The sequence below is a fragment of the Microbacterium sp. GW821-FHT01D02 genome (assembly GCF_059422585.1).
The window spans coordinates 456,022-510,357 of the sequence record NZ_JBWKXB010000002.1 but is presented as its reverse complement, the minus strand read 5'-3'; the positions used below and the strand labels follow the sequence as shown (position 1 = coordinate 510,357).

The window sequence follows — 54,336 nt, the reverse complement described above, 5'->3', positions numbered from 1 at the left end:
GACTGCACGGGTCGCGCCGTGCCGGGACTCGACCAGATGTCGCTCTTCGTCGACAGCGTCCCCGGGCTGGTGTTCGCCTGTGACACGGGTGCCGACGGCGTCGCCCTCGTCGAGGCGCATCGGGCGATCGACGCCGAGCGGGTCGTGCGCTCGGCGATCATCCAGGCCGGCGGTGTCGGCTGCGCGGTGCTCGGTGGCTTCACGGTCGGCGACCTGAGGGAACATGCGATCGGCGGCCACCTCGCACATGCGCTCGACCTCGGCCGGGCGTACGTCTCTTCATCCGCTGCTCCGCTGCCCCTTCTCGCGGACGCGCTGGGAGCGGAGCTGCTCGCCGAGGGGCGGATCATCTCGATCGCTCCGTCCGCGGACGATCCGCACGTCAACGCGGTGGAGATCAGCGGGCTCGCCGGGGCCGTGCACCGGGTGGTCACCCGGTCCGAGACCCTCGCCGTGCTCACCGACGGACGGCTCGTGGCGTCGGCTCCGACCGTCATCGTGATCATCGACGCGATCTCCCGAGAGATCCTCGAGGTCACCGAGCTCCGCCTGGCACGGAACGTCGCGGTGCTCGCCGTACCCGCCCCCGAGTGGTGGAACGCCCGCCCCGACCGTCGCGCGAAGGTGCTGCCCTCCGCCTACGGTCTCGACGATCTGGATGCGGCATGAACGAGGGCCTGCCGCTGAGCGCGCTGCTCGCCCACGCGGAGAACGGAGGTCTGCGACGGGTCGCCGGCCCCGCGGACATCGCCTGGGAGGCCGTCGCCGTCGGCGCGGGAGAAGTCGAACTCACCGAGAGCGGCGCCGGACGGCTCGCGATCATCACGGCCGCACCACCGACCTCGACCTGGCAGCAGGACGCTCTGCTGCGCCGGCTGCGCGACCGCGGCTACACGGGCCTCGCGCTCTCCGGCGCCGCGGCGTTCGACGCGGGGGCCTTCCGGCTCGCAGACCGGATCGGCCTGTGCCTGCTCGACGTCGAGCGCCCCATCCAGCTCGCGAAAGCCTGCTGGATGCTGATCGAGGCGCGCGATGCTCTGACGCTCAGTCAGGTGCGCAAGGTCGCCCAGTCCTTCGAGTACGCGGCCGATGATCTCGCCGACCTGCTCGGGCACATCGCGGCGAACCTGGGTGTCGGTGTCGCGTTGATCGACTCGTCCGGAGTGCTCCAGGAAGCGGGAGCGCACCTCGACGAGCGCCTGCACGCGGCGATCGGCTTCGAGTCGTGGATCGATCGAGCGAGTGCGGGCGAGGAGTTCGCGGCCTCGGTCCGCGTGGACAGCCCCGGTCGCAGCGGTCTGCGTCTGGTGCTCTTCGGTCGGGGGCTGGGCGAGGCGCAGCTGCAGTCGCTCTCGGTCGCCGCCGAGGTGGCGATGCCCGCCGTCGCGGCGCGGATCCTGATCGACGAGGTGGCGGCGGTGAACGACGTGGCGGTGTCCTCCGGTCTGCTGCGCGACTTCGTCGACCTGCACGGCGCCGCCGATGCCGACGTCGAGCGCCGGATGATCGAGCGCGGCTGGCGCACGGGCGGGCATCACCTCGGGTTCCGGATGGTGGCGCGGGGACGGCTCGACTCCTTCTCCCTGCTGCGGTCGGTCAGCGCGGGGCTGAGCACGATCGACGGTGAGGCTCATGCGACGACGGCCGGTCGAGGACTGAGCGGATGGCTGACCTTCCCGGAGGCCCCGGACCCCGACCGCGTGGAGCGGGCCGTCGCGTCGCTGCGGGAGCTCCACCTCGGCGTGCTGCGCGACTTCGCCGTCGCGACCGGCGTCGGCTCCCTGCAGGGTGGGCCGGAGGGCCTCGCCACGACGCTGGATGAGGCGGGAGACGCGGCGCGCATCGCGGCGTCGCGCTCGGCGACGGGATGGTTCGTCCGGGTCGACAGCCTCGGGCTGGAGCAGCTGCTGCTCGCCTGGACCGGCAACGACACGTTCGTACCGGCGGCCGAGTCCCTTCTCGCTCCGTTGCGGGAGGGCGGGGGCGAGCTGCTCACCACGCTCTCGGCGTATCTCGACCACGAGTCGGGCATCGCCGCGACGGCGACGGCCCTCGGGCTGCACCGCAACACCGTGACCCTGCGGGTCCGCCGGGTGCAGGAGCTTCTCGGGATCGACATGACCGACCCCGAGGCGCGCCTTGCGCTGCACCTCGCGTGTCGTGCCGTGCAGCCGCGCTGAGCCCGAGTCGGACCCCGCTCACTCCTCCGGGTCGCCGTGCAGCATCCACGGGATGCCGAACCGGTCGATGAGCATGCCGAAGAGCCCGCCCCACGGCGGCACGTCGAGCGGCATCGTGATCGTCGCGCCGTCGGACAGCCTGTCCCACACGGCACGGGTGGTGTCCTGCGTGTTGCCGCTCAGCGACACCGAGAAACCCTGCGGCTTCTCATACGGCATCCCGTCGGGGGAGTCGGACCCCATCAGCACCAGCCCGTCCGGGGTGTTGAGCTGGGCATGCATGACGAGGTCCTTCTGGCTGGGATCCTGCACCATGTCGGGGAAGTCCCCGAAGACGCTGATGTCGAGGTCGCCGCCGAGGACGCTCTGATAGAACTCCATCGCCTGGCGGGCTTCGGTGCGGAACGAGAGGTATGGATTGAGAGCAGGCATGAGGACTCCAGGGGTGTGTGAAAGGTGTCACGACCGGCACCGCTGACGCTCAGTCTGCGCCGGGTGCGGAGCCCCCGCAAGAGGGTGGGGCAGGAGTGGCCGGGCTCAGGCCGGCAATGCCTTGACGGCGGCCGTGAGGACCTGCGGAACGGTGGGGACGCCCGTCGCGCGGAAGACCTCGGAGCCGGCGGAGTCGCGGATGATCACGGTCGGCGTGAATCCGATGTCGAGCTTCTCGGCGGCATCCGGGTCCTGTGCGACGTCGATCTCGGTGATCGTGGCATCCGGGAGGAACCGAGCGGCGTCGGCGAGCACCGCCCGCGTCCGTGCGCACGCCCCGCAGAACGAGGAAGAGACCAGTGTCAGCTCCACGCCCACCTCCTCGGAATCGTCTCGCGTTCCCGAGGTGCAACCGCGGAGCGTGCCGGGCTGTTCCCGCCGTGCTAACCGCGGTCCAGTCCGAAGGTGTGCTTCACGAGAGCCTGCACGTCACGGTCGAGGCCGTCGATGCGGGAGTTCATCGCGCTCATCTCGGCACGCAATCCGCCGATCTCGGCGCGGACTCCGTCGAACTGGGCGCTGATTCCGTCGAACTGAGCGCCGATTCCGTCGAACTGGGCGCTGATTCCGTCGAACCCGGCGCGGACTCCGTCGAACTGGGCGCGGACTCCGCCGATCTCCGCGCGGATCACACGAACGAAGAGGGTCGACACGAGGGTGATCACGCCGAGCATCATGACCACGGAGGAGACGATCAGAGTCCAAGTCTGCGGCTCGGTCACGGTGATCACGCTCTCATTCTCGTCGGAGGATTCCATCCTGCCAAGGCCGACATCAGCCATGCGGGGCCTGGGGACAACACTGTTCGGGCAGGCCCTGTGGAGGAGAGCTGACCCGTCAGTGCCGGCCCGACGCGAGCCAGTCGGCGAACGTCTGCCGCCCGAGCTCCGCATCCGGACCCGGGAGCGCGTGTCCGGCTCTCATCCCCGCCATCTGCGGACCGGGCACGTTCAGCGCCGGGACCCACCCGCGGTAGCCGGCCCGTCGGGCGAACGCACGGATCATCTCCGAGAGCTGCTCCTCGCGCGGTCCGGCGAGGTCGCGGACCCGGCCCTGCGGCTCGGCGACCGCGAGCGCGGCCAGTCGTGCCCCGACCTCCGCGGCCGCGACGGGCTGCGTCCGGGCGTTCGGAGCGAGATGCAGCGGCCCCACCTTCGCGCGCTCGAACATCTGGCCCGCGAACTCGTGGAACTGCGTCGCCCGGAGGATCGTCCAGGGCATCCGCGACGCCTCGACGACCTTCTCCTGCGCGACCTTGCCCGCGTAGTAGTCATAGGGGATGCGATCGATGCCGACGATCGACAGCAGCACGACGTGTCGCACGCCCGCATCCGAGGCCGCCGAGACGAGGTTCCCGGTCGCGGCGGTGAAGAACTCGATCGCGGTGCTCGCCTTGAGTGTCTGGATGCTCGCGACGTCGATGACGGAGTCCGCTCCGGTCAGGGCGGCCTCCAGACCGCGGCCGGTCACCAGGTCGACGCCCTGCGAGCGACTGAGCACGACCGCCTCATGGCCCGCGGCCTCGACAGCCTCGACGGTGTGCCGGCCGACGACGCCGGTGCCTCCTGCCACAGCGATTCTCATGTGCGCTCCCTCGGGGTCTCGGTCCATCCTCTCGCGCGCGGGTGCGATCCCGTTACGATTCCGGAGAAGCGGATCGACCGCTTGACCTTGTCCCGAGGGCAGAGAGCATCGTGAACGCGTGAGCCACTCCACCGACCTCCTCAGCATCGGTCCGTTCTCCGAAGCCGCGCTGCTCTCGCCGAAGGCCCTGCGCCTCTATGAGAAGCGCGGGCTTCTGGTGCCGGAAGCGGTCGACCCGCACAACGGGTACCGCTTCTATCGGGTCGAGCAGGCGAGCAGGGGACGGCTCATCTCCCTGCTGCGGACGGCGGGCATGAGCCTCGACGCGATCCAGGAGGTGCTCGCGATGCCCGACGGCTCCGCGCTCGCCGCCCTCGACGCGTTCCAGGATCAGGTCCGGACGGCCGCGGCGTCGACCGCCACGCTCCTCGACCAGGCGCGCGGCCATTTCGAAGGATCACCGATGAACACGAAGTCCCTCACCTCCACCGTCCGACCGGAGCAGCCCGTGCTGAGCATGCTCGTGACCACCTTCGTGGACGAGCTCGACCGGCGGCTGCGAGCGGCGTACGAGGAGCTGAGTGCGCTCGCCGTCGCGCGCGGCCTCGCCGTCTCCGCCGACCCGTTCGGCATCTTCCACGCCCCGATCACGCCCGAGAGCGACGGTCCGATCGAGGTGTGCCTCCCCGTCGACCGCATCATCGCGGAGACCCCCGCCGGCATCCGCAGCCAGCGGCTGAGCGGCGGAGCCATGGTCGAGGTCACCGTGGAGGGCGAGGACACCGCGTTCCCCGCGATCCTCGCCGCCTACGATCGCGGCTGCGAGTGGATCGACGAACAGGGAGCGACGCGGGTGGGCCCGCCGCGCGAGGTCTGGAACGTGCTCCCGTGGGACGAGACGCGTCCGGCGCGGATGACCGTGGCCTGGCCGTACGCCTGAGCGGGGCACGGGGTGCTCGGTACGATGGCGACTGTGACCACATCGACCGTGCGCCCCGGCATCGCCGAGCGGCTTTCGCAGATGATCCGCATCCCGACGGTCTCGGCCGAGCTCGACGAACGCGGCTCGGGTCCGTTCGAGGAGTTCGTGGCGCTGATCGCCGAGCTCTACCCGCTGGTGCACGAGAGACTGCGACTCGAACGGCACACCGACTTCGGACTCCTGTTCCACTGGGCGGGGAGCGGTGCCGCCGCGGGGGGACCCGTCGTCCTGATGGCGCACTACGACGTCGTCCCGGTCGACGAGAGCGACGCCTGGACGCATCCGCCGTTCGCGGGCGTGATCGCCGACGGCTCGGTCTACGGCCGTGGCGCACTGGACGACAAAGGCCCGCTGATCGTGGTCCTCGAAGCGGTCGAGAACCTGCTCGCCGACGGGTTCGTCCCGCCCCGCGATGTCTACCTCTCCTTCGGCGGGAACGAGGAGACGTACGGTCGCGCGGCGGAGGAGATCGCGCGAGTCCTGCGCGAACGCGGCATCGTGCCGTGGCTGGTGGTCGACGAGGGCGGTGCCGTGGTCGACGCGCCCTTGCCCTTCGTCCCGGGCCGTGCCGCGATGATCGGCGTCGGCGAGAAGGGCGTGATGACGCTCAGGCTGTCGACGCGAGGCGACGGCGGTCACGCCTCCGCACCGCCCTCGCTCACGGCGGTCCGGCGCATCGCCAGGGCCGTCGATCGTCTGGGCCCCACCACGTTCCGTCCCCACGCCTCGAAGGCGATCCTCCGGATGCTGTCGGAGCTGGCCGCGCAGACGCCGGGACCGGCGCGCCACCTGCTGCGGCTGCTCGGCTCCGCGCCCCTGCTGACCGCGCAGGTCTTCGCCGCGCTCGGCGGTGAGCCGGCCGCTCTCGTGCGCACGACCGTCGCCCCGACCATGCAGTCCGGCGGCACGGCGGCGAACGTGCTGCCGTCGCAGGCATCCGCCACGGTCAACCTGCGCATCGCACTGGGGGAGACGACGCAGCAGACCGTGTTCCGCGTGCGTCGGCGCATCCGCGATCCGCTCGTGACGGTCGAGGTCGTCGAGGCCAGCGAGCCGTCGCCGGAGTCGCCCACCGACAACGCCCCGTTCGCCCTGCTGGCCCAGGCGCTCGAGGTCTCGCATCCCGGCGTCCCCGCCGTGCCGTACGTGATGATGGCGGCCACCGATTCGCGGCACTTCCACCGCTTCTCGCCCGCCGTGTACCGCTTCGCGCCGCTGGACATGTCGAACGCCCAGCGCGCGTCGATCCACGGCGTCGACGAGAGCGTGGAGATCGCCGCCCTGGAGCGCGGGGAGCGATTCCATCGGGCGCTGCTCGAACGGCTAGGGTGATCTCACCCTCCCCTCGGAATGTGCCGGGGGACCCGAAGCAGAAGCAGGAGACGCGATGACGCGCACCCGCACCCTGGGCGCCCTCGGCGTCGTCGTCGGCTTCCTCGCCTTCGTGGAGTTCACCAGCGGTGTGCTGCAGGGCTACTACACGCCGATGCTCACCAACATCGCCCGCAACCTCGGGATCCACGACGCCGACGTCAACTGGCTCGAAGGCGCGCAGCTGATGCTGTCGGCGCTGGTCGTCCCGGCCTTCGCGAAGCTCGGCGACATGGTCGGCCACAAGCGGATGCTGCTGATCTCGACCGCCGTCACGGCCGCGGCCGCGCTGGTCCTGCCGTTCACCGACTCCTTCGCGGTGTTCCTCGCCGCCTGGGCGCTGATGGGCTTCTACGTCGTCTGGCTTCCGCTCGAGATCGCCCTGATCTGGTCGCGCTCGCGGCGCATGGAGGGTCGCTCGTCGATCACGGCCAAGGCAGCAGGGCTCCTCGTCGCGGCGCTGGAGGGCGGCGCGATCATCGGCGCCCTGGCCGGCGGCGCCCTCATCGACGTCCTCCCGCTCACGGTCGTGCTCCTCGTGCCCGCCGTGCTCATCGTGGTGTGCTTCTTCGTGATCCTGTTCGGGGTGAAGGAGTCGCCGGAGCCCACGGGCGGCCTGTTCGACACGGTCGGCCTGGTGCTGATCTCCCTCGCGCTGATCTGCTTCACGGGTGGCCTCAGCCTGCTCCGCCTCGAGGGCGGACTGACCAACCCCTGGTCCTGGGCGGTCGTCGTCTTCGGGGTGCTGCTCGTGATCCCGTTCGTGCTGTGGGAGCTCCGGTCCGAGGACCCGCTGATCGACGTGCGGATGTTCCGCTCGCCCGCACTCGGCCCGGTGTTCCTCACCGCGGGACTCTTCGGCGTGAGCGTGCTCGGCGCACAGGCGCCGCTGTCGACGTTCGCCCGCACCGACCCCTCGGTCTACGGCTACGGGCTGGGCACGACCGGCTTCCAGACCTCGCTGATCATCGGCGTCTACCTGATCGCCATGATCGTGGGAGCACTCCTGTTCCCGACGGTCGCGCGTCGGGTCACCCCTCGCGTCACGCTGATGGGCGCCTCGGTGCTGGTCGGCATCGGGTTCCTGCTCTTCCTCCCGTTCCACGACGCGTACGCGCAGGTCATCACGAACATGGTCGTGGTGGGGCTCGGCTCCGGAGCGCTGGTCGCGGCGCTCCCCGCTGCGGCCGCCTCCGCGGCTCCGGCGACGCAGACCGGCGTCGCGACGGGCCTCACCAACTCGGTGAAGACCGTCGGCGGTGCGATCGCCTCGTGCGTGTTCGGCATCGCGCTGCTGCACGGCGTCGCGAGCACGGCGGGGGCCACCGAGGGCACGGCCGGGTCGCTCGCCGGCTACTTCACGGTGTGGATCGTCTGCGGTGTGACCGCGCTCGTCGCCGCGGCGATCCTCGTGTTCGTCCCGAAGACCGCGTTCACCGACCGCTCCGTCGAGACCGAGGCAGCGCCGGCGGTCTGACCCTCGGTCGCACCGGTCTCAGTCGCGGTCGAGGCCGAACGTGCGCTTCACGATCGCCTGCACGTCGCGGTCGAGTCCGTCGATGCGCGTGTTCACGGCATCGAACCGGGCGTTCATCTCGTTGCGGAGTCCGCTGAGCTGGCCGTTCATCTCGTTGCGGAGCCCGCCGATCTGGCCGTTCATCTCGTTTCGGAGGCCGCCGAGCTGACCGTTCATCTCACTGCGCAGGCCGCCGATCTCGCTGCGGAGGATCCGGATGAACAGCGTGGTGACGACGGTGAGCATGCCGAACATCAGCGCGGTGAACGACCCGATCATGGTCCAGATCTGCGCGTCGTTCATGAATCCCACATCCTCATCGTCGCATCGTTCCGGCCAGCTTGCCAGGGCGCGCGAGGCGAGGATATCGGTCACTCAGGAGATGGGGAGAAGGTGTTCTCCCGCCCGTTGGTGGAGGAACTGTCAGTCCCCTCCCTGCGGGTTGCGCAGGAGACGGCGGACATCGGCACCGCGCACCGGGCGGAGGGGAGTCCCCCGACCGGTCCGCTCTCAGTCCCCCTTCACGTTGACGAGCTGCCGCAGCGTGTGCCGGATGGAGACCAGGCTCGCGGCATCCGCCATCACCCGGTCGATCGGCTTGTACGCCTGCGGGATCTCGTCGATGAACGCATCCGTGTCACGGAACTCGATCCCCTCCATCGCCTCCCGCAGCTGATCGTGCGTGAACGTCTTCCGGGCCGCCGACCGCGAGTACTCGCGTCCGGCACCGTGCGGGGAGGAGTTCAGCGACTGCCGGTCGCCGAGTCCCTCCACCACGTACGACGCGGTGCCCATCGAGCCGGGGATGAGTCCGGGCCGACCGGCGTCGGCCTGGATGGCGCCCTTCCGCGACACCCACACCTGCTTGCCGTAGTGCTTCTCCGACTCGGTGAAGTTGTGGTGGCAGTTGATGCGCTCCTGCTCATCGACCGGGCGGTCGAGGAACTCGGACACCTGCCGGATGACGCGGTCCATCATCTCCTCCCGGTTCAGCAGGGCGAAGTGCTGTGCCCAGCGGAGCTCCCGGATGTACCGGGTGAACTCCGGGGTCCCCTCGACCAGGTACGCCAGGTCGGGGTCGGGGAGCTCGATCCACCACTGCTTCGCCAGCCTGTGGGCGACGGAGATGTGGTGTCCGGCGATCCGGTTGCCGACACCCCGGGAACCCGAGTGCAGGAACAGCCACACCCGGTCGAGCTCGTCGACCGACACCTCGATGAAGTGGTTGCCCGAGCCGAGCGTGCCCAGCTGCAGGCGCCAGTTCCCCGCATACTTCTCGGGATCGAACTCGGCCTTCTCAGCGAGCGCCTCGAGCTCGGCGATGCGCGGCTCGGCGGTCGCCACGATCTTGCGGTTGTAGCGTCCGGCCGAGAGCGGGATCGCACGCTCGATCTGCTCGCGCAGCTCGGCGAGGTCGCGCCCGTCCAGGTCGCCCCTCGTGAACTGCGTGCGGACGGCGATCATGCCGCAGCCGATGTCGACGCCGACGGCCGCGGGGATGATCGCGCCGAGCGTCGGGATGACCGAGCCGACCGTCGCCCCCTTGCCGAGGTGCGCATCCGGCATCAGCGCCAGGTGCGGGTGGATAAACGGCATGCGAGCCGTGGTGTGCGCCTGATCGAGCGTCTTCTCGTCGATCAGGGACGCCCACGACAGCAGCCGTGCGGAGAGCCTCTCCATGATTCCTTTCCTTGTGGTGATGTGCAGCCACAGGTCAGGGGTCCTCTCCAACGGAAAACGCCCCGGACCTGTCGGTACGGGGCGTTGCGAGAGCGGGTGCTGTCACACGGCGCGTGCCGGAGGGTACGACTCGTAGCGGTCATTGCGCTTCGGCTGAAGCTGCAACACCGCTGCGATGGGAAGATTCCGCTGGGCGGTCATCCGTCGACTCCTCGGCTGGCGTGCTGCGCCGGTCGGCACAGCTTTGCCACACTAGGGCCCGACACGCCCGGGCGTCAAGCCGTGTCCCGCGGCGGGTTGTACATGAACTCCACGCGGATGCCGTCTGCGTCTTCGACAAACGAGGCGTAATAGCGCTCCGAATAGCGCGGGTACTCCTTGGGTTCGCGGACGGGGGTCCAGCCGGCGTCGACGGCGACCGCGTGGAGGTGCTCGACCTGCTCACGCGTCGGCACGGCAAAGGCGATGTGCTGCCAGCCGATGCGGCCATGACGATGCGGAGTCGAGTCTTCATCCCACGTGTAGAGGATGATCTCCGTCTCCTCGCCGTTGTGCCACGAGATCGAATGGTCGTTCGCGCCTCCGCTCTGGTATCCGAGAGCGGTGAGGACCGGGTGGAACTGCGCCCGGCCGCGTTCGAGGTCGTCGACGGTGATGCCCAGATGATCCAGAAGAGCCATGCGGCCCAGTCTTCCAGAAAGGGTCGACGACGTCAGGGCGCGATCCGCCCGAATGTGGCGGGGTCGACGGGCCGTTGCCGCCGGGGGAGGTTCTCCACGACGAGGAGGTACGACTCCGTCACCAGCTCGCGGACGAGATCGTGCGGCAGCTTCCCGCCCGGCCGGAGCGTGATCCAGTGCTTCTTGTTCATGTGATAGCCCGGGATGATGTCATCGAACTGCCGGCGAAGCGCGTCGCCGTCCTCGGGCGCCGCCTTGAGGGTCACGATCTCCGCGCCGGTGGTCGACGTGAGCAGCATGAAAACCTTGTCGCGCACCTTGAAGACGTCCCATTCGGGGCCGAAGGGATGCTCGAGCCGAGACCCGGGCAGTTCCTCGGCGCGGTCGCGCGCGCACTGCTGCAGACGGTCGCCTTTCATGGGCACTCCAACCTCGAGACAGCGAGAACCGTGATGCGACCACGGTACCCACGCCCACGGTACCCACGCCCACGGTACCCACCCCCACGGACAGAGCCGCTAGTGCGGTGCGTGGTACTCGGCTTCGCCGCGCTTCCAGTAGCCCTTCACCACGGCGTTCGCGGTGTCGACGCCCCAACGGTCGAGCAGTGCCCGGCCGGGCTTGACGATCGACTGCTCGGCCGCGATGAAGACGAACGGATCGGACCCGACCGCGTCGTCGGCGGTCAGCGCCTCGAGGAAGGCGATGAGGGCGGACCCGGAGGGTGCTTCGCCGCGGTGCAGCCACTCGATGTCGACCGGAGCCTCGATGTCGATCTCGCGGCCCTCGTTGACCGTCTCGATCACGATGCGCGCGGGGGTGCCCTCGGGAATCAGCGCGGCGAAGCGGCGGATCGCGGGGATCGCGGTCTCGTCGCCGACCAGCAGCCAGGAGTCGGGCTCGCCGGTCAGCACCGCCGACCCGCGAGGGCCGCCGACGCCGATCGTGGAGCCGAGTGGCGCGGTCGCGGCCCAGGGGGCGGCGACGCCCTGATCGCCGTGCACCGCGAATTCGACGTCGAGCCAGTCCTCGCCCCACGCGAGCGGCGTGTACTCGCGGCTCGGCGAGGCGCGAAGCTCGTCGACGGAGTCGGTGGGGCCGGCGGGGAAGAACAGGCGCATGTGGTCGTCGGAGCCGAGGGAGTCGAAGCCTGCGAGGTCGGAGCCGGTCAGGCGCACGCGCACGAAGTCCGGTGCCAGCCATTCACGGGCGCTCAGGGTCACGTTGCGGAAGCGCAGCTCGAGGCCGCGACGCTCGATCGAGAAGCCGGATTTCGTATCGCTCATGAAGTAAGGCTAACCTAAATATAACGAGGGAAGGTGACCCTAACCTCGTCCTTCCGGCGCCCATGTGTGCGCACCGATCCCGCAGAACAGGAGTCTCTCCATGTCCGTGCCCAGGACCCTCACCGCCACGAGCGCCGCGCTCGTCGGCCTCCTCGCCCTCGCCGGCTGCGCCTCCGGCGGCACCGCCGAACCCGAGAAGACCGAATCCTCCGCGGCATCCGTCACGATCGAGGACAACACCGGCACGCACGAGGTCGCGACCCCTCCGAAGTCCGTCGTCGCCCTCGACAACCGCACGTTCCAGACGCTCTCCGACTGGGGCGTCGAGCTCTCCGCCGGCGCCGTCGCGCTGATGCCGGAGACCGTGTCGTATGTGAAGGACGACGGCATCGTCGACATCGGGCTGCACAGCGAGCCCAACCTCGAAGCGGTCGTCGCGGTCGAGCCCGACCTGATCATCAGCGGTCAGCGCTTCACGCAGCACAACGCGGCCATCGCCGACCTCGTGCCCAATGCCACGATCATCGACCTCGAGCCGCGCGAGGGCGAGCCCTTCGATGAGGAGCTCAAGCGCCAGGTCACCGTCCTCGGCGAGATCTTCGGCAAGCAGGACGAGGCCGAGAAGCTCGTGAGCGACTTCGACGCCGCGGTCGAGCGCGCCAAGGCCGCGTACGACGACGCCGACACCGTCATGGCCGTGAACACGTCCGGCGGAGAGATCGGCTACCTCGCCCCGACCGTCGGTCGCTCGCTCGGACCGATCTACGACATCCTCGGCCTCACCCCCGCGCTCGAGGTGGAGGACGCGAGCGATGACCACCAGGGTGATGAGATCTCCGTCGAGGCGATCGCCGCGTCGAACCCCGACTGGATCCTCGTGCTCGACCGCGACGCCGTGTTCGCCGCGGACACCCCCGACTACGTGCAGGCGGCCGAGATCCTCGAGAGCTCCGAGGCCCTGACCGGCGTCACCGCGGTCAAGGAGAAGCAGATCGTCTACATGCCCACCGACACCTACCTGAACGAGGGCATCCAGACGTACACGACGTTCCTGAACGACCTCGCGGACGCTCTCGAGAAGTGACCCGCGCTCGGTCGTCGAGGGAGCGGAGCAGGACGAGCCGTCCGTTCGCCCGCTCGACGGCCGGGCCGTCATCATGATCTCCACCGACATCATCCGGCCGCCCCGCTCCGCCGGGCGGCTCTTCGACGTGAAGCTGCTCATCGGCGTGCTCGTCGTCGCCGCGCTCCTGGTCCTCTCCCTCTTCACCGGTGTGTACGACGTCACGGGCGCGGAAGACGGCGCCCAGATGTTCCAGATCACACGCGTCCCCCGCACGATCGCGCTCGTGCTCGCCGGTGCCTCGATGGCGATGGCGGGTCTCGTGATGCAGCTGCTCACTCAGAACCGCTTCGTCGAGCCGACCACCACCGGGACGACCGAGTGGGCGGGGCTCGGGCTCCTGATGGTGATGATCCTCGTGCCGCAGCCGTCGCTGCCGCTGCGCATGGCCGGCGCGGTGCTCGCGGCGTTCGTCGGCACGATGGTGTTCTTCGCGTTCCTCCGTCGCGTCGCCCTCAAGTCCTCCCTCATCGTCCCGATCGTCGGCATCATGCTCGGCGCCGTGGTCGGCGCCCTGTCGACGTACCTCGCGCTGGCCACCAACTCGCTGCAGATCATCGGCGTCTGGTTCGCCGGCAGCTTCACCTCGGTGATGCGCGGTCAGTACGAGATGCTCTGGATCGTCGCGATCATCGGAGTGATCATCTTCATCGTCGCCGACCGCCTGACCATCGCCGGTCTCGGCGAGGAGATCGCGACGAACGTCGGCGTGAACTACAACCGGATCATCCTGCTGGGCACCGTGCTGATCGCGGTCACCACCGGTGTCGTCACGGTGGTCGTCGGCAACCTGCCCTTCCTGGGGCTGATCGTGCCGAACATCGTCTCGATGGTGCGCGGCGACGATCTGCGCAGCAACCTCCCGTGGGTGTGCCTGCTCGGCATCGCGATCGTCACGGTGTGCGACATCATCGGACGCACGATCATCATGCCGTTCGAGGTGCCGGTGTCGCTGATCCTCGGCGTCGTCGGTGCCGTCGTGTTCGTGCTCCTCCTGCTCAGGCAGCGTCGCCGTGGGTAGCGGCGCGATGAGTCGGATGGCGACGGCTGGCCCGGCGCGGTCGGCGGGCGCATTCACGACCCCGCGCGCGCGACGGCGCTATCTGATCGTCCTCGGCGTCCTCCTCGTCCTCGCCGCGGGTTCCGGCTTCGGGCTGCTCGCCTGGGGCAACCCGATGCCGCCGGGATCCACCGGGTTCTGGCGCATCGCTCAGCACCGCGCGACCGACGTCACCGTGATGGCGCTCGTCGCCGTCGCCCAGGCCGTCGCCACGGTGAGCTTCCAGACCGTCACCAACAACCGCATCATCACGCCGTCGATCATGGGCTTCGAATCGTTGTACCGCGTCGTGCAGACCTCGACCGTGTATCTGTTCGGGGTGGCCGGCATCGTGGCCATCCAGGGCATCGGCCAGTTCGCGATCCAGGTGGCGATCATGGTCGGCCTCGCCGTGGCCCTGTACGGATGGCTGCTGTCGGGACGCTACGGCAACCTGCAGATCATGCTCCTGGTGGGCATCGTGATCGGGGGAGGCCTCGGGGCGATCTCCACGTTCATGCAGCGTCTGCTCACCCCCAGCGAGTTCGACGTGCTCGCCGCCCGGCTGTTCGGCAACGTGTCGAACGCCGACGCCTCGTACCTGCCGCTGGCGATCCCGCTGGTGGTCGCGGCGTCCGCGCTGCTGTGGCTCCGATCGCGCCGGCTCAACCTCACGGCCCTGGGCCCGGATGCCGCGCGCTCGCTCGGCGTCGACCATCGGCGCGAGCTGTTCATCGTGCTGTTCCTCGTCGCGGTGCTGATGGCGACGTCGACGGCGCTGGTCGGACCGATGACGTTCCTCGGCTTCCTGGTCGCGACGCTCGCGTATCAGTTCGCCGACACGCACGACCATCGGCTGATCTTCCCCGTCGCGGTGCTCACGGCCTTCACGATCCTGGCCGGGGCGTACTTCGTGATGAAGAACATCTTCTACGCGCAGGGCATGGTGTCGATCCTGATCGAGCTGGTCGGCGGCACGGTGTTCCTCATCGTCATACTCAGAAAGGGCAGGCTGTGATCGCACTCGACGGCGTCCGCCGGGACTACAGCAGCGAGGTCGCGATCGGCCCCGTCGATCTCGAGATCCCCACGGGCGGCATCACCGCCCTCATCGGCCCGAACGGCGCGGGCAAGTCGACGCTGCTCACCATGATCGGACGCCTGAGCGGCATGGATGCCGGCGCGATCGAGATCGCCGGACTCGACGTGGCCTCGACCAAGTCGAAGGACCTGGCGAAGGTCGTGTCGATCCTGCGCCAGGAGAACCATTTCGTCACGCGGCTGACCGTGCGTCAGCTCGTCGGCTTCGGGCGCTTCCCGCACTCGAAGGGCAGGCTGAACCGCGGCGACGAGGAGATCATCAGCCAGGCGATCGACTTCCTCGACCTCGGCGCGCTGGAGGGCCGCTACCTGGATGAGCTCTCCGGCGGGCAGCGTCAGCGGGCGTACGTCGCGATGGTCCTCGCGCAGGACACCGAGTTCGTGCTGCTCGATGAGCCCCTGAACAACCTCGACATGCGGCACGCCGTGCAGATGATGAAGCACCTGCGGCGTGCGGCCGAGGAGCTCGGGCGCACGATCGTCATCGTGCTGCACGACATCAACTTCGCCGGGCATTACGCCGACCACATCTGCGCCATGAAGGACGGCGCGGTCGTGGAGTTCGGCCCGCCCGCCGAGATCATGACCGACGAGGTGCTCACGCGCGTCTTCGACACCCCGGTACGCGTGGTCGACGGCCCGTCGGGACCCCTCGCCGTGTACTACTGAGCGTTCCGCGTGGGCCGGTCAGAGTTCGATGCCGTGGTCCTCGTCGTTGACGCCGGCGTTGTTGCCGCGGCGCGACTCGTAGCCGAGGAACCAGCCCAGCCACACGATCGCGGCGAGCAGCACGCCGAGCCAGACGTTCTGGAAGATCAGCCCGAGCACGACGCCGACGATCAGCAGGCCGACGGTGATGGAGATGCGCAGCGCGGTACGGGACATGGCCTCAGCTTAGAGGGACCGCTCAGCGGTCGCGATGGTCTTCCGGCGCGAGGCGAGGGCCGCGGCGCGGCTCCTGGATGCCGGTGGCGAAGATGAGGCGGATCACCCGCTGACGCTGACCCGCCCACGGCGCGAGGAGCTCGAGCATGCCGTCGTCGTCCGTGCGCTTCCCGGTCAGGGCATGACCCACCTCGTGCGCGAGGTGGTAGTCGCCGACGCTCACCGCATCCGGATCGCCGAGCGCGCGGATGCGGGTCTCGGCCGAGGTCCAGATCCCCACGCCGGGAAGGCTCGTGAGGATGCGGTCGCGGTCGGCACCGGTCGCAGCGGCGCGGACGGCCCGGGCGATGCGATCGCCGCGTTCGGCGGCGCGGACCAGGGTGCGCGATTGCGGCGGCTCGACGCCGGCGCGGTGCCACGCCCAGGACGGGATGCGGTGCCACTGCGCGGCGGAGGGCGCGGCGAACATCGGTCGTGGCGTCGGGCCGGGCGCGCGTTCGCCGAACCGGGAGACGAGCCAGCGCCACGCGCCGAAGGCCTGCATGCCGGTGACCTTCTGCTCGATGATCGCGCACGCGAGCGCGTCGAACACCTCGTCGGTGCGGGTGAGGCGAAGGCCGGGATGGCGGCGGGCGGACTCGGCGATGAGCGGATGCTGCGACGCGTCGAAGTCCGCGGCGTCGTCGTGGGCGCCGCAGAGTGCGGGCACGAGGTCGAGGGCGTGGCCGGCTCCGGGGCCCCAGGCGCTGGCTCTGACCTCATCGCCCGCGGCGCGCAGCGCGAGGGTGGAGGGGCCGGCGGGCGTGCGCACGGCGCGCCAGATCGCGGGTCCGTCGATCACGGTCGTCGGATCGGTGCCTCCGCGTCGGAGCATGCCGACGGTCCGGCGGAGATCGAGGTCGTGCGGAGGGCGGTAGACCGTGTCCCGACGGACATCCGCGGACGCGGCATCGGCCGGTGGGGAGTGCGCGGTCAGGGTCATGCGCCCACCCTACGCGCAGGTCCTGACACGGACCCGCGTGCGCTCAGAAGCGGTCGGGCGAGGGGGTGCCGTGACCGTAGCGGATCACGACGTCGGCGTGACGGTCGAAGCGGTAGCCGATGCCGCGCACCGTGCGGACGATGTCCTCGTAGCGGCCGAGCTTGGCGCGCAGGCGGCGCACGTGCACGTCGATCGTGCGCTCACCGGGCGTCTCGTCGTCCTGCGCCTGCCAGAGGGCGGAGACCAGTTCGCTGCGCTCGATCGTGCGGCCCTCGCGGAGCACGAGGTACTGCAGCAGCTCGAACTCCTTGTACGTGAACGCGGCGGACTCGCCGTCGATCAGGACGCGCTTGCGGGAGATGTCGACGGTGACGCCGCGCTCCTCGTCGACCGTGTCCTCCTCGGCGGCGGCCTTGGTGCGCGCGATGGCACCGGGCTCCTGCAGGGCGAGGCGGACGACGTCGAGGTCGCGGCCTCCCGAGCCGTGCGGGGCGAGGGCGACCGTGGCGTGGGTCTCGGCGCCGGGGGCGAGCTCGGCGAGCGTGCGGCGCAGGGCGTCGACGAGGAGCGGGAGGCTCACGCCGGCTTCGGCGGCCTTGATCTCGTCGAGGCCGACGTACAGGGCGAAGCCGCGGGGGGAGCGGACGGCGGGGAGGTCGGCTCCCGACGTGGGCAGCGGAGCGGCGGCTTCGGACTGCGTGCGGATCGCGGCGGTGGTGGCGGGACGCTCGAGAAGTGCGGTGTTCGACATGATGATGAAGTCCTCAGGACGTGAGCCCGAATCGAGCGGGGCTCTGATGCGTTGCATGAATGACCGGCGGAGCCGGGAAGCGAGCAAGGGTGGATGCTCGGAGACTCTGACCTCGCAGATGGCGAGGAGTCAGGTCAGGCGGGGTGGCTGTTCGTTCAGCGACACATTCGGCAACACATGCCAACGCGACCGGGCATCATCATCCCGGCAGTCCTGTTCGCCTCCTGGGCGGACAAAGGGCTTGCGTTGGTGGTCATGGGGGGATTATGTCCGACCATGACCCCTCATGTCAAAACGCCCGGGCGTCCATGGGCGGGCGTAACGTGGATCGAATGACGATCTCGCACACTGTCGACGGCTTCATCCTGACCGATGAGAAGGATGCCTCGCGCTACACGCTCATGCGCGACGGCAAGCTCGTGAGCGTGCTCGACTATCGCGACGACGGTCACACGATCGCGCTCACCAGGGCCTTCACGGTCCCGACTTTCCGGGGCAAGGGCTATGCCGGGAAGGTCGTGGAGGGGGCGGTGGCGGAGATCGAGGAACGCGGTGATCGCAAGGTCGACGCCGTGTGCTGGTACGTCGCCGACTGGTTCTCCGCACACCCGGAGCATGCCGGGCTGCTGCGGACTCGATGACTTCCTCGTCGTATGACGCACTGTTACGCCCGGTTCCTGCCAGGATGAGGGCATGAAACTCGCCGAGGCCCTCACCGCACGCGCCGATCTGCAGCGCCGCATCGAGCAGCTGCGTGCGCGCATCGTCGCGAACGCCCGGTACCAGGAGGGGGAGGAGCCGGCGGAGGACGCCGCGGCGCTCATCGCCGAGGTCGACGCCGCTCTGACCGAGCTCCGCGAACTCATCCGACGCATCAACGCCACCAATGCGCGCCTCGACCTCGGTGCGGACGGCACCATGACCGATGCGCTGGCGGCCCGCGATGTGCTGCGCCTGCGGCACTCGGTGCTGACCGATTCCGCGGCAGCGGCATCCGGTGCCGGCGACCAGTACCTGCGCCAGATGCGGTCGGAGCTCCGGCAGATCTCCGCGCTTCCGGTCGCGCAGCTGCGATCCAGGGCGGATGCCGTCGCGCAGGAGCTGCGCGAACTCGACAACCGCATCCAGCAGGCGAACTGGTCGAACGACCTCGAGGAGGAGAGCGGAAGTCGGTAGTCGCGACGAAGCGGGCACAACCCTCAGCCGGCGGGGCAAGTCCGGCACCTGTGGGCGGAGGGCAGCCCTGATATCGCATCGCGCAGCCCCGCACGCCGCACAGGTGATGGTGCACAGAGCATCTCGCATCACCACGTGCCGATCGTCGTGGCGAGGGTGGGTCAGGGGACCTTCCGCTTCCTCCTCGAACACCATGCGATAGAATGGAGTTCTGCTCAGCCCCGTTGGCTGAGGTGGTCAGGCGCGCAGCGGGCGCGCTGATCCGAGGCTCGAAACCTCCGGCATCCTCATCAGACACCGGAGGTTTTTCCATGTCGTCTTCCCTGCGTGCCCGCCCCCGTTCCCGGTGGTGGGCGCTCATCGTCATCTCCCTCACGCAGTTGGTCGTCGTCCTCGACGGGACGATCGTGAACATCGCGCTGCCCCGTGCCCAGGCGGCCCTCGGCCTCAGCGACGGGCAGCGTCAGTGGGTCGTCACCGCCTATGCGCTGGCGTTCGGCGCGCTCCTGCTGCTCGGCGGCCGGATCGCCGACTACGTCGGACGCAAGCGCATCTTCCTGGTCGGCATGGTCGGCTTCGGTGCGGCATCGCTGTACGGCGGGCTCGCACAGCAGGGGTGGGAGCTGATCCTCGCCCGCGGACTGCAGGGCGCCTTCGCCGCACTGCTCGCGCCCGCCGCCCTCGCCCTCCTCACCGTGACGTTCCCCTCGGGGCGCGAGCGGAACACCGCGTTCGCCGTCTTCGGAACCGTCGCCGGAACCGGAGCGGCCGTCGGACTCCTCCTCGGCGGGGTGCTCACCGAATTCGCCGACTGGCGCTGGTGCCTGCTGGTCAACCTGTTCTTCGTGGTGGTCGGGGTGGTCGGCGGCGCTCTCTTCCTGACCGAGAGCAGGGCGGAGGGTGACAACCGCTACGACGTCTGGGGAGCGCTCTTCGTGACCCTCGGCCTCGGTGCATTCGTCTACGGCTTCAGCCTCGCCGAGAACGGATGGGGCGAGCCGCTGACCATCGCCTTCCTCGCCATCGGGCTCGCGCTCCTCGGGATCTTCGTGTGGGTGGAGAGTCGGGTCGCGCAGCCGCTGCTGCCCCTTCGCGTGGTGGCCGACCGGGTGCGGGGAGGAGCTTTCCTTATCCAGGGCGTCGCCGGCGCGATCATGATCGGCGCGACGGTCTACCTGACGTTCCACCTGCAGTTCGTGCTGGGGCTGGGGGCGCTGCAGGCCGGTCTCGCCAGTCTGCCGTTGCCGCTCGCGACGATGGCGCTCGCCCCGGTGGCGACCAAGCTGCTTCCCGTGATCGGTCCGCGGCCGCAGCTGATCGTCGGGCCCGTTGTGGCCGCGGTCGGCCTGTTCCTGCTCTCCGGCATCACTCCGGACGGCGCCTACCTCGTGCAGATCGCACCGGGGCTGGTGCTGCTCGGCATCGGCATGGGGTTCATCTTCATCCCGCTGCAGAACCTCGCGCTCTCGGGCGTCGCCCCGCACCACGCGGGGGTGGCGTCGGCCGTCGCGAACTCGGCGATGCAGATCGGCGGATCGATCGGTCTGTCGGTGTTCACGGCGGTCTACGCGGCGTCGGTCGGCGGCCGCGCGCAGGGTGAGGTCTCGCCGCACCAGCTCACCGACGCCTACGGCTGGATCTTCCTCGTCGCCGCGATCCTCATGCTCGCGGCCTCGGTCATCGCGACGGCCATGGTGCGCGGCACGAAGGAGGAGCTGCTTCCCTCGCAGAACACCCCTGTCGTCGCCGGGCACTGATCCACCGGCCGCGGCGGTCGCGATCCTCAGTCCAGGAGCGACTGCCGCGGCACGCCTCGGACGGAATGTCGGAGGTCGTTCGTACCGTGTGAGTATGCGAATCCTGCACACCTCCGACTGGCACATCGGCCGGACGTTCCATGGCAACTCGACCATGGACGCGCTGGCCGAGGTGCTCGGGGCGCTCACGGTGCAGGTTCGTGAGAACGCGGTCGATGTCGTGGTCGTGGCGGGCGACGTGTTCGACTCCGCGACTCCGTCCGGTGCCGCCTACACACTCCTCGGCGACGCCCTGGTGTCGTTGCACGAGACCGGCGCCCGGGTCATCGTGACGAGCGGCAACCACGATTCCGCCGCCCGGCTCGGCTTCCAGGCCCGGCTGCTGCGCGAGGGCATCCACGTGCTCACCGACCCGCTCGCGGTCGGCGTGCCCGTGACCATCGCCGACGCGCACGGACCGGTGCAGTTCTTCGGCATCCCCTACCTCGAACCCGCGATCGTCCGTCAGCACTGGCCGGAGGGCGACAGCGAGGGGCGCCAGCTGCGCACGCAGGCACAGACCATGGCCCACGCGATGGATCTCGTCCGCACGGGCATGCAGGAGCACGCGGGGCGCTCCGTCGCGATCGCGCACTGCTTCGCGGCCGGTGTCGACGCGACGGCCGGACTCGAGCGCGAGGTCCGCCAGGGCGGTCTCGACGTCGTTCCGCTGAGTGTGTTCGACGGGCCCGACTACGTGGCGCTCGGCCACATCCACGGCCGGCAGCAGCTCAGCGACCGCGTTCGCTATGCGGGCGCCCCGCTGCACTACAGCTTCGGCGAGCAGCACAAGCCGCGGGGATCCTGGCTCGTCGACATCGGCGCCGAGGGGCTCGCCGCGGTCGAGTGGCTGGAGCTGCCGGTGCCGCGCCGTCTCGTCACGCTCACGGGAGCGCTCGACGAGCTGCTGTCGCCCGACCTGGTCGCCGAGCATGCGGGGGACTGGGTGTGCGCCGTCTACACCGATGCGGTCCCGCAGACCGAGCCGATGCGACGCCTGCGCGAGAGCTACCCCTACTGCGCCATGGTGCAGCATCAGCCCACCGTCGTGGCCGAAGCCGACGAGCGGTCCTATGCGCAGCGGCTGCGCACCGCGGTCACCGACGCCGACCGCATCGAGGCCTTCCTCGAGCATGTGCGCGCGGGGCACGGTCCGACCGAGGCGGAGGGCGAGCTGATCCGCGCCGTCCTCGACGACCGGGTGCGGGCAGAGGCCCTCGTCTAGATGCGTCTCCATCGCCTGGAGGTCGAGGGGTTCGGCCCGTTCCGCTCGCGGCAGATCGTCGACTTCGACGCCTTCGCCGACGACGGCATCTTCCTCATCGCCGGTCGCACCGGTGCCGGCAAGTCGAGCATCCTCGACGCGGTGTGCTTCGGCCTCTACGGCGGGGTGCCGCGCTACGACGGCGGCGAGAAGCGCCTCCGCAGCGACCACTGCGAACCGGACGACCCGTCCGAGGTGGTCGTGGAGTTCAGCACGCCGGCCGGGCGGTTCCGTGTGACCCGTTCGCCCGAGTACCTCCGACCCGCCAAGCGCGGCGGCGGCATGACGAAGCAGGCGTCCGCCGTGGCGCTCGACGAGTGGACGGATGGCGGGTGGGTCGGTCGCGCCGCGCGGGCCGTCGACGTCGGCAACGAGCTCGACGAGATCCTGCAGCTCAGTCGCGAGCAGTTCCTCCAGGTGATCCTCCTCGCGCAGAACCGGTTCTCGGAGTTCCTGCTCGCGGGGAGCAAGGATCGCCAGGCGCTGCTGCGGCGGCTGTTCGGCACCCAGCGCTTCGAAGACGTGCAGGCGCGGTTCGACGAACGTCGCCGCGCGGCGGAGCAGGCCCTCGGTGCCCGACTCGCGACGGTCCACGCCCGTGTCGAGGAAGCCGAACGTCTCGTGGCCGCCGGCGGACTGTCCGGCGACGCGGAGGGCGACCTCGAGCCGCCGGCGGAGGCCCCATCGGCTCTGCTCCCGGTCGACGAAAGACTCGAGGAACTCCGGCGAGCGAAGGCACGCGCCGACTATCGCGCGGAACGCCGTGGCTCGGAACAGGCCGATGCGGAGAAGCGGTCGGCGGCGGTGGACACGCAGCTGTCCGCGACGCGTGAGGAGCAGCGCGCCCAGCACGAACGCGACCGCGCCCGCGCCGCGCTCGAGCGGCTCGACGCGGAGACCCCGCTGATCGATGCGGCAAGAGCCGAGCTCGCGGCTGCTCGTGCGGCCGAGGCCCTGCGGTCGACGATCGCCGCCGCCACACGTGCTCGCACCGCGCTCGCCGACGCATCCGCGGACGAGCAGCGGGCGCGCGAGGGCTGGGAGGCCTGGGGGATCCCGGTCGACGGCGACCTCGAGACCTGGGCGGCCGAGCGCACCAGGGAGAGCGGTTCCTGGGAGCGGGCTCGCGAGCTCGAGGAGCAGGCGCCGGCGCTCGATGTCGCTCTGCAGTCCGCGGAACAGGCCGTCGTCGCCGCGACCGCGCGCGTCGACGCCGGAGAGGCGGAGCGGTCGTCGCTCCCCGCCGCGGCGGCCGACCTGACGGCGGAGCGCGACGAGACACGGCGCATCGCGGACCGTGCGGATGACCTCCGGGCGGCCGCAGACGTGGCAGCGGCCCGGCACGCGGCGGCACGCGAGGAAGAGCGGCTGCGCGTCGCCCAGGCGGCCGCCGACCGCGATCTCACCGAGGCCACCGCCGCCCACGCCGCCGCGCAGACGGCGCTCGCCCAGCTGCGGCAGCGGCGGACCGACGGCATGGCCGGCGAACTGGCCTCGACCCTGCGCCCGGAGCACCCGTGCCCCGTCTGCGGTGCTCTCGAGCATCCGAGCCCCGCCACGCACGTCGATCCGGTCTCCCCGGACGACATCGCCGATGCCGAAGCCGTCCGCGACGCCGCGGCACAGCGGGAGCGTGAGCTCGCCACGGCGTCCGCGAACCTGCTCGCGGAACTCGCCGCAGCCACCGCCCGCGCGGACGGACGGAGCGTCGAACAGGCCGAGCAGGAGCTCGCCGAGAGCACTGCCGCGCACGCAGGCAGTCTCGCCGCGGCGGAGCAGCTGAAGACGCTCGACGCGCGGCTGGGCGAACTCGCCGCCCGCGTCGAACGGCTGGAGACGCAGAAGGCGGATGACGCTGCGGCCCTCGCGGAGGCGCGGGAGCAGCACGCCCTGATGCGGCAGCGGAGCACGGAGGCACGCGAGCTGATCGCCGAGGCCCGCGGCGGATTCGACACCGTCGCCGCCCGCCTCGCCGATACGGCCGAGAAGATCGCCGCGGCGCGCACCCTCGCCGAGGCGATCGCGGAGCGCACCCGACGCGCGCAGGTTCTCGCCGAGGCGGAGGCCGAGCAGGGCGCGGCGCTCGCCGACTCCGCGTTCGACGATGCGTCGGCCGCCGAGGAGGCGCTGCGTTCGAGCGCGGCGCAGGACGCGCTCGACGCGCGGATCGTCCAGCACGCGGGGCAGCGGGAGAAGGAACGCGCCATCCTGTTCGACCTCGAGCTGCGCACGCTTCCCGAGGAGCCGATCGACCTCGCCCCGGTGGAGGAAGCAGCGGCCGCCGCCCGCGCGGTCTGGACGGCCGCTGTCGACGAGGCCGCCCGCGCCGCGAGCGTCGCCGAGCGGCTCGGCGATCTGATCGAATCGGCCGCGACGGAGCATGCACGAACCGCCGCCGAGGCCACGGAGTTCGAGGTGCTGCAGAACCTCGCCGACACGATCGCCGGGCGCGGTGCGAACACCCGGAAGATGACGCTGGAGACCTTCGTCCTCGCCGCCGAGCTCGAGGAGATCGTCGAGGCGGCGAACCGCCGGCTGCACGACATGTCGACGGGGCGCTATCAGCTGCAGCACTCCGACGCCCTCGCCGCCCGCGGTGCGGCCTCCGGCCTCGGCATCGTGGTCTCCGACGCCTTCACCGGGCAGACCCGCCCGCCGCAGTCACTGTCGGGCGGTGAGACCTTCCTCACGTCGCTCGCCCTCGCGCTCGGCCTCGCCGAGGTCGTGACGGCGAGAGCCGGGGGCATCCGCCTCGACACGCTCTTCATCGACGAGGGGTTCGGCTCCCTCGACGGCGACACGCTCGACGTCGCGATGCGCACACTCGACGAGCTGCGGCAGGGCGGCCGGACGGTCGGAGTGATCAGCCACGTCGAGGCCATGCAGGAGCAGATCCCCGCTCAGCTCACGGTGCGCGCGCTGCCCAACGGGCCGAGTCTGATCGAGGCCCGCTGACGCGCGGAGCACAGCGCCGAAGCGCCGCTGCTCAGACCCCGTACTCGTCGCGGATGAAGTCCCGCAGCTGCACGCTGCAGCGAGCGACGGCTTCGCGCCAGTCCGTGAGCGCGCCGTCCTCCGCCTGATCGGACACGGCCCGGAAGACACGGATCGGCACACCGAACTGCTCGGCGACCCAGATGTAGGCGTAGGTCTCCATGTCGACCAGCGCGGCACCGGACGGACGGATCACGGCGGTGACCTCGGCATCCTCCACGAAGTGGTCGCCGGTCGCGATCAGCACGCCCTCGCGCCCGGTCGAGACCCGCGCCGGCAGCGAGACGTGCTGGCCGGCGACGCCGTCGAGGTCGGTGACGTCGTGCTGGAAAGCGGTGCCGACCTCGTGGACCGTGGCCTCGAGCTCGGGGTCGATCGCCCCGGCGGTGCCGACCACCACGATCTCGTCGTAGACCTTGGCGTCGAGCGCGCGGGTGAGGGCGAACGTCGCCTGCAGCTTGCCCGGACCGCTCACGAGACGGTCGAAGCCCTCGAGCTCCTGGGGGAAGGCGGACAGTTCGGAGGCGAGAGCAGCGAGGAGGAGTTTCACTGCCCCATTCTCTCAGGTCCGACCTGACAGGATCGCACGCGCCGCGGCGTCACCCGCCCGTAACACGGAGGGGCGATACTGATTCGAGGACAAGACGGAGGATGACATGTCGTTGCAGCAGCAGATCTCTGAGGACCTCGGCGTCAATCCCGAGGTCGAACCCGAGGCCGAGGTCGAGCGCCGGGTCGGGTTCCTCGCCGACTACCTCCGCGCGACCGGCGCGAAGGGTTTCGTGCTCGGCATCTCCGGCGGACAGGACTCGACCCTCGCCGGACGTCTGGCGCAGCTCGCGGTCGAGCGGGTCCGCGCCGAGGGTGGCGAAGCGAAGTTCCTCGCTGTGCGGCTGCCCTACCGCGTGCAGCACGATGCCGCGGACGCCGAGGCGGCGCTGGAGTTCATCGCCCCGGATGCGTCGGTCGAGGTCAACATCCAGAACGGCGTCGACGGGGTCGAAGAGGACATCGAGTTCGCGGTCACGAGCGACATCAGCGACTTCAACCGAGGCAACATCAAGGCCCGCGTGCGCATGGTCACGCAGTACGCCCTGGCCGGCCACGACGGACTCCTCGTGATCGGCACCGATCACGCCGCCGAGGCGGTGACCGGCTTCTACACGAAGTTCGGCGACGGCGCGGCCGACATCCTCCCGCTGTCCGGGCTCAGCAAGCGGCAGGGCCGTGCGCTGCTGAAGTTCCTCGACGCTCCGGATCGATTGGCGTTCAAGGTGCCGACGGCCGACCTCCTGGACGGCCAGCCCGGCCGCGCCGACGAGGACGAGCTGGGCCTCACCTACGAGCAGATCGACGACTTCCTCGAGGGGCGGCCCGTCGACCCCGAGGTGGCCGGGCGCATCGAGGCGCGCTACCTCGCGACGCAGCACAAGCGGCACCTCCCGGTGACCCCCGACGACTCCTGGTGGCGCTGACCCCACGGCCCCGGAGGAGCGTCGCTTTCGCCCGTGTCGGATGCCGCGGATAGTGTCGAAGCATCCGACAGAACGGGAGCATCGTGCGGATCGACACTCAGGCGCAGCGCGTCATCTGGAGCGCGAGCGACCTCAAGGCGGCCGCCGAGTGCGAGTTCGCGTGGTGTCGGGCGATCGACGCGAAGCTGGGGCGCGTCCCCGCGGTCGAGGAACCGGAGGACGCGACCCTCAAGCGCGCCGCCGAGCTCGGCGATGTGCACGAGCAGAACGTGCTCGCCCGCTACATCCACGACCTCGGCGACGCGGAGGTGCATCGCATCGAGAAGGTCTCCTCGGTCGACGCCGAGGCTCTTGCCGCAGCCGTCGACGAGACCGTGGCGGCACTGCGCTCCGACGCGCTCGTGGTCTTCCAGGCGGCGTTCGCGACCGAGGAGTTCGTCGGCTTCGCCGACTTCCTGCGCAAGGACGACGACGGGCGCTGGCGGGTGCAGGACTCGAAGCTCGCGCGCAAGGCTCGTGTGACCGCGCTCATGCAGCTCGCGGCATATGTCGATCAGCTCGACCGGCTCGGCATCCCGCGCTCCGACGAGGTCGACCTGATCCTGGGCGACGGCACGCTCAGCACGCACGCCGTGGACGACCTCCTGCCGCTCTTCCAGGTGCGGAGAGCGCGACTGCGCGCGCTCATCGCGGACCGGCGCATCGCCGACGGTTCGACCGGCGCGCCGCTCGCCTGGGGCGATGATCGGGGCGACCTGCAGGTCGTGGCCTGCGGTCGCTGCGCGACGTGCGAGGAGCAGGTGCTGGCGCACCGCGACCTGCTGATGGTCGCGAGGATGCGCCCCGTTCAGCGGGCGCGTCTGCGTGCTTCGGGCATCGAGACGATCGATGCGCTGGCTGCGGCCCCCGAGGCGCCGGAGGGGATGAACACCGACACCTTCGAGAACCTGCGTGCCCAGGCGCGGCTGCAGCTCCGTGCCGATGCGGAGGGCGAGCCGACCTACGACGTGCACTACGCCCAGGCGATCCACACGCTCCCGCTCCCCAGCCACGGCGACATCTTCTTCGACTTCGAGGGCGACCCGCTCTACACCGAGCCCGCCGCCGACGGCGAGGCGCACTGGGGGATCGACTACCTCTTCGGATGGGTCGACAACGCCGACCAGTACTCGGAGCTGTGGGCACACACCTTCGCCGACGAGAAGCGGGCGCTGGAGACCTTCCTCGACTTCGTGAACCTGCGCAGAGCCGCGCACCCCGGCATGCACATCTATCACTACGCGCCGTATGAGACGTCGCACCTCGTGGCGATGGCGGCGCGGCACGGCGTGCGGGAGGGGGAGGTCGACCGGCTGCTGCGGGAAGGCGTGTTCGTCGACCTGTACCCGCTGGTCCTGCGGACGGTGCGCGTCGGGTCGCGCTCGTACTCGATCAAGAAGCTCGAGCCGCTCTACATGGGCGACGACGTCCGCACCAGCGACGTGCAGAAGGGCGATGACTCGATCGTGCAGTACGTCGCCGCCCGCGAGCTCGCGGCGGCGGGGGAGCAGGCCGAGGCCGACGCGGTCCTGGCCGACCTCGCCGACTACAACCGCTACGACTGCGTGTCGACGCGGCGGCTGCGCAACTGGCTGATCGACATCGCCCGGCAGAAGGGCGTGACCCCCGCGCCGCCCGACGACGCCGACGAGGTCATCTACGAGCCGTCGCCGCGGTCGGTCGCGCTGCTCGCCGACGCCGAGCGTGCCGTCGAGGCCGGCGGCGACGGACTCGTGCACCGGATCGCCGCCGCGGCCATCGACTATTTCCCTCGCGAGGCGAAGAGCTTCTGGGTGTCGCACTTCCAGCGGCTGCGCGAGCCGGTGACGATGTGGGACGGCACGCGCGACGTCGTGCGGGTCGATCGTCCGTCCTCGGTCGTGCGCCGCGAGTGGAGCGTCGGGGAGGGGCGCCGGGTCATGTCCCGCGACGTCGAGATCCGCGGCGAGGTGTCCCCGGGGACGACGCTCGGCGTCGGCGCGCAGCCGTTCGCGCTCTACGAGGTGCCGGCACCGTTCGACACCGAGGTGCCGTCGAGGGCGGTCCATGTGCCCCACACCGTCACCGTGGCCGAGGTCCTCGACGACGGCTACCTCGTCACCGAGTCGGCCGTGCAGGGGCAGACGTGGGATGAGCTCCCGCTCGCCCTCACCCCGGCCGCGCCCCCGCGCGTGGTCTCGCTGCAGGGCGCCATCGACGAATGGGCCGACGCCGTCCACGCGGCGGCCCCCGGCTTCCCGGAAGACGCGGCGACCGACATCCTCCGCCGCATCCCCCCGCGCACGGTGTCGGGGAGCGCGCTGCCCGCCTCCGGCGACGACACCATCGACGCGATCGTGCGCGGCATCCTCGACCTCGACCGCAGCTACCTCGCGGTGCAGGGCCCTCCGGGAACCGGCAAGACCTACACGGGATCGCGGGTGATCGCGCGCCTGGTGAACGAGCATGGGTTCAAGGTCGGTGTCGTCGCGCAGTCGCACGCGATCATCGAGACGCTCCTGGCGCGGGTCGTCGCCGACGGGGTGGCTCCGTCGCAGGTGGCGAAGGCCCCGAAGGATCCTCACGCGGACCCGCCCTACACGGTGATCCCGAAGAGCGGCATGGCTTCCTTCCTCGGCGAGCACGCGGGCGAGGGGGCGGTGGTCGGCGGCACGGCCTGGGACTTCAGCAACACCCAGCGCGTCGAGCGCGCCGGACTCGACCTCCTCGTGATCGACGAGGCCGGGCAGTTCTCGCTCGCCTCGACCATCGCCGTCGCGGCCGGTGCGAAGCGGCTCCTTCTCCTCGGCGATCCGCAGCAGCTTCCGCAGGTGAGTCAGGGCGCCCATCCCGAGCCGGTGGACACCTCGGCTCTCGGCTGGGTGATGGACGGCGATCCCGTCGTGCGGCCCGAGTACGGGTATTTTCTGGCGAGGTCGTGGCGGATGCACCCGTCCGTGGCCGCCCCGGTGTCGAAACTCGCCTACGCCGGACAGCTCGCGTCAGCACCCGACACCGAGCTCCGATCGCTGGAGGGTATCGATCCCGGCCTGCACGTCGTGCCGCTCCGCCATCGCGGCAACGCCACCCAGTCGCCGGAGGAGGCGGCCGAGGTCGTGCGCCTTGTCCGCGATCTGCTCGGACGCACCTTCACCGACAACGATCCGGCCGCCTCGTCCCGTCCGCTCGGACAGGCCGACATCATCGTGGTGGCGCCCTACAACGCGCAGCGGCAGCTGATCCTCGACGCGCTCTCAGACGCCGGCTTCCCGGATGTCCCCGTCGGAACGGTCGACAACTTCCAGGGCAAGGAGGCCGTCGTCTCGATCACCTCACTCGCCGCATCCAGCGGGCGGGACGCGCCGCGTGGTCCGGAGTTCCTGCTGCTGCAGAACCGTCTGAACGTGGCGATCTCGCGCGCGCAGGTCGTGGCGTATCTGATCCACTCGCCGGCGCTGCTCGACGATCTGCCGTACACGCCGGAGGGCGTCGCCCGGCTCAGTGCGTTCGCCCGCCTCGTGGGGGCGGCGGACTGACGGGTCAGACGGTGCCGTAGAGGCGGTCTCCGGCGTCACCGAGTCCGGGCACGATGTAGCCCTTCTCGTTGAGGCGCTCGTCGAGGGCACCGAGCACGAGTGTGACGTCGCGGTCGCCGGCCATCGCCTCGATCGCCGCGACGCCCTCGGGCGTGCCCAGCAGGCAGATCGCGGTGACGTCCTTCGCCCCGCGGTCGAACAGGAACTGGATCGCCGCGGCGAGCGAGCCGCCGGTGGCGAGCATCGGGTCGATGGCGAAGCACTGGCGGTCGCTGAGGTCGTCGGGGAGGCGCTCGGCGTAGGTCGTGGGCTCGAAGGTCGTCTCGTCGCGGACCATGCCGAGGAATCCGACCTCGGCGGTCGGGAGCAGCTTGACGAGGCCCTCGAGCATGCCGAGACCGGCGCGCAGGATCGGCACCACGATCGGGCGGGGCTCCGAGATCTTCACGCCCATCGTCGTCGTCACGGGCGTCGTGATCTCGACGGGGCTGACCTTCACGTTGCGCGTCGCCTCGTACGCGAGCAGCGTGACGAGCTCCTCCGTGAGCTGCCGGAAGACCGGCGACGGCGTGCGCGCGTCGCGCAGCACCGAGAGCTTGTGAGTGATGAGAGGGTGGTCGGCCACGTGAACACGCATGGATACAGGGTAATGCGCCGTGCGGCCCGGCACGACATCGGCGCTCCTGCCGGGTTCGGCGGCTGTCGTAGGCTCGACCCATGACCGCTGCCGACGACCTCGCGATGCGGCGTGCGCTCGCGCTCGCGGCGGAGGCGGCGGAGGCGTCGGAGATCCCCGTCGGCGCGGTGGTCCTCGACGCCGACGGGCGCATCATCGCCGAGGGTCGGAACACCCGCGAGGCCACGCACGATCCGACCGGTCATGCCGAGATCGAGGCGCTGCGGGCGGCCGCGCAGTCCCGCGGATCCTGGAACCTCGAGGGCCACACCCTCGTGGTCACCCTCGAACCCTGCATCATGTGCGCGGGGGCGATCCTGCAGGCGCGGATCGGCCGGGTGGTCTTCGGCGCCTGGGACGACAAGGCGGGAGCGGCCGGGTCGATGTACGACGTGCTACGCGACCGGCGCCTGCCCTATCGCGCCGAGGTCGTCGGCGGCATCGAGGCGGAGGCGGCGACGTCGCTGCTGCGCGCGTTCTTCGAGCAGCGGCGCTGAGGCCCGGTCGCCGGGATCACCCCTCGACGGTCCACCACGCGACGGCCACGAGGCACGGGCCGTCATCCGTGTCCTGGTAGAAGACGTCACCGGGGAACTCCGCACCGGCGGCGACCTGCTTCTCCGCGAACGACAGGTTGATGCTCCAGTCCGGGTCGTGCTCGGTCATCTCCGGCCAGTACTCGGGGACGAAGCGCTCCGGCTCCTCGGCCGAAAGCCCTTCCCAGTCGGTCGGTTCGCGGAGCTCCGGTTCGTATCCGGCGCACACGAACGAGTCGGCGTCGCCGGCAGCCGCAGCATCGATGAGTCTCTCGGTCGTCTGGATCACGCCGGCACCGTCCGCGCCCCAGATCACGGTGTCCAGCGAGCAGCCCGACATCGTGACGACGAGCGCCGCCGCTGCCGTGACACCGAGGAGCCGTCTCGGGGAACCCACGGCTTCCTCAGTCCGAGGACTTGAGCACGAAGACGTCGGTCGACGGCTCCGGGTCGATCGCCGGGCGGTACACGTCCGGCTCGATGTAGACGACGCGTGCGACCGGGACGGCCTCGCGGATGCGCGCCTCGATCGCGTTGATGTCGTCGGCCGCCTCGCGCAGCGGCTTGTCGGCGTTGAGCGCGATCTTGGCCGCGACCATGAGCTCGTCCGGCCCGAGGTACAGGGTCTTCATGTGGATGATCTTCTCGATCTCGTCACCGGCGTTGATCGCGTCGACGATCCGGTCGTGATCGGCCTGGGTCGCGCCCTCGCCGACCAGCAGGCTCTTCGTCTCGACGCCCAGCACGATCGCGATGAGGACCAGCAGCACACCGATCATCACGGTGCCGAGCGCGTCGAACATCGGGTTTCCGGTGATCAGGGTCAGACCGACCCCGAGGAGCGCGAATGTGAGGCCCGTCAGCGCGCCCACGTCCTCGAGCAGCACGACCGGCAGTTCCGGAGCCTTCGAGCGGCGCACGAACGACACCCACGACTGGCCCTTCTCGCGCACGAGGTTGGTCTCGCGCACGGCGGTGCGCAGCGAGAACGACTCGAGTCCGATCGCGACGACGAGCACCACCAGCGGCAGCCACCACCACGTCTTGTCGAGCTCGTGCGGGTTCGTGAGCTTCTCGACGCCCTCGTAGATCGCGAAGAGGCCACCGACCGAGAAGAGGATGATCGACACGACGAACGCGTACACGTAGCGCTCCCGGCCGTAGCCGAAGGGGTGCGCGCGGTCGGCCTCGCGGCGGGCCTTCCGTCCGCCGAGCATCAGCAGCAGCTGGTTGCCGGAGTCGGCGACCGAGTGGATCGCCTCCGCGAGCATCGACGCCGAGCCGGAGAGTGCCCAGGCGATGAACTTCGCGAGCGCGATGCCCATGTTCGCCAGGAACGCCGCGACGATGGCCTTGTTGCCTCCGGATGCACTCATGGGACGAGTCTAGAACCGCCTGCCTGGGGATGTCGGAGTGCCCGCCGTAGGATGACGACATGGCTGACTCGCTTCCCTCCCTCGCTTTCCTCGGTGCCGGCTCGATGGGCGGTGCGATCCTCCGCGGGGTGGTCGCCTCGGGCATCCGGATCGACGGCGGGATCACCGCGACGAACCGCACGGCGGAGAAGGCGGCGGCGTTCTCGGGCCTCGACGGCGTCACGAGCATCGCGCTCGCCGAGCGTCCGGACGGCAATGCCGAGGCCGCGGCCGCAGCGCGCATCGTGCTGGTCGGGGTGAAGCCGGCGATGGTGCCCGACCTGCTCCGCGAGATCGCACCGCACCTCGCCGCCGACGCGATCGTGGTGAGCGTCGCGGCCGGTGTCACGCTGCAGACCTTCGCCGAGGTGCTCGGCGCGGATGCCCGCGTGATCCGCTCCATGCCCAACACGCCGTCGACCGTGCGCAAGGGGGTCACGGGCCTCGCCGCCGGTGCCGCCGTCTCGGACGATGATCTGGCGCTCGTCCGTCGCCTCTTCGAGACCGTCGGCGCGGTCGTGGAGGTGCCGGAGTCGCAGATCGACGCACTCTCCACCATCTCGGGCTCGGGTCCCGCGTACGTCTACCTGCTGATCGAGGAGTTCACGAAGGCCGCCGTCGGCATGGGCTTCGACGAGGCGGATGCCCGGCTCATGGTCGAGCAGACGTTCATCGGGGCCACCGCGCTGCTCGATGCCTCGGGGGAGGACCCGGCCGAGCTGCGTCGCCGTGTCACGAGCCCCAAGGGCACGACGGAGCGGGCGGTCGCCGTGCTGCAGGACGCGCACCTCGATCGCACGTTCGCCGATGCCGCGGCCGCCGCGCTCGCGCGTGCCAGGGAACTCGCTGCCGGAGCCTGACCATGCGACTGCGCATCGAGGGCGAGATCTGGTACTGGCGCGGACCCGCGCCGTTCCACTTCGTCACCGTGCCGCCGCCCGAGAGCGAGATGATCCACGAGGTCGCGTCGGTCGTCACCTACGGGTGGGGGATGATCCCGGCATCCGTCACGATCGGATCGACCACGGTGACCACCGCGCTCTGGCCGAAGGACGGCGGGTACATCGTGCCGATCAAGAAGGTGCTGCAGGACCGGGAGGGCCTCGGCGTCGACGACGTGGTCGAGCTCGTCCTCGACATCGACGCCTGAGGCCCGCCCGTCAACTCTCGCTGGCGACCTCGGCGAGCACCTCGGGCCAGCGACGGTTCAGGACGCTGCCGCCGAGTGCCGTGCCGCCCCACACTGCCAGGGCGCCGATGACGACACCGCACGCGAGGCTCACCCAGCCGAGGGCGGGGTTCCAGATCGCCGCGATGGCGAACCCGAGCGCCGGGGCACCGAGCACGAGGGTGATCGGACCGATGATGATCATCGCCAGTAGCGACTGCACCCCGCCGGACGAACCGCGTCCGAACGGGTTGGCCTCCGGTGCGGGAGCGCGTCCCGGGAGGAAGCTGCCCACCCAGGCTCCGGCGCCCGCGGAGACCGCCGTCAGCCCGATGGCCGCCCCGATGCTGGCGGGCAGCAGGTCCAGGCGCCCGGCGACCAGGCAGGTGGCCACGCACAGCGCGAGCGTCACGGGCACGGCGATCAGCCCGAAGCCGAGCAGCCTTCCCGCCCGGTCCGCGGCTCCGCTCACGCCGCCCAGGATGTGGGCGGCGATCGCATCGTTGTCGTAGGCGATCGCCATCTGCATGATCGTGCCGGTGAGCAGGGCGTTGATGGAGGGGATCAGGGTGATCGCGGGCGCGAACCCGACCGATTCGTCCTGGAGGCCGTTCATCAGCGCGAGCCCGATGAAGATCGCCGGCAGCAGCAGGAGCATCACGATGTTCACCACCTGCCGAGGGTCGCGGCGGAAGTACCGCAGCGTGCGGGCGGCGATGGCTCCGACCGGGGTGGCGGGGAGCATCCGATCCAGGATGCCGCCCGAGCGGACCCGGCCGCCACCGCTGCTCTGGATCGGCGAGACGAGGCGTGCGGCCAGCAGGGCCTTCGACGCGAACCACAGGGCGGCGACTGTCGCGAGGGCGATCAGCAGACGGAGGGCCGCCGCGACCAGGTCGCCCTGAGCGACGGATGCGGGGACCCCGAACACGGCGCCGACCGGCGTCCACGCGGCGATGTCGGCGACCGCGGCGAAGGCTCCGCCCACATCGCCGACCCGGGTGAGGGCCCCGATGCCGAGATTGAGCAGCAGACCCGACGACGCGGCGAGCACCACCCCGAGCGTCAGCACCAGGTCACGGGTGCTGCGCCGTGCCAGCCACCCGGCGAGGATCCCGCTCACGACGCGGGCGCCCAGCACGGAGGTGACGACAGCGACGGGGATCATGACCAGGGCGGTGAACAGGGCGGGGAGGCTCACGGACCAGCCGAGGAGCATCAGCACCAGGGCGAAGGTCGTGCCGATGCCGCCGATCGTGGTGGTCCCCGCGACAGTGAGGCCCGGGAGCAGCGACCGGGCGGTGACCGGCAGCAGGGCGAACCGCTCGGGAGCCAGCGAGTCGTCACCGCTGACCAGGATCGAGCCGATCCACCAGCCCAGGACGATCACGGAGCCGGTCAGCACGATCGCCGTGACCGCGGCGTCGGGGGCGGCGAAGCGCAGCGCCACGAGTCCCGCGGTCAGGCCGGCGAGGAAGCCCAGGGCGATCATGCCGGTGATGATCAGCGTGACGATCATCCACGGGTTGCGCGACAGCTGATGACGCAGCTGCCGCCAGCGCAGGCTTACGAGGAGCGCAACCACGCGAGCGTCTCCGTCCCGAGATCGTGTGCGCCCACCAGCGCGAGGAACCGCTGCTGCAGCGACAGGCCCGCCCGCACCTCGTCGAGGGGACCGTGCGCGAGCAGCCGCCCCTCGGCGACGATCGCGACCCGGTCGCACATCGACTCGACGAGTTCCATCACGTGGCTGGACAGCACCACCGTGCCGCCGCCCGCGACGAACGCCTTCAGGATCTGGCGGATCGTCTCGCCCGAGACCGGATCCACCGCCTCCAGCGGCTCATCGAGGATCAGCAGTCGCGGCGCGTGGATCAGCGCGCACGCCAGACCGATCTTCTTGCGCATGCCCGCCGAGTAGTCGACGACGAGCTTGTCGCTCGCATCGGCGAGTCCGAGCGCGACGAGGAGCTCTTCGCTGCGCGCCGTCACCTCCGCCTCGGCCATGCCCCGCAGCAGGCCCGTGTACCGCAGCAGCTCCGCCCCGCTGAGCCGGTCGAGCATGCGGATGCCGTCGGGGAGGACGCCCATGTGCGCCTTCGCGGCCGCGGGGTCCTGCCACACGTCCGCGCCGAGGACCCAGGCGGTTCCGGCGTCCGGGCGCAGCAGCCCCGTCGTCATGGCCAGAGTCGTGGTCTTGCCCGCGCCGTTCGGGCCGAGGAGACCCAGCATCGATCCGGCCGGCACGTCGAGCGAGAGGCTGTCGACGGCGACTTTCGGCCCGAACTGCTTGCGGAGCCCGCGAAGGGCGAGGACGGGCGGAGCCGCGGTGGGGTCGGTCATGGCTCCATCCCACCACGCGGCCGGGGTGGAGGACATCCGCCGTGAGGGGGATTAGTCGATCCCGGAGCGGCCGGGGTCAGCGGTCGAGGTCAGCGGTCGAGGGCGGCGAAGCGCTCGATGTCGCTGTTGGTGCCCGACACGATGATGAGGTCGTGGTTCGTGACGATGGTGTTCGCCTCGGCGTAGCGGAACGGCTTGCCGGGGCTCTTCACGCCGACGACGGTGACCTTGTACTTCGAGCGCACGCCCGACTCGTTCAGACCCACGCCGCGGATGAACTTCGGCGGGTACATCTTGGCCAGCACGAAGTCGTCGTCGAAGCGGATGAAGTCGAGCATCCGCCCGCTCACGAGGTGCGCGACGCGCTCTCCGGCCTCGCGCTCCGGGTAGATGACGTGGTTCGCGCCGACGCGGGCGAGGATCTTGCCGTGCGACTGGGAGACGGCCTTGGCCCAGATCTGCGGCACCTTCAGGTCGACGAGGTTCGCAGTGATCAGCACGGACGCCTCGATCGAGGAGCCGACCGCGACGACGGCGACCTGGAAGTCCTGGGCGCCGATCTGGCGCAGGGCGTCGATGTTCTTCGCGTCGGCCTGCACGGTGTGCGTGACGCGGTCCGACCACTTCTGCACGAGCTCGAGGTTGTCGTCGATCGCGAGCACCTCGCGATCGAGGCGGTCGAGCTCCCCGGCACAGGCGGCGCCGAATCGGCCGAGGCCGATGACGAGGACGGGCGCGTCGCCCCGGAGGACTTCAACCAACGATCGGCCTTTCCACGGGCAGTGAGTAGTACTGCGTTCGCGATGTCGCGGCGACTGCCGCGGCGAGAGTCACTGTACCAACGCGCCCCATGAAGATCGTGGCGGCGAGCACGTAGGAGCCGGCGTCCGGAAGCTCGGCGGTGAGGCCCGTCGACAGGCCGACGGTCGCGAACGCGGAGATCACGTCGAACAGGACATGGCTGATGTCGTCTTTCGTGATCTGGGCGATGACGATGGTGGACAGGGCGACGATCGTCGCTCCCCACGCGACGACGCTGAGCGCCACGCGCTGCACGTCGCTCGGGATGCGGCGACCGAACGCCTCGACCGACTGACGGCCCTTCGCCTCCGACCACACGGCGATCGCCAGCACGGCGAGGGTCGTGACCTTGATGCCACCCGCCGTGGAGGCGGAGCCGCCGCCGACGAACATCAGCATGCTGGCGGCGAGCAGGGACGAGCCGTTCAGGTCGTCCATCTCGATGACGTTGAATCCGCCGGACCGGGTCATGGCGGACAGGAAGAACGCTTGGAACGTGGTGTCGGCGGCATCCATGGAGCCGAAGGTCTTCGGGTTGTCGAACTCGAGGATGACGAACACCGCGGCGCCCAGGATGAACAGCAGCACGGTGGTGACGATCGTGAGCTTGGAGTGCAGGGACCACCGCTTCACGTGCCAGACGTGCTTGGCGAGCGTGTAGATGACCGGGAAGCCGATGCTGCCGAGGAACACGCCCACCATGAGGAGCGAGAGCACGAGGTAGTCGTCGGCGAACACGGCGACGCCGCCGTCGTTCGGCGCGAAGCCGGTGTTCGTGAAGGCCATGGCCGCGAAGTACGGCGCCTCCCAGAGCGCGGCGATCGGATCGACCTTCGCCATCACCAGCGCGGGGTAGAGGAGGACGGCGAGGGAGGCCTCGATGATGAGCGCCGAGACGGCGACCGTGGTCAGCAGCTGGCCGACCTCGCCGAGACGGACCGTCTGGCTCTCGTTCACCACGCCACCGTGCGCACGCAGCGGGTTCGTGTCGCCCGCGGCCATCAGCTTCGCGCGCAGGCCGAGGCGCTTGGAGATGAGCATGCCCATCAGCGACGCGAGGGTGAGCACGCCGAGAGCGCCGATGTTCACCCCGAGGAAGACCAGCACGTGTCCGAACGGCGACCAGTGGTTCGCCATGTCGACGGTCGACAGGCCGGTGACGCAGATCGTGGAGACGGCTGTGAACAGCGCGTCGCTCAGCGGGGTGACCGTCCCGCTCGCCGAGGCCATGGGCAGCGACAGCAGGACGGTGAAGACGAGGATCAGGAGGGCGAAGACGACGATCGCGAAGCGGGAGGGCGAGGAGGTGACGAGGTGCTTCACCCAGCCGGCGGCACTCTTGAGGCTCTGCCGTGGGGACGACGCCGAAACGATGCCCGACATCGCTTCCCCCTTCTCGTTTCTGACTCACCCGCGCAACGCGGTCTCACGACGTCTGCCGCAGAGCCTTCGTCATGGTACTCCGTGCCGGGGACGACTACCCTGATCTCATGACGGACATCTTCGACGTGATCGCAGACGGTACGAGGCGAGACATCCTCCAGCTCCTGCTGCGACGCACGGCCGAAGGTGAGACCGGCACCAGCGTCAGCCAGATCGTCGCCGATCTGGGCATCAGCCAGCCCACGGTCTCCAAGCATCTGAAGGTGCTGCGCGACGCCGAGCTCGTCACGGTGCGTGAAGACGGACAGCGCCGCTTCTACAGCCTCGCGGTCGAACCGCTCGAGGTCGTGGACGACTGGCTGGTGCCCTTCCTGGTCGACGCCTACGGCGACAGTGCGCCGGACATCGACTACCACGCGGTGCCCGACAGTGCCGCGCATGCCGCCGAGGTCGTGGGCCGCGCGGCCGCCTCCGCGAAGCACGTCGTCGCGAACGCGCTCAAGCGTCTCGGGGCCTGACCCTCGCCCACGGGCGCAGCATGCGGTTTGCCATTGCAGCTACTTAGCTAAGGTGCTAATTTCGGGGAATGACCGATTCCCGAGTGATGCGCCCCTCGTCCGTCGACGCCCCGGATGTCGTCCGGTCCACGGCCGGCCTCGACACCATCCGCGGCCGCATGCGGCGCCGTCTCCTGCTGACGTACCGCGTGAATCCCGACGTGGCCCGCGCGATCATCCCCGCCCCGTTCCGGCCGCAGCTGGTGGACGGCAGTGCCGTGGCGGGGATCTGCCTGATCGCGCTGACCCGGCTCCGGCCCGGATGGTTCCGGCCCGAGATCGGCATCTCCACGGAGAACACCGCGCACCGGTTCGCCGTCGAATGGGATGAGGATGGCACCACGCGCACCGGGGTGTACGTGACCGAGCGCCACAGCTCCGGCATGATCCCGGTTCTCGGTGGGGGACGGCTGTTCCCCGGGATGCAGCACCGAGCGCGGTTCGATGTCGAGGAGAGCGACACGCGCTTCCGGGTGCGGATGCGTGCCGACGACGCTGCGGTCACCGCCGATCTCGAGGTCGCCGACCGATGGGACAGCACGCTGTTCCCCACCGTGCAGGAGGCCTCCGACTTCTACCGGTCGGGGGCGATCGGCTGGTCGCCGCGGCGTGGTGGCGGGGCGGCGGAGGGTGTGGAGCTGACCGCGTCGCGCTGGGCCGTGCAGGCCGTACGCGTCAACGAGGTGGCGTCGTCGTTCTTCGACGGCCTGCCGCCCGGGTCCGCGGTGTTCGACAGCGCGCTCGTCATGCGCGACCTCCCCGTGGTCTGGCGTCGGCCGGATGCACGTCGCCCCTGACGACAGGGGGCGTGTCGTCAGGGGCGATCCGCGGATCCCCAGACCCGCGCGGACTCGGCGGTGCCGCACGAGTCCTGGGAACAGACTGTCAGTCTCGGCTGGGCGAACGTCGGAGAATGCCTATGCCTCGGCTGAGATCGGGTGCGGTCGGGGGGATCAGCGGCGCCCTGCCTTGCGGCGGAAGAGCCAGGCGCCCCAGACGACCGCCACCAGGAGGATGGCCAGGCACCAGCCGATCGCCCACCACGCCTCGCCCTGTGTCGGTGCATCGGTCAGCAGCCCGCGGATCGTCTCGACGATGGGTGTGATCGGCTGGTTGGCGGCCACCGGCTGTAGCCAGTCGGGCATGCTCGCCACCGGGACGAAGGCGCTGGACAGGTAGGGGAGGAAGAGCAGTACGAAGCCGTAGCCGTTCGCACCCTCGGGGCTCCCGGCCGCGAGACCGATCGCGGCGAACAGGTACGTGATCGCGAGGATGTACAGCGCGATCAGGCCCGCGAGCGCGATCCACTCCCCGGCATTCGCGTCGGGGCGGAATCCGACGAGGACGCCCACGCCGATCACGATCGCCGTAGCGATGAGGTTGCGCAGCACGCTCGCGACGACATGGCCCGTCAGCACCGCACCCGACCGCACCGGCATGGTGCGGAAGCGGTCGATGATGCCGGTGCGCATGTCGTTCGCGACATACACCGCCGTCGAGGAGGCCCCGAAGCCGGCGCAGGTGAGGATGATGCCCGGGACGACGTAGTCGACGTAGGCGCCCGAGGGATCGATCGCCCCGCCGAACACCCACGTGAACATGAGCATGAGCATCACGGGCAACATGATCGCCATGAGCAGTGATTCGCCGTCGCGCAGGGAATGGCGCAGGCTGCGGCCGACGAACACCGCCTCAGCGGTGATGCCACGCAGGCGGGGGCGCGGAGAGGGAGTCGGAAGGGCGGGCCCCGTGGTCCGAGGCGCGGCGAGCGTGATGTTCATGCGGGCTCCTTCGCAGTGCGGGTGCTGTCGTCGGGGGAGGTGACGGCGAGGAACACGTCGTCGAGAGTGGGGCGCCGCAGCGTGACCAGGCCGTCCTCCCCCTCTTCGTCGAGCAGATCCAGCGCTCGCCGCAGATCGGCCACGGTGCCGTCGGTGGGGATCTCCCGGCGGAGCCGCCCCCGACCGTCATGGAGCTCGACGGTGTCGCCGCCCACGCGCGCCTTGAGCTCGGCGGGGGTGCCGAGCGCGGCGATCCTGCCGTCGTGCAGCACCGCGATCCGGTCCGCGAGCTGATCTGCCTCCTCCAGGTACTGCGTGGTGAGGAAGACCGTGGTGCCCGCACTCGCGAGCATCCGGATGATGTCCCAGAGCGCGCGACGGCTGCGGGTGTCGAGGCCCGTGGTCGGCTCGTCCAGGAAGAGCACCTCGGGGGTCACCACGAAGCTGAGGGCCAGGTCGAGTCGGCGACGCATGCCGCCCGAGAACGTGCGGACCACGCGAGACGCGGCATCCGTCAGATCGAACTGGGCGATGAGGTCCGCGGCCCGACGCTTCGCCGCGGCCCGGCCGAGACCGGCGAGCCGCGCGAACATGACGACGTTCTCTGTCGCGGTGAGGGCGTCGTCGACGGCCGCGGCCTGACCGGTGAGGCTGATCCGCCGCTGGATCTCGATCGCCTGGGTGCGCACGTCCCACCCCGCGACCGTCGCCGAACCGGCATCCGCAGCGGAGAGGGTGGTGAGGATGTTGATCGTCGTCGTCTTGCCCGCGCCGTTCGGCCCGAGCAGCGCGAAGACCTCACCGCGGGCGACGGTGAAGTCGAGTCCGTCGACGACGTTCTTCTTCTGGAAGGCCTTGCGCAGACCCTGCACCTCGATGGCTGTCTCCATCAGGCGCTCCTTTCTGTGTAGGTAGAAAACTGTGTATGACCAACGCAACTGTGTATGACGGTAACACACTGTTTAGGTAATAAACAGAAGTAGGATGAGCGCATGACTGACACCGAGCCGCCGGAGCTGCCACGGGGGATCGCGCTCGCCTGGGGCGTCGCCGCGAATCCGCAGCGTGGGCCGAAACGCGAGATGAGCGTCGAGAAGATCGTCGACGCCGCGGTCGAGCTGGCGGATGCCGAGGGGATCGGGGCGGTGTCGATGGCCGCGGTCGCCGCCCGCCTGGGCTTCACGCCGATGTCGCTGTACCGCTACGTCACCGCGAAGGACGATCTCCTGCTGCTGATGCAGGAGGAGGCGACCGGCCTCCCGCCTGCCAGCCACCTCGAGGCCGAGGGCTGGCGCGAGCGGCTGCTCTCCCTCTACGAGGAGCAGGTCGTCCTGTACCTCCGCCATCCGTGGATGCTTTCCCTGCCGATCACCGGATCGCCGATCACGCCGCACAGCTCGGCGTGGCTGGACGCGAGTCTCGCCGCGCTCGAGGGCACCCCTCTGACCGCGGAGGAGCGGTTGGCGGTCGCGCTCGCGGTCACCGGTCACGCCCGATGGTGCGGGATCGTCCAGGCCGGATACACCGAGCAGTCCCGCGGCAGCGGCCTCACTCCCGACGAGGTGGCGGCGCGCGAAGCGGCGCTGTTCGACCGGGTGATCACCGCCGAGGAGTTCCCGGCGCTCCGACGCGCGATCGAGGACGACGTGTTCCTCTCGACGGCCGACCCGTTCCGCTTCGCCGTGGAGCGGACGCTCGACGGTGTCGCCTCGTACATGGCGGGCCTCGACCGCGGCGACGCGCATGCCGAGGCGACCGAGTGGATCGATCTCGATCCGGCCGAGCTGGCGGGTGACCGACGGCTCAAGGAAGCGCAGAAGGCGGTGCGTGAGGCGGAGAAGGCGCTGCGCGCGGCGCACAAGATCGAGCGGCAGACGCTGCGCGAGGCGCGCGACCGTCTGGCGAAGGCCAAGAAGTCGGGCTGACCGCTCTCGATGCGCGCGTTCTCGGCGCTCGCGCCCCACTGATCACATGGGTCACACGGGTTTACACGCGTCCCAGCTACCCCATAGAGTGTGCGCATCGAGAAAGGGGTACGTGGGATGCCCGAGGTTCCAGACGTCCGATTCCTCACGGTGGCCGAGGTCGCCGAGCTCATGCGCGTGTCCAAGATGACCGTGTATCGGCTGGTCCATGCGGGGGAGCTGCCTGCCGTCCGATTCGGACGAAGCTATCGCGTACCGGAGTCGGCCGTCGCCGACGCCCTGCAGCGACCGATCGCCGACGTGGGCTGAGTCCCGAGCGGACGACAGCGCACAGAGCGGGCCGTCGGGTTTGCTAGACTGACCCGAGGCATTTTCCGTGCCCGTACCCGGGTGTCCGATTTCGGCGACACCCAGCCACTGACTTAGTGAGGTTTCCGTGGGTTCTGTCATCAAGAAGCGCCGCAAGCGCATGGCGAAGAAGAAGCACCGCAAGCTGCTTCGCAAGACTCGCCACCAGCGTCGCAACAAGAAGTAAGCGACCAGACACGAGCGCCTGTCTTCGGACGGGCGCTTTGTGTCTCCGGCCGCATCTCCGCACCGCCGAGAGGATGTCATGAAGTCGATCACCGTCACCGAGCTCGCCGAGCGATCCGGTGTCCCGCTCATCGATGTGCGGGAGGTGGACGAGTTCGCCGCCGGCCACGTGCCCGGCGCCGTCAACATCCCGATGTCCGAGATCGGCAACAGGCTCGACGAGCTGCCGGCAGAGGCGTTCGATGTGATCTGCCAGGCGGGCGGGCGATCGGCCCGCGTCGTCGAAGCGCTCGAGGCCCGGGGCTTCGACGCGACGAACGTCGAGGGCGGGACCGGCGAGTGGATCTCGCAGGCACGCGCCGTCGAGGTGCCGTCCGCGTGACCACGCTGACCCTCATCGGCAAGCCCGACTGTCATCTGTGCGACGTGGCGTCCGACGTGATCGACGCCGTCGTCGCAGAGCTGCCCGACGCCGCGGCGGAGCAGATCGAGATCGTCGAGGCGTCGATCCAGGACGACCCCGCGCTGTACGAGCTGTGGTGGGAGAAGATCCCGGTCGTGCTGATCGACGGCGAGCTGCACGCCCACTGGCGGGTGGCGCCCGACCGGCTCCGCGAAGCCCTCGAGGACTCCGTCCGCGACACCGCGGCCACCCGAACGAAGGAATCCCTGTGACCATCCGCCACGTCGTCACCTGGAAGCTCGCCGCCGAAGATGCGGCCGAGCGCGCAGCGCAGGCCTCCGAGGTCGCCCGTCGCCTCAACGCCCTCGACGGCGTGGTGCCGCAGCTTCTCTCGATCTCCGCCGGTGCGAACGCCGCCTACCCGGACACGAACTGGGACGTGACGTTGGTCGCCGACTTCGCATCCGTCGCCGCGATCGACGAGTACCAGGTGCACCCCGCCCACGAGGAGGTCGCCGCGTACATCCGCTCGGTGGTCGCCTCGCGCGTCGCCGTCGACTTCGAGGTCTGAGACTGCATCGCACCTCGTGCGGCACCGAATCTCACGGCGTGATCGAAGTGGCCGTGAAACACAAACGTGATACGTCTGTCATCTGATGTCATTGGTCACGCGACGAGCCGCATGTTTAGATGATCTCCTACCCGCCTGGGCCCTGCCCTCGTATCACAGGAGCTGACATGCCTCGTCGTAACCTCATCGCCGGTCTCGCCCTCGTGGCGACGGCCACCCTCGCCCTCGCCGGCTGCGCGACCGGATCGAACGACGCGGGAAGCAGTGACGCTCCCGCCGCGGGCGACAAGTACGGTCTGGTCGAGCCGGGCGTTCTGACCGTGTGCTCGGATGTGCCCTACCCGCCGTTCGAGGTGGAGGACCCGTCGAGCGACATCGAGTACTCCGGCTTCGACATCGACCTCCTCGCGGCCATGGCTGCGAAGCTCGACCTCAAGCTCTCCGTGCAGGACGTGGGCTTCGACGCCCTCCAGTCGGGAACGACGCTCGCCGCCGGACAGTGCGACATCGGCGCATCCGCCATGACGATCACCGACGAGCGCAAGGCCAACATCGACTTCTCCGACCCGTACGTCGAGTCGCTGCAGTCGCTCCTCGTACGTGCCGACTCGGGCATCAAGTCGATCGACGACCTCGACGGCAAGAACGTCGGTGTGCAGCAGGGCACGACCGGAGAGACCTACGCGGGCGAGAACGCTCCGGGCGCGCAGCTCGTGCAGTACCCCTCGGACGGTGAGCTGTGGCCGGCCATGCAGGCCGGTCAGATCGACGCGATCCTGCAGGACCAGCCGGTCAACTACGTCCACGAGCAGGACGACCCCGCGTACAAGATCGTCGAGACCTACCCGACTGACGAGACGTACGGCTTCGCCTTCGCCAAGGGGGAGAAGGACGAGCTGCGCGAGGCCCTGAACAAGGCGCTCAAGGAGCTTCAGAACGACGGCGGCTACCAGAAGATCTACGACGAGTACCTCGCGGCCAAGTGACCGGCGGCGTCGGTAGAGCGGGAGGACCTCGACGATGGCGTTGAGGCGTACGACCAAGAGCAAGCTGTATAGGTATTCGGTCTACGCGGTGCTGATCGCGATCGCCGTCTGGGTGATCGTGAGCACCGACTGGGCCAGGATCGGACAGCTGTACTTCAATCCCGAGGTCGCGGTGAAGATGCTCCCGGGCATCATCACCACGGCACTCGTGAACACCTTGTGGTTCACAGCGGTGGCGTTCGTGGGCGGCCTGCTGCTCGGTGTTCTCCTGGCCCTGATGAAGCTGTCGGCGATCGGACCGTTCCGGTGGATCGCGACGTGCTGGATCGAGCTGTTCCGCGGGCTTCCCGCGATCCTCACGATCTTCGCGATCGCGTTCATCCTGCCGATCGGGCTCGGAGTGCCGGCCACGAAGCTCGGCGGACCGGTCGTCCTCGGGCTCATCGGTCTGATCCTGGTCGCCTCGGCCTACATGGCGGAGACGATCCGCGCCGGTATCCAGGCTGTTCCAAAGGGGCAGACGGAGGCGGCGCGCTCCCTGGGCATGTCGCCCATGAAGACGACGTTCTGGATCGTCGTGCCGCAGGGGTTCCGGATCATCATCCCGCCGCTGACCAACGAGTTCGTCCTCCTGTTGAAGGACACGTCGCTGCTCTTCGTGGCGGGTTCCTTCATCTGGTCGAAGGAGCTCACGAACTTCGCCCGTGACGCGAGCACCCAGAACGCGAACGGAACGCCGCTCATCATGGCGGCGGTCCTCTACCTGATCGTGACGATCCCGCTCACGCGCTTCAGCGCGTGGCTGGAGCGTCGGATGGCGAGGCAGCGATGATCACGGAACTGATTGATGTGCACGCCCCCGCGATCGACGTGCAGGGGCTCGTGAAGTCGTTCGGCGACAACGAGGTGCTCAAGGGCATCGACCTCACCGTCACCCGGGGCGAGGTGGTGTGCGTGATCGGCCCGTCCGGATCGGGAAAGTCGACCCTGCTGCGGTCGGTGAACCTGCTCGAGGAGCCGACCGCCGGCAAGGTGCTGATCGAGGGGATCGACATCACCGACCCCGACGTGGACATCGACGGCGTGCGCACGCGCATCGGCATGGTGTTCCAGAGCTTCAACCTGTTCCCGCACCTCGACGTGCTCGGCAACCTCACGATCGCGCAGCAGCGGGTGAAGAAGCGGTCCAAGCAGGAAGCCGAGCAGGTCGCGCACGCCATGCTCGAGCGCGTGGGCCTGTCCGAGAAGGCCGACGCCTTCCCCGGGCACCTGTCGGGCGGTCAGCAGCAGCGCGTGGCGATCGCCCGTGCGCTGTGCATGAACCCCGACATGATGCTGTTCGACGAGCCGACCTCGGCCCTCGATCCCGAGCTGGTGGGCGAGGTGCTGCAGGTGATGCGCTCGCTGGCCGACGAGGGGATGACCATGCTCGTCGTCACGCACGAGATGGGCTTCGCCCGGGAGGTCGGCTCGCGCCTGATCTTCATGGACGGCGGACACATCGTGGAGGAGGGCGATCCTCGTGAGGTGCTCGCGAACCCGCAGCATCCGCGCACGCAGGACTTCCTCTCCCGCGTGCTCTGACTCCGCGTCCGGTCGCACCGCGACCCTCGCGAATGCCGAGACCCCCTGCCGCAGACATCTGCGACAGGGGGTCTCGACGTGAAGCGTGGGAGGAGGTCAGGCCTCGACGACCTCGGCATCGGCGGCGTTGCGACGGACGGAGTCGATGCCGTTCAGCGCCGCGGACTTGGACGAGTAGCCCTCGCTGATCGCGATGACCTCGCCGTTGCCGGCCTTGAGGCGGAACCGGTACTCGCCGGCCTTGTCGGTGTACAGCTCGAACGTGCCTGCCATGAGGCTTCCTTTCTCTCGGATGAAGGGAACCCCGCCCCTCGGGCCTCACGCTAGCGCGCGGAGCCGGGCCGGGGGAAGAGCGACGATCAGCCCCGCGGGTGCACGGCGACCGGCTCGGGTGCGACCGCGATGCGCACGCGATCGCCGAACGTCGGATGGATGCCGGGCGCGTGCTGCACGCGCACCAGCTCCCCGGATTCGGTGCGGACGAGCGTGCGGCGCATGCTGCCGAGGAAGGTGCTCTCCTCGACCAGGGCGTCGGTCGCGGCATCCGCCTCCGAGGCGAAGTACACGTTCTCCGGTCGCACGTACACATCGACCGGGCCGTCCGCCGGGGACTGCAGCGGGAGGCGCTGCCCCCACACCGTCACGTGATCGCCGTCGGCGACGCCGGACACGATGCTGGACAGGCCCACGAACGCCGCGACTCCGGCGGTCGACGGCATCGTGTACAGCTGCTCCGGTGAGCCGATCTGCTCGATGCGCCCGGCGTTCATCACGGCGATCCGGTCGGAGACGGCCAGCGCCTCCTCCTGGTCGTGCGTGACGAAGACCGTGGTGATGCCGAGGCGCAGCTGGATGCGGCGGATCTCGTCGCGCAACTGCACGCGCACCTTCGCATCGAGCGCCGACAGCGGCTCGTCGAGCAGGAGCACCTTGGGCTCGGTGACCAGCGCACGCGCTAGCGCGACACGCTGCTGTTGACCTCCGGAGAGCTGATGCGGGAACCGGTCGGCGAAGTCGGCGAGCCCGACCAGTGCGAGGGCATCCACGGCCCGACGCGCGGCCTCCGCCTTGCCGACTCCCCGACGGCGCAGGCCGAAGGCGGTGTTCTCGGCCACCCGCAGGTGCGGGAACAGGGAGTACGACTGGAAGACCATGCCGATGTCGCGCTTGTTGGTCGGCACGCGGGAGACGTCGCCGCCGCCGAGCAGCACGGCGCCCTCGTCAGCACCCTCGAGACCGGCGAGCACCCGGAGCAGCGTGGTCTTCCCGCAGCCGGACGGGCCGAGGAGGGAGACGAACTCACCGGGAGCGATGTCGAGGTCGACGCCGTGCAGCACCCTGTTGCCGGCGTAGCTCTTGACGATGCCCTGCAGCTCGACGCGGGTGCCCTCGCCGGCCTGGGCGAGCAGCAGGTTGTCCTTGGTGCGCGGCAGCGCGTGGTCGATGGTCATGAGCGGGCCTTTCCGGAGCCGCGGGCGACGCGACCGATGACGAGGAGCAGGAGGAAGACGAGCAGCAGGGCGAGCAGGGTGAAGATCGCCGGTGCATACGGGTCCTGTTTGTTCACGACGACCATGGCGGTCTGGAACACCTGACGGTTCAGGAGCGAGGCGATCGTGAACTCGCCGAGCACCACGGCGATCGAGATCAGTGAAGCCGCGAGGAGGCCCTGGCGCAGGTTCGGTGCGAGCACCTTCAGCACGACCGTCGGCCAGCTCGCTCCGAGCGATCGCGCCGCCTCGGAGAGGGTCCGCAGATCGGCCGCGTCGATCGACGCCTGGATCGAGCGGAACGCGAACGGCAGCACGGTGATCCCGTACGCGAAGGCGAGGGTCCAGGTGCCGGTCCCGAAGGCGCGGCCGATCTGCAGGTAGATCGGTGCGAGGCCGACGACGAGCACGATCGCGGGAATCGAGATCGGCAGCAGCACCGCGAACTCGAAGGCCGGCTTGAGCTTCGGGAAGCGCAGGTTCACCAGGATCATGGTCGGTGCGAGCAGGAGCAGCACGATGGCGACCGTGACGACCGCGAGGATCAGGGAGTTGCCCAGGCCCGTCCAGATGGGCTTGAGCGTGGCCGCGGCCGCGGGGTCGAACAATGCGGCCCAGCGAGCGAACGACAGTCCGCCTTCGGGATCGCGCAGCGTGAAGAGGAACGTCGACAGCAGCGGGACCGCGAAGAACGCGCCGACCAGGATGCCGATGACCCAGCGGGTGGCGAGGGAGGGACCGAGCCGGTTCACGACTGCCACCTCGCCGCGCGTCGCTGCACCAGGGAGTACAGGGCCATCACGACCCCGACGATCACGATCATGCCGAGCGCGAGGGCGCCGGCGAGGTTCTCGCGACCGAGCACCGTCTCGCTCGTGAGAGCCGTGCGGATCTGCAGCGGCACGATCTGCGCACCCTGGCTCGCGAGCGCGGCGGCCGTGGCGTAGGAGGAGAAGGCGTTCGCGAACAGCAGCAGCAGGCTGGCGAGGAACGAGGGCGCGAGCACGGGGATGCCCACGCGCAGCCAGAAGCTCGCCCTGGTGCCGCCGAGTGTGAGGTTGGCCTCGGCCCACTGCGGCTTGAGCGCGGCGAGGGCGGGCATGAAGGTGATGACCATCAGCGGGATCTGGAAGTAGAAGTAGGGGAGGATGAGGCCGGGCAGCTCGTACAGCCAGGTGCCGTTCTCGAAGATGTTGACGCCGAACGTGTCCTTCAGGAACACGGTGATCACGCCCTGGATGCCGATCGTGGCGATGAAGGCGAATGCCAGCATGACGCCGCCGAACTGCGCGAGCACACCGGCGGCGGCGTCCACGGCGGAGCGGGTCCGGCCCTCGGGGTCCATGCCGAGCAGCGCGTAGCAGACGAGCGCACCGATCAGCGCGCCGACGACGGCGGTGAGCAGTGAGAGGCCGGCCGAGTTGCCGAAGGTGTTCAGCACGACGGGATCGGCGAGGGCGGACACGTTCGCCCAGGTGAACGTGCCGTCCTTCGTGAAGAAGCCGGATCCGATCGACAGGATCGTCGGCACCGCGAGGAACAGCACCACGTAGGCGGCGAAGGGGACGAGCCCCAGCCAGGCGAAGGACGGAGCGGACCGCCGGGCCCTCGCATCCTGCGAAGGCCCGGCGGGGGTGACGGGGGCGGACGCCGTGGCATCCGCCCCCGTTGCGGTGAGGGTCGTCACTGGACCGCCGCAGCCCACTTCTCGCCGAGCAGCTTGCCGGCGTTCGTCGACTGCTCCTCGGTCGGGACCACGGTCTCCTCCGGGGCCTCGGGGAGTGCGGCGGCGAGGTCGGCGTCGATCGTGCCGGCGTCCGTCATGGCCTCCATGCGCACCGGGCGGGCGCCACCCTTCAGCCACAGGTTCTGCACGTCGTCGCTGTAGAGGAACTCCTGCCACAGGCGAGCCGCAGCGGGGTGCGGCGCCTCGGCGTTGATGGCCTGGTTGTAGTAGCCGGCGTAACCGGTGCCGTCGAACACGACGACCTTCCAGTCCTTGTTGTCGGCCACATGCGAGGCGTTCAGGTAGTCCCAGTCGAACACGACGGGGGTCTCGCCGCTCGCGATGGTCGCCGTGGTCACGTCGACCTTGAGCAGGTTCCCGGCCTTCTGCAGGTCGGAGAAGAAGTCGATGCCGGGCTGGAAGTCGTCGAGCGTCCCATCGGACTGCACGGTGGCCAGACCGACGGCGGCGAACGCGGCACCGGCCTGCGTCGGGTCGCCGTTGATCGCGACGGCACCCTTGTAGTCGGCCGAGAGCAGGTCGCTCAGCTCCGCCGGCGCAGGGAACTTCGAGGAGTCGTAGCCGATCGACATGTACCCGCCGTAGTCGCCCACGAACAGGCCGGTCGGCTCCTTCAGCTCGTCGGGGATGTCGTCCCAGGTCTGCACCTTGTAGGGAGCGAAGACGTCGGTGTTCTGCAGCGCGACCGTGAGGCCGAGGTCGAACACGTCGGGAGCCGTGTCGAGTCCCTCGTTCGTCTTCGCGGCCTGGATCTCCTCGGCGCTCGACACGTCGGGGGAAGCCTCGTTGATCGTGATCTCCGGGTACTTCTCGGCGAACAGGTCGAGGATCTCGCCGTAGTTCGCCCAGTCGCGCGGCAGCGCGATGACGTTGAGCGATCCCTCGGCCTTGGCGGCGGCCTCGAGGTCGGCGAACGTGCCGAAGTCGGCGACCGACGTCGCGGCGGAGGCGTCGACGTCGGAGTTGCCTCCGTCGGTCGCGTCGGCTGCGCCAGAGCAGGCCGTGAGTGCGAGTGCGGCCGTGGTGGCCAGGGCGATGCCGGCGCCGATGCGCGCGCGGCGGGTGAAGCGAGCCATGAGTGTCCTCTCGGTGTCCGGCGCTGTGAGCCGGTTTCGGGTTGCGAGAGGACACTATGAGGCGGAGGTTGCCGCCCGTCGCGGGTCTGGTGAACGGACGGTGGCGGGCCGGTGGCCGGTCGGGTGGTCGGACAGGTGCTGCGCGGTTCAGCCCTGCGGAACCGCGTACTTGAAGCCGCGATGGGAGCCCACGTACCCCAGGCGCTCGTAGAACCGGTGGGCGTCGGTGCGCGCCGCATCCGACGTGAGCTGCACCATGGTGGCGCCCACCGCGGGGGCCGCGGCCTCGCCGACCCAGCGCATGACCGCCGAGCCGATGCCCGACGAGCGCAGGCTGCTCTGCACGCGCACGGCCTCGACGAGCAGCCGCCGTGCCCCGCGTCGTGCCATCCCGGGAATCGAGGTGAGCTGGAGCGTGCCGACGATCCGGCCGTCGATTTCGACGACGAGCAGGTCGTTCGACGGCTCGGCCAGGATCTCCAGGAGTCCCCGCTCGTATGCCGGACGGTCCTCCTCGGAGGCCACGTCGCCGCGCGTCGCGCTGATCGGGTCGTCCGCGAGCAGGGCGATCACCGCATCCGTGTCCTCCGCCGTCGCCCGGCGGAGGAGGGCGGTTCCGATGCGCGATTCGAACGGGTGGGGCAGCGGCAGGGCGTCGAGCATGGCACCAGTCTGCCAGCGTGCGCGGCGGGTGTCGGAGCGGATGCGAGCGCGGTGCCGACTCTCTGGAATCATGGCCGGGTGGATATCGGCGCCGTGCTCGGACTGGAGCAGCTCACCTGGGGGATGCTGCTCCTCATCGTGATCGCCGCGTTCTGCGCCGGCTGGATCGACGCGGTCGTCGGTGGCGGAGGGCTCCTGCAGCTCCCCGCACTGCTGCTGATCCCCGGCATCTCGCCTGTGCAGGCGCTCGCCACGAACAAGCTCGCCTCGGTCTTCGGCACCGCGACCAGCAGCGTCACCTACTACCGTCGCGCGAAACCCGACATCCGCACGGCCCTGCCGATGGCGGCCGTCGCGCTGATCGGCTCGTTCGGGGGCGCCGCCGTCGCGACGGTGCTTCCGCCCGCCGCGTTCAAGCCCATCATCGTGATCGCCCTGCTCGTGGTGGCGCTGTTCACCGCGTTCCGGCCGCAGATGGGCGCGGCGACGCAGCTGCGCTTCCACGGCCACAAGCACCACATCATGGCCGGTGCCGCGGGGCTCGGGATCGGCTTCTACGACGGGATGATCGGGCCGGGGACCGGAACGTTCCTCGTGATCACCCTGGTCGCGCTGCTCGGCTACGACTTCCTGCAGGCCAGCGCCAAGGCGAAGATCGTGAACCTCGCCACGAACGCCGGCGCTCTGATGCTGTTCATCCCGCACGGTGCGGTGCTCTGGCTGCTCGGCGGCATCCTCGCGGTCGCGAACGTCGCGGGCAGCTACCTGGGGTCGCGGATGGCGATCTCGCGCGGGACCACTTTCATCCGCGTGGTGTTCCTCGTGGTCGTGATCGCCCTGATCGCGAAGCTCGGCGTCGACGTGTGGAACGAGAACATCGTCCCCGCGCTCGCGCTGATCGGCGGCTGAGGCGTTTCGTCTCGTCGCTGCGCTCCTCGCTCAACGACCGGGATGCGTCGCCGTCGGTCGTTGAGCGAGCGCAGCGAGACGAAACGTGGCGCGTCGGCCGCCGAGCGAGCGGAGCGAGACGTGGTCGGTCGTTGAGCGAGCGGAGCGAGACGAAACGCCCGCGAGGACAGCAACGCCGGATCAGACAGGTCCCTCGCGGAACCGCCTGATCCGGCGTGTGTGCGTCTGCCGCGCGTGGCGGCGGGCGTCAGGCCTCGTCGTCCTCGGGCTCGTAGTCGACGCCGGCCTCGGCGCGCTGCGCGTCGGTGATGGGCGCCGGAGCGGAGGTGAGCGGGTCGAAGCCGTTGCCGGACTTCGGGAACGCGATGACCTCGCGGATCGACTCGGTCTTGGTCAGGTGCTGCAGCACGCGGTCCATGCCGAGCGCGATCCCGCCGTGGGGCGGGGCGCCGAACTTGAACGCGTCGAGGAGGAAGCCGAACTGCTCGTCGGCCTGCTCGTCGCTGATGCCCATGACCTCGAACACGCGCTTCTGCACGTCTTCGCGGTGGATGCGGATCGAGCCGCCGCCGAGCTCAGAGCCGTTGCAGACGATGTCGTACGCGTAGGCGAGAGCGGATCCGGGGTCGGTGTCGAACGTGTCCTGGAACTCCGGCTTGGGACCCGTGAACGCGTGGTGCACGGCCGTCCAGGCTCCCGCGCCGACGGCCACGTCGCCCGAGGCCACGGCGTCGGCCGCAGGCTCGAACATCGGAGCGTCGACGACCCAGGTGAAGGCGAACTCGTCGGGGTTCAGGTAGCCGAGGCGACGGCCGATCTCGACGCGGGCGGCACCGAGCAGCGCACGGCTCTCCTTGGTGGAACCGGCGGCGAAGAAGACGCAGTCTCCGGCTTCGGCGCCCACGAGTTCCGCCAGCCCGGCCTGCTCGGCCTCCGACAGGTTCTTCGCGGCGGGACCGCCGAGCGAGCCGTCCTCATTGAACAGGACGTAGGCGAGGCCGCGGGCGCCGCGCTGCTTGGCCCAGTCCTGCCATGCGTCGAGCTGCTTGCGCGGCTGCGAGGCACCACCGGGCATGCGCACCGCACCGACGTACTCGGCCTGGAAGACGCGGAACGGGGTGTCCTGGAAGTACTCGGTCGCGTCGACGAGCTCGAGACCGAAGCGCAGGTCGGGCTTGTCGGAGCCGTACTTGGCCATGGCCTCGGCATAGGTCATGCGCGGCAGGGGCGTGGCCACCTCGACGCCGATCGTCGCCCACATCGCGACGATGAGCGACTCCATGAGCGCGATCACGTCTTCCTGGTCGACGAAGCTCATCTCGATGTCGAGCTGCGTGAACTCCGGCTGGCGGTCGGCGCGGAAGTCCTCGTCGCGGTAGCAGCGGGCGATCTGGAAGTACTTCTCCACGCCGCCGACCATCAGCAGCTGCTTGAACAGCTGCGGCGACTGCGGCAGGGCGTACCAGCTGCCGGGGCTCAGACGAGCGGGCACCAGGAAGTCGCGGGCACCCTCGGGGGTCGAGCGGGTGAGGGTCGGCGTCTCCACCTCGGTGAAGTCGTCGGCGTGCAGCACGTCGCGGATCGCCTTGTAGACGTTCGAGCGCAGGCGGAGAGCTGCGGCCGGCGACGGGCGACGAAGGTCGAGGTAGCGGTACTTGAGGCGCGCCTCCTCGCCGACGGTCTCGGTGTCGGCGAGAGCCGTGGAGACCTGGAAGGGGAGCGGAGCGGACTCGTTCAGCACCTCGACGTCGGTCGCGATGAGCTCGATCTCGCCGGTCGGCAGGTTCGGGTTCGCGTTGCCCTCGGGGCGCTTCGAGACCTCGCCGGTCACCTTCAGCACGAACTCGTTGCGCAGCGGGTGCGCGATCTCCTCGTCG

60 protein-coding genes (2 of these 60 cut by a window edge) are annotated in these 54,336 nt (G+C 69.8%); 31 read left to right on the top strand and 29 right to left on the bottom strand.

From position 1 onward, the window contains the following. Positions 1-669, top strand: the 3' portion of a protein-coding gene (locus AC07VM_RS11270) for an S-methyl thiohydantoin desulfurase domain-containing protein (protein WP_494911227.1). Its footprint begins 360 nt before the window's first position; only the last 669 of its 1,029 coding nucleotides appear in the window; its start codon lies beyond the left edge, outside the window; its stop codon occupies positions 667-669. Continuing rightward, positions 666-2,180 (top strand): PucR family transcriptional regulator, encoded by a 1,515-nt coding sequence (locus AC07VM_RS11265; RefSeq protein WP_494911225.1) that lies wholly within the window; start codon positions 666-668, stop codon positions 2,178-2,180. Before AC07VM_RS11270 ends, AC07VM_RS11265 begins: the two co-directional genes overlap by 4 nt. 18 nt (positions 2,181-2,198) lie before the next feature. Here AC07VM_RS11265 and AC07VM_RS11260 read toward each other — a convergent pair whose 3' ends face one another. From AC07VM_RS11260 to AC07VM_RS11245, 4 genes are all read right to left on the bottom strand, one after another. Then, positions 2,199-2,612 (bottom strand): VOC family protein, encoded by a 414-nt coding sequence (locus AC07VM_RS11260; RefSeq protein ID WP_267417350.1) that lies wholly within the window; start codon positions 2,610-2,612, stop codon positions 2,199-2,201. A gap of 105 nt (positions 2,613-2,717) precedes the next feature. After that, positions 2,718-2,984, bottom strand: a complete 267-nt coding sequence (locus AC07VM_RS11255; protein ID WP_494911224.1) for a glutaredoxin family protein — start codon at positions 2,982-2,984, stop codon at positions 2,718-2,720. Positions 2,985-3,055: 71 nt separating this feature from the next. Beyond that, on the bottom strand, positions 3,056-3,403 hold the full coding sequence (locus AC07VM_RS11250; RefSeq protein ID WP_494911223.1) for a hypothetical protein: 348 nt from the start codon (positions 3,401-3,403) through the stop codon (positions 3,056-3,058). Between the two features lie 106 nt (positions 3,404-3,509). Beyond that, positions 3,510-4,256, bottom strand: coding sequence for an SDR family oxidoreductase (locus AC07VM_RS11245; protein WP_267417353.1), 747 nt, complete (start codon positions 4,254-4,256; stop codon positions 3,510-3,512). Between the two features lie 118 nt (positions 4,257-4,374). Between AC07VM_RS11245 and AC07VM_RS11240 the strand changes: the two genes are divergently transcribed. Genes AC07VM_RS11240 through AC07VM_RS11230 form a run of 3 tightly spaced genes read left to right on the top strand, consistent with a single transcriptional unit; the run spans position 4,375 to position 8,086 of the window. Further along, positions 4,375-5,196, top strand: a complete 822-nt coding sequence (locus tag AC07VM_RS11240) for a MerR family transcriptional regulator (RefSeq protein WP_267417354.1) — start codon at positions 4,375-4,377, stop codon at positions 5,194-5,196. Between the two features lie 33 nt (positions 5,197-5,229). Beyond that, positions 5,230-6,570: a M20/M25/M40 family metallo-hydrolase gene (locus AC07VM_RS11235; RefSeq protein ID WP_267417355.1), complete on the top strand. Its 1,341-nt coding sequence runs from the start codon at positions 5,230-5,232 to the stop codon at positions 6,568-6,570. A 55-nt stretch (positions 6,571-6,625) separates the two neighbouring features. Continuing rightward, complete coding sequence (locus AC07VM_RS11230; RefSeq protein WP_494911220.1) at positions 6,626-8,086, top strand: MFS transporter; 1,461 nt, start codon at positions 6,626-6,628, stop codon at positions 8,084-8,086. 18 nt (positions 8,087-8,104) lie between these two features. On the opposite strand, the gene AC07VM_RS11225 is transcribed toward AC07VM_RS11230, so the two are convergent. The 5 genes from AC07VM_RS11225 to AC07VM_RS11205 all read right to left on the bottom strand — a co-directional run bounded on the left by AC07VM_RS11225 (position 8,105) and on the right by AC07VM_RS11205 (position 11,771). Beyond that, a complete protein-coding gene (locus AC07VM_RS11225; RefSeq protein WP_267417357.1) occupies positions 8,105-8,428 on the bottom strand; it encodes a hypothetical protein in 324 nt (107 codons plus the stop codon). A gap of 207 nt (positions 8,429-8,635) precedes the next feature. Continuing rightward, on the bottom strand, positions 8,636-9,805 hold the full coding sequence (locus AC07VM_RS11220; protein WP_494911218.1) for an RtcB family protein: 1,170 nt from the start codon (positions 9,803-9,805) through the stop codon (positions 8,636-8,638). Positions 9,806-10,080: 275 nt separating this feature from the next. After that, entirely contained in the window at positions 10,081-10,485 is a 405-nt protein-coding gene (locus AC07VM_RS11215; RefSeq protein ID WP_267417359.1) for a VOC family protein, read from the bottom strand. 32 nt (positions 10,486-10,517) lie between these two features. Further along, positions 10,518-10,904, bottom strand: coding sequence for an MmcQ/YjbR family DNA-binding protein (locus AC07VM_RS11210; protein ID WP_267417360.1), 387 nt, complete (start codon positions 10,902-10,904; stop codon positions 10,518-10,520). A 99-nt stretch (positions 10,905-11,003) separates the two neighbouring features. Next, on the bottom strand, positions 11,004-11,771 hold the full coding sequence (locus tag AC07VM_RS11205) for a siderophore-interacting protein (RefSeq protein WP_494911217.1): 768 nt from the start codon (positions 11,769-11,771) through the stop codon (positions 11,004-11,006). A 100-nt stretch (positions 11,772-11,871) separates the two neighbouring features. Here AC07VM_RS11205 and AC07VM_RS11200 point away from each other — a divergent pair, with 100 nt between their 5' ends. From AC07VM_RS11200 to AC07VM_RS11185, 4 genes are all read left to right on the top strand, one after another. Further along, on the top strand, positions 11,872-12,855 hold the full coding sequence (locus AC07VM_RS11200; protein ID WP_494911216.1) for a siderophore ABC transporter substrate-binding protein: 984 nt from the start codon (positions 11,872-11,874) through the stop codon (positions 12,853-12,855). A 73-nt stretch (positions 12,856-12,928) separates the two neighbouring features. Continuing rightward, entirely contained in the window at positions 12,929-13,915 is a 987-nt protein-coding gene (locus tag AC07VM_RS11195) for an ABC transporter permease (protein ID WP_267417364.1), read from the top strand. A gap of 7 nt (positions 13,916-13,922) precedes the next feature. Continuing rightward, on the top strand, positions 13,923-14,951 hold the full coding sequence (locus AC07VM_RS11190; RefSeq protein WP_494911215.1) for an iron chelate uptake ABC transporter family permease subunit: 1,029 nt from the start codon (positions 13,923-13,925) through the stop codon (positions 14,949-14,951). Further along, positions 14,948-15,703: an iron ABC transporter ATP-binding protein gene (locus tag AC07VM_RS11185; RefSeq protein WP_267417366.1), complete on the top strand. Its 756-nt coding sequence runs from the start codon at positions 14,948-14,950 to the stop codon at positions 15,701-15,703. The genes AC07VM_RS11190 and AC07VM_RS11185 overlap by 4 nt, the downstream gene beginning before the upstream one ends. 18 nt (positions 15,704-15,721) lie before the next feature. Here AC07VM_RS11185 and AC07VM_RS11180 read toward each other — a convergent pair whose 3' ends face one another. From AC07VM_RS11180 to AC07VM_RS11170, 3 genes are read right to left on the bottom strand one after another with little or no spacing between them, the layout of a single operon-like run. Next, on the bottom strand, positions 15,722-15,919 hold the full coding sequence (locus tag AC07VM_RS11180) for a hypothetical protein (protein WP_267417367.1): 198 nt from the start codon (positions 15,917-15,919) through the stop codon (positions 15,722-15,724). 22 nt (positions 15,920-15,941) lie between these two features. Next, on the bottom strand, positions 15,942-16,901 hold the full coding sequence (locus AC07VM_RS11175) for a DNA-3-methyladenine glycosylase family protein (RefSeq protein ID WP_494911213.1): 960 nt from the start codon (positions 16,899-16,901) through the stop codon (positions 15,942-15,944). A 43-nt stretch (positions 16,902-16,944) separates the two neighbouring features. After that, a complete protein-coding gene (locus AC07VM_RS11170) occupies positions 16,945-17,652 on the bottom strand; it encodes a winged helix-turn-helix domain-containing protein (RefSeq protein ID WP_267417369.1) in 708 nt (235 codons plus the stop codon). 332 nt (positions 17,653-17,984) lie between these two features. On the opposite strand from AC07VM_RS11170, the gene AC07VM_RS11165 reads away from it, so the two are divergent. From AC07VM_RS11165 to AC07VM_RS11145, 5 genes are all read left to right on the top strand, one after another. After that, on the top strand, positions 17,985-18,293 hold the full coding sequence (locus tag AC07VM_RS11165; protein WP_267417370.1) for a GNAT family N-acetyltransferase: 309 nt from the start codon (positions 17,985-17,987) through the stop codon (positions 18,291-18,293). 52 nt (positions 18,294-18,345) lie between these two features. Continuing rightward, positions 18,346-18,828 (top strand): DIP1984 family protein, encoded by a 483-nt coding sequence (locus tag AC07VM_RS11160; protein WP_494911212.1) that lies wholly within the window; start codon positions 18,346-18,348, stop codon positions 18,826-18,828. A gap of 311 nt (positions 18,829-19,139) precedes the next feature. Then, positions 19,140-20,585: an MFS transporter gene (locus AC07VM_RS11155; protein WP_494911210.1), complete on the top strand. Its 1,446-nt coding sequence runs from the start codon at positions 19,140-19,142 to the stop codon at positions 20,583-20,585. 94 nt (positions 20,586-20,679) lie between these two features. Further along, a complete protein-coding gene (locus AC07VM_RS11150; protein ID WP_494911209.1) occupies positions 20,680-21,849 on the top strand; it encodes an exonuclease SbcCD subunit D in 1,170 nt (389 codons plus the stop codon). Beyond that, entirely contained in the window at positions 21,850-24,843 is a 2,994-nt protein-coding gene (locus tag AC07VM_RS11145) for an AAA family ATPase (protein WP_494911208.1), read from the top strand. 31 nt (positions 24,844-24,874) lie between these two features. Here AC07VM_RS11145 and AC07VM_RS11140 read toward each other — a convergent pair whose 3' ends face one another. After that, positions 24,875-25,432, bottom strand: coding sequence for a phosphorylase family protein (locus tag AC07VM_RS11140; RefSeq protein WP_267417375.1), 558 nt, complete (start codon positions 25,430-25,432; stop codon positions 24,875-24,877). A gap of 106 nt (positions 25,433-25,538) precedes the next feature. Here AC07VM_RS11140 and nadE point away from each other — a divergent pair, with 106 nt between their 5' ends. Beyond that, on the top strand, positions 25,539-26,357 hold the full coding sequence (gene nadE / locus AC07VM_RS11135) for an NAD(+) synthase (protein WP_267417376.1): 819 nt from the start codon (positions 25,539-25,541) through the stop codon (positions 26,355-26,357). Between the two features lie 83 nt (positions 26,358-26,440). Next, positions 26,441-29,911 (top strand): TM0106 family RecB-like putative nuclease, encoded by a 3,471-nt coding sequence (locus AC07VM_RS11130; RefSeq protein ID WP_494911205.1) that lies wholly within the window; start codon positions 26,441-26,443, stop codon positions 29,909-29,911. 4 nt (positions 29,912-29,915) lie between these two features. Here AC07VM_RS11130 and upp read toward each other — a convergent pair whose 3' ends face one another. Further along, the gene (upp, locus tag AC07VM_RS11125; protein WP_220173979.1) at positions 29,916-30,548 is read right to left on the bottom strand and encodes a uracil phosphoribosyltransferase; all 633 of its coding nucleotides are present in this window, start codon (positions 30,546-30,548) and stop codon (positions 29,916-29,918) included. 80 nt (positions 30,549-30,628) lie between these two features. On the opposite strand from upp, the gene tadA reads away from it, so the two are divergent. After that, a complete protein-coding gene (gene tadA / locus AC07VM_RS11120) occupies positions 30,629-31,084 on the top strand; it encodes a tRNA adenosine(34) deaminase TadA (protein ID WP_267417379.1) in 456 nt (151 codons plus the stop codon). 16 nt (positions 31,085-31,100) lie between these two features. Here the strand turns inward: tadA and AC07VM_RS11115 are convergent, their stop codons facing one another. Then, a complete protein-coding gene (locus AC07VM_RS11115; RefSeq protein ID WP_267417380.1) occupies positions 31,101-31,520 on the bottom strand; it encodes a hypothetical protein in 420 nt (139 codons plus the stop codon). A gap of 7 nt (positions 31,521-31,527) precedes the next feature. Beyond that, positions 31,528-32,499 carry a cation diffusion facilitator family transporter gene (locus AC07VM_RS11110; protein WP_494911203.1) on the bottom strand — a complete coding sequence of 324 codons (972 nt, stop codon included), beginning with the start codon at positions 32,497-32,499 and terminating at the stop codon, positions 31,528-31,530. 59 nt (positions 32,500-32,558) lie between these two features. Here AC07VM_RS11110 and proC point away from each other — a divergent pair, with 59 nt between their 5' ends. Both proC and AC07VM_RS11100 read left to right on the top strand, forming a co-directional pair. Further along, complete coding sequence (proC, locus tag AC07VM_RS11105; protein WP_494911201.1) at positions 32,559-33,398, top strand: pyrroline-5-carboxylate reductase; 840 nt, start codon at positions 32,559-32,561, stop codon at positions 33,396-33,398. A gap of 2 nt (positions 33,399-33,400) precedes the next feature. Next, the gene (locus AC07VM_RS11100) at positions 33,401-33,688 is read left to right on the top strand and encodes a DUF1905 domain-containing protein (RefSeq protein WP_267417383.1); all 288 of its coding nucleotides are present in this window, start codon (positions 33,401-33,403) and stop codon (positions 33,686-33,688) included. A 10-nt stretch (positions 33,689-33,698) separates the two neighbouring features. Here AC07VM_RS11100 and AC07VM_RS11095 read toward each other — a convergent pair whose 3' ends face one another. From AC07VM_RS11095 to AC07VM_RS11080, 4 genes are all read right to left on the bottom strand, one after another. After that, the gene (locus AC07VM_RS11095; protein ID WP_494911200.1) at positions 33,699-35,291 is read right to left on the bottom strand and encodes a hypothetical protein; all 1,593 of its coding nucleotides are present in this window, start codon (positions 35,289-35,291) and stop codon (positions 33,699-33,701) included. Then, on the bottom strand, positions 35,273-36,049 hold the full coding sequence (locus AC07VM_RS11090; protein WP_267417386.1) for an ABC transporter ATP-binding protein: 777 nt from the start codon (positions 36,047-36,049) through the stop codon (positions 35,273-35,275). The genes AC07VM_RS11095 and AC07VM_RS11090 overlap by 19 nt, the downstream gene beginning before the upstream one ends. 89 nt (positions 36,050-36,138) lie before the next feature. Further along, positions 36,139-36,810 (bottom strand): potassium channel family protein, encoded by a 672-nt coding sequence (locus AC07VM_RS11085; RefSeq protein WP_047520565.1) that lies wholly within the window; start codon positions 36,808-36,810, stop codon positions 36,139-36,141. Next, complete coding sequence (locus tag AC07VM_RS11080; RefSeq protein ID WP_267417389.1) at positions 36,803-38,233, bottom strand: TrkH family potassium uptake protein; 1,431 nt, start codon at positions 38,231-38,233, stop codon at positions 36,803-36,805. Before AC07VM_RS11080 ends, AC07VM_RS11085 begins: the two co-directional genes overlap by 8 nt. Positions 38,234-38,340: 107 nt before the next feature. Here AC07VM_RS11080 and AC07VM_RS11075 point away from each other — a divergent pair, with 107 nt between their 5' ends. Further along, positions 38,341-38,751: an ArsR/SmtB family transcription factor gene (locus tag AC07VM_RS11075; RefSeq protein ID WP_267417390.1), complete on the top strand. Its 411-nt coding sequence runs from the start codon at positions 38,341-38,343 to the stop codon at positions 38,749-38,751. A gap of 68 nt (positions 38,752-38,819) precedes the next feature. Next, entirely contained in the window at positions 38,820-39,587 is a 768-nt protein-coding gene (locus AC07VM_RS11070; RefSeq protein WP_494911199.1) for a DUF2071 domain-containing protein, read from the top strand. Between the two features lie 156 nt (positions 39,588-39,743). On the opposite strand, the gene AC07VM_RS11065 is transcribed toward AC07VM_RS11070, so the two are convergent. Next, the gene (locus AC07VM_RS11065) at positions 39,744-40,571 is read right to left on the bottom strand and encodes an ABC transporter permease (RefSeq protein WP_494911198.1); all 828 of its coding nucleotides are present in this window, start codon (positions 40,569-40,571) and stop codon (positions 39,744-39,746) included. Further along, on the bottom strand, positions 40,568-41,461 hold the full coding sequence (locus AC07VM_RS11060) for an ATP-binding cassette domain-containing protein (protein ID WP_494911197.1): 894 nt from the start codon (positions 41,459-41,461) through the stop codon (positions 40,568-40,570). Before AC07VM_RS11060 ends, AC07VM_RS11065 begins: the two co-directional genes overlap by 4 nt. Before the next feature lie 102 nt (positions 41,462-41,563). Here AC07VM_RS11060 and AC07VM_RS11055 point away from each other — a divergent pair, with 102 nt between their 5' ends. From AC07VM_RS11055 to AC07VM_RS11015, 9 genes are all read left to right on the top strand, one after another. Beyond that, entirely contained in the window at positions 41,564-42,496 is a 933-nt protein-coding gene (locus tag AC07VM_RS11055; protein WP_267417395.1) for a TetR/AcrR family transcriptional regulator, read from the top strand. Between the two features lie 117 nt (positions 42,497-42,613). Further along, positions 42,614-42,805, top strand: coding sequence for a helix-turn-helix domain-containing protein (locus AC07VM_RS11050; protein WP_017204627.1), 192 nt, complete (start codon positions 42,614-42,616; stop codon positions 42,803-42,805). Between the two features lie 127 nt (positions 42,806-42,932). Continuing rightward, on the top strand, positions 42,933-43,031 hold the full coding sequence (locus AC07VM_RS11045) for a 30S ribosomal protein bS22 (RefSeq protein ID WP_003792170.1): 99 nt from the start codon (positions 42,933-42,935) through the stop codon (positions 43,029-43,031). 78 nt (positions 43,032-43,109) lie between these two features. Next, positions 43,110-43,412: a rhodanese-like domain-containing protein gene (locus tag AC07VM_RS11040; RefSeq protein ID WP_494911196.1), complete on the top strand. Its 303-nt coding sequence runs from the start codon at positions 43,110-43,112 to the stop codon at positions 43,410-43,412. Beyond that, on the top strand, positions 43,409-43,705 hold the full coding sequence (locus tag AC07VM_RS11035) for a glutaredoxin family protein (RefSeq protein ID WP_267417397.1): 297 nt from the start codon (positions 43,409-43,411) through the stop codon (positions 43,703-43,705). Before AC07VM_RS11040 ends, AC07VM_RS11035 begins: the two co-directional genes overlap by 4 nt. Then, positions 43,702-44,004 carry a Dabb family protein gene (locus tag AC07VM_RS11030; RefSeq protein ID WP_494911193.1) on the top strand — a complete coding sequence of 101 codons (303 nt, stop codon included), beginning with the start codon at positions 43,702-43,704 and terminating at the stop codon, positions 44,002-44,004. Before AC07VM_RS11035 ends, AC07VM_RS11030 begins: the two co-directional genes overlap by 4 nt. 167 nt (positions 44,005-44,171) lie before the next feature. Next, positions 44,172-44,990: a basic amino acid ABC transporter substrate-binding protein gene (locus tag AC07VM_RS11025; protein WP_494911192.1), complete on the top strand. Its 819-nt coding sequence runs from the start codon at positions 44,172-44,174 to the stop codon at positions 44,988-44,990. Between the two features lie 34 nt (positions 44,991-45,024). Then, entirely contained in the window at positions 45,025-45,822 is a 798-nt protein-coding gene (locus AC07VM_RS11020) for an amino acid ABC transporter permease (RefSeq protein WP_494911190.1), read from the top strand. Further along, complete coding sequence (locus AC07VM_RS11015) at positions 45,819-46,574, top strand: amino acid ABC transporter ATP-binding protein (protein WP_494911188.1); 756 nt, start codon at positions 45,819-45,821, stop codon at positions 46,572-46,574. The genes AC07VM_RS11020 and AC07VM_RS11015 overlap by 4 nt, the downstream gene beginning before the upstream one ends. 96 nt (positions 46,575-46,670) lie before the next feature. Here the strand turns inward: AC07VM_RS11015 and AC07VM_RS11010 are convergent, their stop codons facing one another. The 6 genes from AC07VM_RS11010 to AC07VM_RS10985 form a co-directional block, all read right to left on the bottom strand. Beyond that, positions 46,671-46,847, bottom strand: coding sequence for a YegP family protein (locus AC07VM_RS11010; protein WP_267417404.1), 177 nt, complete (start codon positions 46,845-46,847; stop codon positions 46,671-46,673). An 86-nt stretch (positions 46,848-46,933) separates the two neighbouring features. Next, on the bottom strand, positions 46,934-48,025 hold the full coding sequence (locus tag AC07VM_RS11005; RefSeq protein ID WP_267417405.1) for an ABC transporter ATP-binding protein: 1,092 nt from the start codon (positions 48,023-48,025) through the stop codon (positions 46,934-46,936). Beyond that, a complete protein-coding gene (locus tag AC07VM_RS11000; protein WP_494911185.1) occupies positions 48,022-48,816 on the bottom strand; it encodes an ABC transporter permease in 795 nt (264 codons plus the stop codon). The genes AC07VM_RS11005 and AC07VM_RS11000 overlap by 4 nt, the downstream gene beginning before the upstream one ends. Next, positions 48,813-49,751, bottom strand: coding sequence for an ABC transporter permease (locus AC07VM_RS10995; RefSeq protein ID WP_267417409.1), 939 nt, complete (start codon positions 49,749-49,751; stop codon positions 48,813-48,815). Before AC07VM_RS10995 ends, AC07VM_RS11000 begins: the two co-directional genes overlap by 4 nt. Continuing rightward, a complete protein-coding gene (locus AC07VM_RS10990) occupies positions 49,748-50,887 on the bottom strand; it encodes an ABC transporter substrate-binding protein (RefSeq protein WP_267417410.1) in 1,140 nt (379 codons plus the stop codon). The genes AC07VM_RS10995 and AC07VM_RS10990 overlap by 4 nt, the downstream gene beginning before the upstream one ends. A gap of 147 nt (positions 50,888-51,034) precedes the next feature. Beyond that, positions 51,035-51,550 carry a GNAT family N-acetyltransferase gene (locus AC07VM_RS10985; protein ID WP_494911183.1) on the bottom strand — a complete coding sequence of 172 codons (516 nt, stop codon included), beginning with the start codon at positions 51,548-51,550 and terminating at the stop codon, positions 51,035-51,037. A gap of 123 nt (positions 51,551-51,673) precedes the next feature. Here AC07VM_RS10985 and AC07VM_RS10980 point away from each other — a divergent pair, with 123 nt between their 5' ends. Then, complete coding sequence (locus AC07VM_RS10980; RefSeq protein WP_494911708.1) at positions 51,674-52,459, top strand: sulfite exporter TauE/SafE family protein; 786 nt, start codon at positions 51,674-51,676, stop codon at positions 52,457-52,459. 247 nt (positions 52,460-52,706) lie between these two features. Here the strand turns inward: AC07VM_RS10980 and aspS are convergent, their stop codons facing one another. Further along, positions 52,707-54,336: the 3' portion of an aspartate--tRNA ligase gene (gene aspS / locus AC07VM_RS10975; RefSeq protein ID WP_494911181.1), read on the bottom strand. 152 nt of this gene lie beyond the right edge of the window; 1,630 of the gene's 1,782 nt are visible here — the last part of the coding sequence; its start codon lies beyond the right edge, outside the window — the gene reads right to left on this strand; the stop codon is at positions 52,707-52,709.

Bases quoted from the DNA above. Each gene is read 5' to 3' on its own strand.
- AC07VM_RS11015 (WP_494911188.1), top strand. From the start codon at position 45,819: ATGATCACGGAACTGATTGATGTGCACGCCCCCGCGATCGACGTGCAG.
- AC07VM_RS11110 (WP_494911203.1), bottom strand. From the start codon at position 32,499: ATGAGTGCATCCGGAGGCAACAAGGCCATCGTCGCGGCGTTCCTGGCG.
- AC07VM_RS11200 (WP_494911216.1), top strand. From the start codon at position 11,872: ATGTCCGTGCCCAGGACCCTCACCGCCACGAGCGCCGCGCTCGTCGGC.
- AC07VM_RS11195 (WP_267417364.1), top strand. From the start codon at position 12,929: ATGATCTCCACCGACATCATCCGGCCGCCCCGCTCCGCCGGGCGGCTC.
- AC07VM_RS11170 (WP_267417369.1), bottom strand. From the start codon at position 17,652: ATGTCGAACACCGCACTTCTCGAGCGTCCCGCCACCACCGCCGCGATC.
- AC07VM_RS11215 (WP_267417359.1), bottom strand. From the start codon at position 10,485: ATGGCTCTTCTGGATCATCTGGGCATCACCGTCGACGACCTCGAACGC.
- AC07VM_RS11210 (WP_267417360.1), bottom strand. From the start codon at position 10,904: ATGAAAGGCGACCGTCTGCAGCAGTGCGCGCGCGACCGCGCCGAGGAA.
- AC07VM_RS11040 (WP_494911196.1), top strand. From the start codon at position 43,110: ATGAAGTCGATCACCGTCACCGAGCTCGCCGAGCGATCCGGTGTCCCG.
- AC07VM_RS11225 (WP_267417357.1), bottom strand. From the start codon at position 8,428: ATGAACGACGCGCAGATCTGGACCATGATCGGGTCGTTCACCGCGCTG.
- AC07VM_RS11025 (WP_494911192.1), top strand. From the start codon at position 44,172: ATGCCTCGTCGTAACCTCATCGCCGGTCTCGCCCTCGTGGCGACGGCC.
- upp (WP_220173979.1), bottom strand. From the start codon at position 30,548: ATGCGTGTTCACGTGGCCGACCACCCTCTCATCACTCACAAGCTCTCG.
- AC07VM_RS11160 (WP_494911212.1), top strand. From the start codon at position 18,346: ATGAAACTCGCCGAGGCCCTCACCGCACGCGCCGATCTGCAGCGCCGC.
- AC07VM_RS11190 (WP_494911215.1), top strand. From the start codon at position 13,923: ATGAGTCGGATGGCGACGGCTGGCCCGGCGCGGTCGGCGGGCGCATTC.
- AC07VM_RS11165 (WP_267417370.1), top strand. From the start codon at position 17,985: ATGACGATCTCGCACACTGTCGACGGCTTCATCCTGACCGATGAGAAG.
- AC07VM_RS11145 (WP_494911208.1), top strand. From the start codon at position 21,850: ATGCGTCTCCATCGCCTGGAGGTCGAGGGGTTCGGCCCGTTCCGCTCG.
- AC07VM_RS11180 (WP_267417367.1), bottom strand. From the start codon at position 15,919: ATGTCCCGTACCGCGCTGCGCATCTCCATCACCGTCGGCCTGCTGATC.
- AC07VM_RS11205 (WP_494911217.1), bottom strand. From the start codon at position 11,771: ATGAGCGATACGAAATCCGGCTTCTCGATCGAGCGTCGCGGCCTCGAG.
- AC07VM_RS11005 (WP_267417405.1), bottom strand. From the start codon at position 48,025: ATGACCATCGACCACGCGCTGCCGCGCACCAAGGACAACCTGCTGCTC.
- AC07VM_RS11220 (WP_494911218.1), bottom strand. From the start codon at position 9,805: ATGGAGAGGCTCTCCGCACGGCTGCTGTCGTGGGCGTCCCTGATCGAC.
- AC07VM_RS11100 (WP_267417383.1), top strand. From the start codon at position 33,401: ATGCGACTGCGCATCGAGGGCGAGATCTGGTACTGGCGCGGACCCGCG.
- AC07VM_RS11080 (WP_267417389.1), bottom strand. From the start codon at position 38,233: ATGTCGGGCATCGTTTCGGCGTCGTCCCCACGGCAGAGCCTCAAGAGT.
- AC07VM_RS11230 (WP_494911220.1), top strand. From the start codon at position 6,626: ATGACGCGCACCCGCACCCTGGGCGCCCTCGGCGTCGTCGTCGGCTTC.
- AC07VM_RS11265 (WP_494911225.1), top strand. From the start codon at position 666: ATGAACGAGGGCCTGCCGCTGAGCGCGCTGCTCGCCCACGCGGAGAAC.
- nadE (WP_267417376.1), top strand. From the start codon at position 25,539: ATGTCGTTGCAGCAGCAGATCTCTGAGGACCTCGGCGTCAATCCCGAG.
- AC07VM_RS10990 (WP_267417410.1), bottom strand. From the start codon at position 50,887: ATGGCTCGCTTCACCCGCCGCGCGCGCATCGGCGCCGGCATCGCCCTG.
- AC07VM_RS10985 (WP_494911183.1), bottom strand. From the start codon at position 51,550: ATGCTCGACGCCCTGCCGCTGCCCCACCCGTTCGAATCGCGCATCGGA.
- AC07VM_RS11070 (WP_494911199.1), top strand. From the start codon at position 38,820: ATGACCGATTCCCGAGTGATGCGCCCCTCGTCCGTCGACGCCCCGGAT.
- proC (WP_494911201.1), top strand. From the start codon at position 32,559: ATGGCTGACTCGCTTCCCTCCCTCGCTTTCCTCGGTGCCGGCTCGATG.
- AC07VM_RS11065 (WP_494911198.1), bottom strand. From the start codon at position 40,571: ATGAACATCACGCTCGCCGCGCCTCGGACCACGGGGCCCGCCCTTCCG.
- AC07VM_RS11020 (WP_494911190.1), top strand. From the start codon at position 45,025: ATGGCGTTGAGGCGTACGACCAAGAGCAAGCTGTATAGGTATTCGGTC.
- AC07VM_RS11150 (WP_494911209.1), top strand. From the start codon at position 20,680: ATGCGAATCCTGCACACCTCCGACTGGCACATCGGCCGGACGTTCCAT.
- AC07VM_RS11075 (WP_267417390.1), top strand. From the start codon at position 38,341: ATGACGGACATCTTCGACGTGATCGCAGACGGTACGAGGCGAGACATC.
- AC07VM_RS11050 (WP_017204627.1), top strand. From the start codon at position 42,614: ATGCCCGAGGTTCCAGACGTCCGATTCCTCACGGTGGCCGAGGTCGCC.
- tadA (WP_267417379.1), top strand. From the start codon at position 30,629: ATGACCGCTGCCGACGACCTCGCGATGCGGCGTGCGCTCGCGCTCGCG.
- AC07VM_RS11175 (WP_494911213.1), bottom strand. From the start codon at position 16,901: ATGACCCTGACCGCGCACTCCCCACCGGCCGATGCCGCGTCCGCGGAT.
- AC07VM_RS11055 (WP_267417395.1), top strand. From the start codon at position 41,564: ATGACTGACACCGAGCCGCCGGAGCTGCCACGGGGGATCGCGCTCGCC.
- AC07VM_RS11010 (WP_267417404.1), bottom strand. From the start codon at position 46,847: ATGGCAGGCACGTTCGAGCTGTACACCGACAAGGCCGGCGAGTACCGG.
- AC07VM_RS11060 (WP_494911197.1), bottom strand. From the start codon at position 41,461: ATGGAGACAGCCATCGAGGTGCAGGGTCTGCGCAAGGCCTTCCAGAAG.
- AC07VM_RS11090 (WP_267417386.1), bottom strand. From the start codon at position 36,049: ATGACCGACCCCACCGCGGCTCCGCCCGTCCTCGCCCTTCGCGGGCTC.
- AC07VM_RS11260 (WP_267417350.1), bottom strand. From the start codon at position 2,612: ATGCCTGCTCTCAATCCATACCTCTCGTTCCGCACCGAAGCCCGCCAG.
- AC07VM_RS11245 (WP_267417353.1), bottom strand. From the start codon at position 4,256: ATGAGAATCGCTGTGGCAGGAGGCACCGGCGTCGTCGGCCGGCACACC.
- AC07VM_RS10980 (WP_494911708.1), top strand. From the start codon at position 51,674: ATGCTGCTCCTCATCGTGATCGCCGCGTTCTGCGCCGGCTGGATCGAC.
- AC07VM_RS11155 (WP_494911210.1), top strand. From the start codon at position 19,140: ATGTCGTCTTCCCTGCGTGCCCGCCCCCGTTCCCGGTGGTGGGCGCTC.